Here is a 57,671-nt window from a genome sequence, read left to right on the forward strand (position 1 = left end):
GAAGACTTGATTGGCAACCGTCTTCTGTCATATAATGATCTTATTCATCCCAACGACAGGAAGTATGTGAGGGACAATGTTCAGGCGGCAATAGATGAAGAACGGCAATATGAAATCCAGTATCGGATAATAAGAAAGGACGGCGCCATACGGTGGGTATTTGAGAAGGGGGGGAAAGTCTCAGATATTAACGAAGATGTTTACCTGGAAGGCTTTATTAATGACATTACTGAAATTGTTTATAAAGATGAACAGCTGAGGCAGGTCCAGAAAATGGAAACAATAGGCACGCTTGCCGGGGGACTGGCCCATGACTTCAACAATGTTCTGGGGGGTATTATCGGGAGCCTGTCCCTTCTTGAACATACCTTTGATGAAGGTGCTAAAAATAAGGAAAAAATTTTTAGTTATCTCCATACAGCCAGGAACTCCGCTGATCGTGCTGCAGATATGGTAAAACGGCTTCTGGCCATTTCGAGAAAGCACACTCTTGAATTTGTCCGGATGGATATCAATAATTCCATGGAGAATGTCCTGAAGATATGTAAAAATAGCTTCTCAAAAAGCATTAAACTGGAATTTTTCATACCGGATTTACCCTCGATTACCATGGCCGATCCCACGCTGATTGAACAAGTGATCCTCAACCTGTGTGTTAACGCCTCACATGCCATGACGGTGATGCGCGAACCTTATGAGAAGGAGGGGGGGACACTCTGTGTATGCAGAGAGAAGGTAACGGCCGATAAGGCCTTTTCGATGTATCATCCCGAAGCGACGGATGGGACAAAATACTGGATGATTGAGATCAGTGATACCGGTGTTGGCATTGACGGAGAGACACGGCAGAAAATATTTGAACCATTTTTTTCCACCAAGAAAAAGGAATTGGGAACGGGATTGGGACTATCAATGGTTTATTCAATTATAAAAGAACATAACGGGTTTGTTGATGTTTATTCAGAGCTTGGAAAGGGGGCAACATTTCGGATATACCTGCCAATCATTGATATGGATGCTTTGATAAAAGATGAAAAATATGTTCCTGATGAGTTTTCAAGGGGAAGGGGAATCATACTGGTTATTGACGATGAAGAAGTCATACGAAACATTACCCGGTATATGCTGGAGGAGGCCGGCTATGAGGTTATCACAGCTTCAAATGGAGAGGGGGGTATCGAAGAATATAATAAAAACAGCAGCAAGATCAGGGCTGTTATACTTGATTTGTCCATGCCTGGCATGTCAGGCAAAGAAGTCTACTCCAGATTGCGAACAATCAATCCTCATGTCAAAGCGATCTTGACTTCGGGCTTTCGGCAAGACGACCGGGTTAAGGAGACTCTTGATATGGGAATAAACGGCTTTCTTCAGAAGCCCTTTGACCTGGAGAGCCTGGTGGTGAAACTCAGGGAAATTCTTGAAGAGCGGGGATGAATAGTGTGGGACATAAAGTGAAGCTGAAGTCAATCTGTCGTGGAGGGTATTAATGAAGTTTACTAGATATCGCACAATAATTTTACTTGTTGTCGTCCATGCCTTTTTTACTGCCGGCTGCGGGCCCAAGGAAATGGATCCGCCCTGTATCGGGATTGTTACGGCTTCGAAACTCTCGTGCCGGCAGGCGCCCCGGGTTGATGCGCCGGTGATAAAATATTTCTCTTTCGGGACGCCCCTGGAGCTTACTGAAAAAAGTTATGTTAAAAGTGAAATTGGCGGCATCAAGGGTTCCTGGTACCGGGAAAAGGCGACAAAAGGATGGGTTTTCGGAGGCTACCTTTTAACAACGGCACACAATACGGAAAAAAATGCCCGTTTTGAACTGGAACGGATACGATGCAATGTCGTCTGCGGCGGCCTGTCATGTTTTGCCGAATTCAATCCCCTGCTGGTGGGGGATTATTATGTAGCCGCGGTGTTTCTCAACGATTACCCCCAGGACAATGAACCGGAAACGGGCATCATCATCGGCCGCTATAAGGTAACAGGCGAAACCATAAAGTTCATGAATCCGGTAAAGGTGGCCGGTTATGACGGCAGGGCGCGCTATATCGACGATATTCTCTCGCGGAACTTTGATACAAAAGAATGGATTACGAAGGAATTTGAAAGGATGTATATAAAATCCACCGATGGCGAGGGAACCTTTTATTGTGACGAAGGCGGAAAAAAAATAAACCGGAAGGAATTGAGAAATCAGTGCCAGGATAAAACCTACTCGGAAGAGACCTGGGCCGATGTTTATACCTGGAGAAAGGTTCCGCTGGATGTACTGCAAAAATCATTCCCTCTGGTTTCCGTCAGGTCCAATGCTTCTGCTGCAAAGGCTGATGGAAAATAGCAGCGGCATGAACAGGTTAAAGAATTATTTTCTCGCCGGTCTGGGTGAAGAATCCTATGTTTTAAAAAAGAAAACCGGGTAAACGCAGGGAGTTGATACTCTCCGGGATGCATCAGTCTCCCGTAAGATATTTCTCCAGGTATTCCGTCAGGTCGCTGATATTTCTGCGGATCATGGCCTTGAATTCCGGCGGGATGTTCTGGCCCAGGACCACCTTGTAGTAGTTGATGGCGTCGCGCACCTGGCGTTTCTGGATGAATTCGTGGGCTTTTTCCAGCATGGGCTTGTACTTGTAGAAGGAGTATTCCATGAGATTTTTTTCCCGCGAAAGGCTTACCTCGTCGGGAAGCTTGTTGAAGTCATAGCTCACCTTGAGAATGGGGAGCTCTTTTTTATATCTTTTTTCCGTGGCCAGGAGGTTGCGGTAGAAGCGTTCATCCTCGCGGCGCTCGTTTTTCGTGTCCTTGTTCAGAATATCGAATTCGCTGATATCCTCTTTCTTCTCCCCCAGGATCTCTATATCGTCTTCAATTGATTTATCCCTGTTTTCACGGATCAGCTTTTCAAATATTTCTTCATCGGTGAGCTGATCCTGATCTTTAGGGTGCACAACATCCTGAAGGAGTTCCAGTTCCTCTTCATCATCCTCGCTGTATTTTTCCTTTATCTCTTTTTTCTCTTCCAGGGAGCGGGACTCATCGGGAGCGCCTTTACCTTGCGGGGATTCCACGCCCCGTTCCTTGCTGAGGGCCTTCTCCATATCGTCTTTGTCGGGGATTTTACTCAGGAGGTCCATGATGGGTTTGGGATCAAAGGGCTTATCAAAACGGGCTTCGGAGAGCAGGCGGTTCCGGTCAGTTTCGGGAATTTTACTCAGGCCGTCGTTGAGGCGATCGCCCAGCTTGTTGAGATTGTCTTTTAATGCATTGAGCTCATCAATTTCCTTCTTAATGCGGCTGCTGTCATCTCCGACTTCCCCTTTCTGGAGCTGCTCAAGCTCTTTCAATCGGCGCGAATTTTCATCCTTGAAGAGTTCGATGCTCTCGCGGATTTTTTTCATCTCCTCTTTCTGCTCTGAGGCCAGCTCCTGTTTCAGTTGTTCCGAAACCTTCTGGGCGATCTGGTCTGCCGTTATTTTTTCCTTGGGATCGAGTACGCCGATGTTGAGGGTCTGGGGTCCGTCCAGGGTGAAGCGGAATTCCTGTTTCTTCCCGTGTTCCTGGAGCATCTTCTCACGGTCCATGCGCCGGTTGTCTTTTTCCTTTTTCACCTTGTAGTTTCGGAGGTACTCGATGTCGGCATCGATTTTGAACCGGACATCGGTGTCCCTGGTCCGCGCATGGACCCCTTCGTAAAGGGATATGGCCGTGGTGAAATCCCCCTTGCCGGCATATATCTCCGAATTTATGAGAGTTCTTTTATACACCCGCAGCCGCGATGAATCGCTGATGATGTCGTCGGCCAGGTAGGGGAGGCGGAACGTCTCGTCAGGCTCATTCACGTTGGGAACGGTCTGACGGTCCGATTTCCTGCGGTGCTTGAAAGCATCCTCGGGGAATTCCTCCTCGATTTCCCGGTCCGCGGCCCTTTTGCGGAACATCTGTTCCGGTGGCGTGGCAGTGCTGCCCCTGCCGGTGGTATCAGCCTCCTTTTCTCCGCCGAAGAGAGCCCAGATGAGGATGACGATAATGAGAAACAGTATGATTATTAAAAGGGTGTTCATATAGGGATTACCTGGAATTCCTCATTAAATATATATAAAATATCACATATTGACCATACAATTATGGGCACTGTATCGATGCCGCAAACCTGCCCGGAAGAATATGCCGGTCCTTCTATAATTCTCGGCATATTTATTCCATATTTACAGCATTTGTACCGGAGTGAAATCGGAAAACAAACTGAATCATATTACACTTGACGTTTTTATGATAATTCTATATCATTTGCTATAGACTATAGGTAGTAAAAAAAATAGTAGACAGGATTATCAGTACTTTCTACATACATTAGAAATTATTTCAGGGGGGCTGACTATGTCACAGGCTATTACGAAGGATATGACCTTCGGTGAACTTATCCAGAGATTTCCCAAGGCGGCGCCGGTTCTCGGCAGATACGGGCTTCACTGTATCGGATGCCATATCGGCGTCATGGAGACCATTGAGCAGGGCGTCAAGGCTCATGGTATGGATGATGATACCGTGGTAAAAATTATCAATGAACTGAATGAGAATGCGTAAAAGCATGACTGCGGCATTCTTTATAGGTAGGAAGAGGGAGGCCCGATGGGCCTCTTTTTTTTATATCGGGATAGTGATGTATATTGGCCGGAATCACCGGCCGGGTGATTGAGTGTTCCGACATGCCGGAACGGGGTGAGAATTGCGGCAGGGTCCCTCTGCCGGTGCGGGGAGGCCCGAGTGGGCCTTGGACTTTCCAGGAGGGGCGCGACGCGGCGCCCCTCCTGGACCACCCCCGGCCGGCTCACGGCATCCGTGCCTACGCCGGCACTTCCAACGTCGTGTTGGTCGCGCTCTCTCAAGCGCTGGCGGTGGCTAAGACACACTGTATCAGGTAACTCACTCTGAGCGGCCTGCGGAGGCACGTCGTGTGCCATCCTCAGCCGCATCCCAGGCGGAGAGCACATCCTTGTGCTCTCCGCCTTGAGGTTTTTGGAGCGGTAAATATTTATCTTCCTCGGGATATATATGTTTTCAAAGATCATATTTGAGCGCAAAAAATATTTGATTATAGCCCCTGCTGGGCCCCTTATTATTTAATACGATTGCAGCGTGATGAAATTGAATTTTTTTACGGGACTCAGACGGTTTTTTCAACATAAAAGGAGCAACGAAGGAACAACGGAGCATCAACGGAAGAAGAACGGCGAAGTATGGACGGTATTGCTGTCTCGTTAGATTGTTGTTATATAGCTGTTGTATGGGAAATTGCTGGATCTGCAGGAATTATTTTTAATAATTGAATGTGAGCATCGTATTTACTATCAGGGAGGTTGTTTTACCGGGTGCCGGAGTCAGGGGCTATTTTTCATGGGTACTGCTCTATAGTGATTGACTTTTTACGGTGATACCCGTGTTATAAATAACAGCGGGCGCGAAAATTTTTCAGAAATTGATTTGTTGAAATGGGAAGGACTGAAAAGCGTGGAGCAAAACACATGAAAGATCCGGATATTAGATGGCAACAACGTTTTCGTAACTTCGAAAAGGCATTTTTATTGCTGGAAGAGGCGGTGATCCTGAATAAGGAACGACCACTGACTGATCTTGAAAAGCAGGGGTTGATACAAAGATTTGAGTTCACCCATGAATTGGCATGGAAAGTTATAAAGGACTATTTTGAATATCAAGGGGATAGTTCCATTACGGGTTCCAGAGATGCCACAAGGGAGGCTTTTAATAAGGGGCTTGTTGAAAATGGTGAAGGCTGGATGGATATGTTGCAAAGTCGCAATAAGTCTTCACACACGTATAGCCAGGAAACGGCCGATGCAATAGCGGAAAAAATTATTCATGAGTACTATGACCTGTTCAATATGTTTAAAACTAAAATGGGAACTATGCCAACATGAAAAAGTATGGCCTGAAGCAGGAACATATCGACGCTATCTGCCGATGTTTTATCCCGTATCCCGCCATCGAACAGGTAATTTTATACGGCTCACGGGCGAAGGGCAACTTTAAAAACGGTTCGGATATTGATCTGGCTATTATCGGTGCAGATATGACATTTACGGATCTGCTCAACCTTGAAACCATGCTGGATGATTTACTCTTACCGTATAAAATCGATGTATCTCTGAAAAAGAATATTGATAATGCAGACCTTCTTGATCATATAGAGAGGGTGGGCAAACTTTTTTATCAACGCGATGCCGTTTCAGTTGTTAAAGAGACGGGCGGCAAATATCAATCCGAATAAAAATAATAACATGCACGTAGTAGAGAACGGTTTCAAACCGTTCTCTACTACGTGCATGTTATTTCCCCTTTAAGTGCCACTCACCAGCACCACCGTGGATAACTTCTTCACATAATACCGGTTCTCCGTCAGGGGCTCTTCCCTGCCGGCCCCGGCAATATCATGGGGCGCGGAAAGCGATGTATCCATGGCAATCTTCCATGGTGCGCCCGACGGGGCAGGGGGAATCTCGTAGAATTGGCTTTCATCCGAGGCGTTGAATATAAGATACAGGTCCGCATCGCAGGCCCCGTATTCGGTCTTGGCGTACTTGCCGCAGAGGAGCGCGGCTATGGTCCGGCTCTCCTCGGTCCAGTCGGGCTCATTGGATTTTACGCCGTGCCAGGTGATGTCCGGGACGGAAAATCCGTCGTGGGCGTTGCCGGAAAAAAATTCGCGTTTGCGCAGCAACGGGTGTTCCTTCCTGAATCGCATTATTTCCCGGGTAAAGCGGAATACCTCGTCGTTTTTGTCGCGGAAACTCCAGTCTATCCATGAGAGCTCATTGTCCTGGCAGTAGGTATTGTTGTTCCCCTGCTGGGTTCTGCGGAACTCGTCGCCGGCCAGGAGCATGGGGATGCCCTGGGAGAGAAAGAGCGTGGCCAGGAAGTTCTTTATCTGCCGCAGGCGCAGTTCCTCCACGTCGGGGTCCGAAGAGGGGCCTTCCACACCAAAATTGTCGCTCAGGTTGTAATTTTCTCCGTCGCGGTTTTCTTCTCCATTGGCCTCATTGTGCTTTTCGCGGTAGCTCACCAGGTCGTTCAGGGTGAAGCCGTCATGGCAGGTGATGAAGTTGATGCTGCGGCAGGGCCCCTTTTCGGATTTTTCGTAGAGATCCGAGCTCCCGCAGAGCCTCGTGGCGAAGGCCCCGACGCAGTTGGGATCGCCGCGCCAGAAACGGCGCACGTCGTCGCGGTACCGGCCGTTCCACTCCTGCCAGCGGCCGGGAAAGTCGCCGACCTGGTAGGCACCGGCGGCGTCCCAGGCCTCGGCGATGATCTTGGTATTCCGCAGAATGGGGTCCTCCTCAATGTGTTCAATAAGAGGGGGATTGCTCAGGATATTTCCGGCCTGGTCTCGCCCCAGTATGGAGGCCAGGTCAAAGCGGAACCCGTCGATGTTCATCTCCACGGCCCAGTACCGCAGGCAGTCCAGGATGAAGTTCCTTACCAGGGGGTGGTTGCAGTTGAAGGTATTGCCGCAGCCGGAGTAGTTCCTGTAAAGCTGCTTTTCGTCATCGAGCATGTAATAGATGCTGTTGTCGATACCCCTGAATGATATGGTGGGTCCCCGGTGGTCCCCTTCGGCCGTGTGGTTGAAGACCACGTCGAGTATGACTTCGATTCCGGCATCGTGCAGTGCCTTTACCATCTCCTTGAATTCCACGATCTGCAGGCCCATGGCCTCTGTCGAGGAGTAGGCCGCCTTGGGCGCAAAAAAGGCCATGGTGCTGTATCCCCAGTAGTTCCTCAGCCGTTCCCCTGTCTCGGGATTTACATTGATGTTCTCGAACCCGTCGAACTCCTGCACGGGAAGAAGTTCAACGGCAGTGACGCCCAGTTCTTTGAGGTAGGGAATTTTTTCCGTTATGCCCTTGTATGTGCCGGGATATTCCGTATCCGACGATGAATGAACGGTGAAGCCCCGGACATGCATCTCGTATATGATCGTATCGTGGGGCGGCGTGATGAGCTGACGGTCCTCGATGATGTTCTTGTTATCGATGACGATGCTCCGGGGCACATAATATACACTGTCCTCGTCGGAGATAGACAACTCCGGATTCTCCGTGTTGATATCGCATCCCCGTGCCTTAGTCAGGTCCCAGATGAAATTATCGGTGACGGCCCGGGCGTAGGGGTCCAGGAGCAGCTTGTTTTTGTTAAACCGGTGTCCCCGGAGGGGATCATGGGGCCCGTCGATCCGGTATCCGTACTGTTGTCCTTCCCGCAATCCTTCTATCCAGATATGCCATATATCGCCGGTCTTGTTCAGGAACGGATCAAGTTCGATTTCTATATACGGCGCTTTATGCTCCTTGCCGGAGAAGAGGACCAGTGTTACTGACGTGGCATTCCTGCTGAAAATTGAGAACTGAACGCCGTTCGAAACGGTATCGGCACCCAGGGGAAGGGGTGAGCCGGGGCTTGTTATTAATGTTGCTCGGTCCAACAGCATAGATTAATCCATCCCCGCCATTGCCGGGACTCAGGGCTTCACGCCCAGTAAATCAAGCATGAGGTCCTCCGATTCAGGGAGGCTCTCCTTTCTGCTACGCCGGGCATCCCCGGGATTTTTCTCCGGATTTCCGTCATGAACAGCGGCTGTAACGGTCAGTACCACTATATTCCTGGACGGGTCATTGCAGTAGACATAAATACTTTTATGCAACATGTTATCGCCGTGGCCTGTTTTTAGCGTAATCTCGATTTCCCCCCTGCCGCCGGCAGGGATTACACTCTCGGAAAGGAGAGTGCCGGTGCAGCCTCAACCGGCCCTGACTTTCTGTACTATCAGGGTTGCCTCTCCCGTGTTGGAAAATCCAAAGACATGGACCAGTTCGCTTTCGGGCTCAACTATGCCGAAATCATGGCTCGTCTGATCAAAATTAATTTTTGGTGTTCCTGCACAGGATACGAGAATCAATGCTGCTAAGATAAAAAAAAGTCTGTTCATCCCTGTATTACCTCTGATGCTCTATGATTTGCTGCAGCATGTTTCGCTGCAATCGGAACTGAAAGTATATTGTAATACAACAAGTCTAATACACCCTTTTAAAATCTGTCCAGACAATAATTAACCCCCATATTGAAAATATCATATTTTAACACAGGATTATAAAAAAATTACATGATCATGATTTTTTTTAATAAATGAATAAAATATATTAATGGGAATCCACTTTTGACCGATTATAGTAACGATTAATAATTATTTACACTCCTAATTATATTTACCAGGTTAAAGGCTTTTGCAGGACGCACCCCTGCAAAAGCTTTTTTTATTTGAAGAACATAAAATATTTCTCCATTCCGGGATAAAGGCTGTTCCGGCTGCGATAGATAAGGAAAAGAAATTATAAAGACGAACCCTGAAGTAGTAATTTTTTATCGGGCCGGTAACGATAATAGTAGTGAGAAGAGCCGATTTGATTTGGATGCGGGAAAATACCAAAACCGGTGATTGAATTGTGATCAATTTGACGGCACAGACAGGATCAGTAAATATGATATTCGTGATTCATGAAGTAAATCCTCAGGGGAGGCTCATAGAAAAGGCCTGTGAAATCCTTGAAGAGGGCGGGGTAATTATCTACCCCACGGACACGGTTTATGCCTATGGCTGTGATATCAAGAGCAAGCATGCCATTGAAAAGATTTATCACATAAAAAAAATTCCAAAGAAAAAACCCCTGAGCTTTATTTTTCCCGATATATCCAGTATTAACGAGTATGTGCGCAATATTTCAAATGATGCATTCAAAATAATGAAGAAGGCCTTCCCGGGGCCCTATACTTTCATTTTCCATGCTTCGAAACTGGTGCCGAGAATTGTGACAACGGAACAAAAAACGATTGGCGTAAGGATGCCTGATAATAATATTGCCCTTGAACTGGTCCGTACCCTGGGGAGACCGGTTTTGTCCACGAGTGTGAGCACCGGGACCGGGGAGTATATCGTCGATCCCCGTGACCTGGAAAAGGTTTACCGCAATGAAGTTGACCTGGTTATAGACGCGGGACCGAAGGTGTCGGACCCGTCGACGGTAGTGGATATGACCAGCGGATATCCCGTGGTCCTGAGAAAAGGCAAGGGTGAGCTCTTTTTTCTGTCATGAATGGATACGGGAATAAAAGAGGGAGGCGTACTCGCGGGTATGGCCCCCGGCGGATAAAGGACATCAAGAGTCCATTACGCGCTTTCGCCGCCCCCGAAGGGGGCTTGAATCCATTGTTCTGCGCAGCGAAGTATTTTTAAATGAATTGCCGGGCAGGTGATTCATCGACCCCTCACAGGGGTGGCGAAATAAAGTTTTTCACCGGTGAGATTGTGTTCGCCGGGGTCAAAGATCAGAAGTAGTTTTCAACACAATATTTACACAATAGAGAGAGGTTACGATGTCACCGGAAATAAGAAGTTTTTTACTCATGATGAAGGCCATTGCAATTATTCTGGCCATTGGAGCCGCTGTAGCGTTTATTTTTTATAATGTCAGGAAACGAGACCTCTTTGGCGGCTATATAGGCGGTTTAGTGGTGGGTGTTATCGGGGCGCTGGTGGGAGGTTTTCTTCTGGATTATCTCTTCTATGATATTATGGTGCAGCTTCTGGAGTTTTTTTCCCGCGGTGCGGGAGTCAATGTAATCGCCGGATTTATCGGGGCCTATGCCGCCCTCTATATCATGAACAGGCTGAATCACAACAAGGAAAGGAAGAAGTACTGATCAGTCCAGGGCCCTGCCCAGGGCTTCCATCAGTTCTGATATCTCCTTCCTGCTAAGATCGATGCCGGCGGTTCCTCCTCCCTCATGGGCCAGGGTAAGCCTGCATCCTTCATCTCCGCGTGTTACCGTGAATTTTTTTCCGCTCCCGAGGCATACCGATTCGGCCAGCCAGTCATCGGGATTGAACTGCGCCATCTGTATGAGAACTCCGAAGGCGTCCCGGGGATGTATGAAGAGTTCCTTCCACGCCGTTCCATAGGCATTATAACCGAAGTAGGGAATGTTGTTTATTTCCAGTATTTTCTTCGCCTCATCAATATCCCGCACCTGCATGGTGATATGATGAACCCCCCCCTGCCGGTCTTCCAGGAAGTTGTCAAGAAAGCTTCCTTCGCCCGTGGGCGTCAGCAGTTCCAGCCTGCTCAGGTCTCCCAGGGCGAAGTTCTGCCAGAGATATTTCATGCCACGGTCATCGGCATGGGACCCGGGGATAGCGCCCAGTATTTCTGTGAAGAAGCGGAGAGCCTTTTCATAGTCCCTGACGGCAATGGCTACGTGATCTATTCTCAGTATCATGGAAGGCGTCCTCCTGTGTGTCGGCAAGGTTTTTATCGTCAGGCCAGGGCCTGGGCCAGAAGCGTCAGGGGATGTACTACCCGGTACGGTGTGAAGTTCTCAATCTGCCACTTGCAGGTAACGCAGTCGGTGACCACTATCTCCGGATTGGCATGGTCTATCCTCCTGAAGAGGTCCGAGCCGACATCCTTCGATATCCTGAAATATTCACTTTTAAATCCGTAGGTGCCCGAAAGGCCGCAGCACTCCGAATTGAGGATGACCAGGTCAAGACCGGGAATGCGTTTCAGCACATCAATGGTATAGAGGACACCGCCCGTTCGTTCCAGGTGGCAGGGTGAGTGATAGGCGGCGCGTACATGCACCGGGTTCATCCGCGGTATATGTCCCTGTTCGAACCTGCTGCTTAGAAATTTTGTGATATATTCAATGTTGTCGTAAATGGCATCATTGTTCATTTTAAGGAAATTCCTGTACTCATATTTCAGGGCGTAGGTTCCGCTGGAACAGGTCTGAATTATTTTCTGGTTGCGTACGGAAATGGCCGCACCCAGGGAATTGATGTTAAACTGTGCATTTTTCCTGGCCCGTTTTACATCGCCGTTGGCGATGGCCGGTACACCGCAGCATTTCTGCCGGGGGACGTTTACACCGATGTTCATGGCATTGAGAACGCGGATGAGGTCTTTTCCCAGGTCATGGTCCATGTTGTTGACGCTGCAGCCGTGAAAGTATACGACCTGTTCGGGGTAGAGGCTCTGTTCCGGCGCTTCCTTTTCGAACCATTTTCTGAAGGAGCTGCTCTGGAAGCGGGGGAAGGTTCGTCCCGAGGCGATGCCCAGGATTTTATCCATGACGAACTTTACCAGTGTCAGGCTCATGAAGTAATTCACGATAACGCTGAAGGGCGACAGAAATTTACCCATGAGGTCCATGCGGCTCAGCAGAAAGTTTCTGAGATTAAAATGGTGTTTTCCGTAATTCCATTTTGCCTCCTGGATTATATCGGCTATTTTCACATCCGAGGGGCAGGCGGTTTCGCAGCGTTTGCAGTTGGTGCAGTATTTCAGTGAGGAATCAACCAGGGCAGGGTTCTTGATCCGCAGGCGTTCCGCGTCGGGACCTGACTGCTTGGGGCCCGGGAAGAGATGTGTGGCTTTTGCCACGGGACAGTAGACGGTGCAGACCGTGCATTTAATGCAGTGGTCGAAGCTTATATTCTCAAGTTTTATCATTGTCCGTAAATCCTGTTCTGCTCGTCTGCCGCGGCCCGACAGGCCGCTAGCTCCTGCATTCTTTGATTATTTTCAGCGCTGCCTGGTATCCCGTTGATATGGCCACGCCGCCGCCCGAACCCTCCCTGATGGGATTATATCCCGCCAGGAGAGCCCCGGCGCAGAAGAGGTTCTTAACCGTTTTCCCGTTTTCGTCAAGGGGGTTCAGTGATTTATTTGTCTCCACACCGTATTCAAGAAAGCGGTGGCCCTTTTTATCAAAGAAATCTTTCGAGTACCATTTATTCCGTGCTTCGGGCTTTGAGAATTTCAGGCGGAAGACCGGCTCCTCCATATGGTTGAAACCGCTCCTCAGGCCGCCGCTGAAAAAGCTGCCCGTGGAAAGAAGATATGTCCGTGCCCGATATTTTGTATCACCGTAGTTTTCCGTAAATACATGACTGACCCTGTTTTCATCGATGACGCCCGATACGACCTTGCTGCTGGCCGAGTATTCACCGCCATGGGCGGCGAAGCGGCTGCGCAGCGCAGTGTCCAGGCGCATGCCCAGCAGGGAAGGCGGCAGGGTGGGGACCTCGTAAATGATCAGGCCGGTCATCTCCTGGAGCCTCCGGTGAATGTGGGTTGAATTGGTTATCCCGATGAAGGCCGGGAGCCCCACGATCTCGGCGTTTCCGGCCTGTTTTTTTATCTCATCGGCAAGACGGGGAAGGTATTTCTCCGTTTCGAATACCCGCGCCAGGTCAATGGACCTGAACTCGTGGAGGTTTTTTTCGGTCCTGAGGTAGTGAGGCATTGTTATTTTACCGCCGATGATTTCAATGTCCCTGAACATGGGATGCTTTTTCAGGTTCTCAATTCCCAGGGCTGAGTAGTAATCCCTGAAACCATCAAACTCAAGTACGGCTATCTTGCCCTTCCGCTCAAAGGCCTCCTTGATCTTTTTGCTGAAAACGCTGGCCTGTGATAAATATGTGGGTTTGAGCGTGCCAAGGGCCGTTATATGAAAATGGTTGTTGTTGCCGTTGTTGTAAAGATTCAGGTTTTCCCGCTGGACTTCTTCTGTAAAGAAATCCATGGCCTCGTGGATGACTTTTGTTCCCGTTTTGACATAGGGATGGTCGCCGCCGCCCGATATGAAGTCTTTCAAAAATTCGAAGGGATCGGTAATGATCCTGCCCCTCTGGTTGTATCCGAAAAGGTCGATCGAGCCCGATGAGAAATGAAGCGCGCTCATACCTCCCGAGAGAATAACCGTTCTCAGTCCTTCTTTTGCGCATTTTATGCCGCAGGTGAGGCCTGCCAGTCCGCCCCCGATTATAATACAGTCATAGCTCACGGCTGTTTATTTCCCTCTTCTGTGTCTTTGTTATCATTGCTGTCGTTTTCCCCGTCTTCGGCAGTGAAATCGATGTCACCGAGACCGAAAAGGCCCTGGTAAATCCAGTATGTAAACTCCGATTCGCGGAGACCGTCGCCCCAGAGTACCGGTTTAATGCCCTTCCACCGTTCGTCGAGGAAATCTTTCAGGAGCCTGGCCGATTCCAGGGGCGATGAGCCGCCGTATTCGTGAAAGAGTCCTGCTGCGCGGTAGGCGCACAATTCTCCCTGGCATGGTCCCATGCCGATACGTGTTCTTCTTCTCAGGTCTACGATGTTCTGGACATTCAGGTTCTGCAGGGCATAGGCCACTTCACCCTCGGTAACCATTTCGCATTCACAGATCAGCCGGTAGTTTCTCCTGTCCTTCTTCAGTATGCCGTGCACCCTCTGGCCGTGGCGGTAAAGGGTCGATCCTACAACCGAGTCGGGAATGCCGGTGAAGACCTTCATGGTTTTTTTATGCTGCGCCTTTTTTTCCGAACCGGGCAGGGGAACCTTGTGGGTCGTACATTTTTTCTTAACAGACAGTTTTTTGCATACCAGGTCCGAGGCCATCTCGGCCATGAGACGGTAGGTCATGAGCTTGCCGCCGGCGATGGTGATAAATCCGTCCATGCCGTCGCGCTCCCGGTGGTCCACCAGGACAATGCCGCGGCTGATATCCCGGCCGGTAATTTCTCCCGACAGCGCCACCAGGGGGCGTACCCCACAGTAGGCGCGGAGGGACCTGGTCTTTTTGATGTTGGGAATCAGTTTTTCGCCGTCCTCGAGCAGCACGTTTATCTCGTCGTCATCGACGGTAAGTTCCTCGATCTTTGAATAGTCTATTTTTCTGGAAGTCGTCCCTATCAGCGAAACGGTGTCTCCCGGAACGACGATATCGCCGTCTGCCGGGGGGCGGCACCGGTTGACCACAACGCGGTTGGTCCGGTAGTCTATGATGAGCATGGACCCCTTGGAGGGGAACATCTTCAGTTCAATACCGGCCATGGAGCAGATTTGCTGTCCCCATACGCCCGAGGCGTTTATTATTATCTCACCGTGTATTTCACAGGGTTCGCCCCGTGTGTTCATACACCTGACTCCCGTGGCCCTGCCTCCCTGTGTAATAACGCCTGTGACGGCCGTATGGGTCAGGATTACGGCTCCCCTCTCACGGGCATCCAGCATATTCGAGGCTGAAAGGCGGAAAGGGTCGATGGTTCCGTCGGGAACCTTTATAACGGACATGGCATAGGGCGTCAGGTTCGGTTCAATTTCCAGTGCCTGGAGCGCGGTGATTTCTTCGGTCTTGATGCCGGCAAATTTACATCCCTGCAGAAGTTTGGTATGGTAGGTTGGATCATCCTCGGGAAGCGTGACAAAAAGACCGCCCGTCTCCTCGATGCAGTGCCGGGCAATGGTCTTCAGTATCTGATTTTCTTCGATGCATTCCCGGGCCGATTCCAGGTCATTTACGGCGTACCGGGCACCTGAATGCAACAGTCCGTGGTTTCTGCCCGTGGTGCCTGCGGCGATATCATCCTTTTCCACGAGAACGCACCTTATTCCTCTCATGGAAAGGTCCCTGGCTATTCCCGCTCCTGTGGCGCCTCCGCCGATTATTATGGCATCAGTTGTGTATTGTTTCATTTTTTACAATTTATCATGTATATTTCAGGTATATGTTTGCAGTGATCAGAATATCCAAATCCATGCATGTCGCCGCGAACATCATTGTCAATTCATAATTCATAAAAGTAGTATACAGTTGCCGTTTAATGTCCTCATTTTCCACACCGTGACGGAAAATGGCCTCATATTCCAATATGTAATTGTTATGGAAATGATTTGACATTTATTGTACAGTATAAAAATGAACAGTGTCAAATAATTTTCCTTTAATTAAAGTGAAGAATTTGACATAATAAGAGAACATTTTTAAAGTGATTTACTTTGCAGCTGTTTTTTTTACTATTTGATGAAAGGTTTGTACCGTACGGCGCCATGAATAAAAGGAATAATAAGAATATCACCGGTGAAAACACGCCTGGACAGCCCAGTGACACGAATCATGCCGGCATCCTGGAGAGGATAAACGGTGTGGAAGACCTGCGGAAGCTGAAGGGATCGGACCTGGATCTCCTGGCAGACGATGTGAGAAAATACATAATTGAAACAATTTCCAACACGGGAGGGCATCTTTCCTCCTCGCTTGGCGTAGTCGAACTTTCAATCGCCCTGCACTATACGTTTAATACGCCCATGGACAAGATTATCTGGGATGTGGGGCATCAGGCCTATACGCACAAGATTCTGACCGGCCGGAAGGAAGCCTTTAAAACCATAAGAAAGTTCGGGGGACTGAGCGGTTTCCCGAAGATGAGTGAATCGGATTTTGATCCCTATAATGTGGGCCACAGCAGCACAAGCCTGTCGCTGGCAATCGGCGAGGCCGTGGGCCGGGACATGAAGGGGGCCAATTACAAGGTCGTGGCCGTCATCGGTGACGGATCCATGACGGCAGGGATGGCCTTTGAGGCTCTGAACCAGATAGGCCAACTGAACAATGATATCATCATCATCCTGAACGACAATGAACATTCCATTTCAAAAAACGTCGGCGCCCTTTCCACGTATCTTACCCGCCTTATCTCCGGTACCTACTATAACCGATTCAGGCGGGCCACCATGGAGTTTGTCAGGAAAATACCCCGTATCGGCGAGCCCCTGTATGATTTTCTGTATAAGATGTTCAGCAGCTTCAAGGGACTTCTGGTTCCCGCCAATCTCTTTCGCGACCTGGGCCTCCGTTATTTTGGACCCGTTGACGGTCATAATATCAATGAGCTCTGCACTCTTTTCGAGAGGGTCAGGAAAATAAATTACGGACCGAAACTCATCCATGTCCTGACACAGAAGGGGAAGGGGTACCGTCCGGCCGAAATGGACCCTGCGCGGTTTCACGGTACAGGCCCCTTTGACAGGGCCACGGGCATCTGTCCGGGAGGCGGAGGCGGAGAGACCTATTCAGCCATTGCCGGCAAGACCATCGCAAATCTGGCCTGCAAAGATGAGAAAATCGTGGCCATCACGGCTGCCATGAAGCTGGGAACGGGCCTGAATGAGTTTGAACTGTGTGCCCCGGAACGGTTTTTTGATGTGGGCATAGCAGAACAGCATGCCGTGACCTTTGCCGGCGCCCTGGCGCGCACGGGCATGAAGCCCTTTGTGGCAATCTATTCCACTTTTCTCCAGAGAGCCGCGGACCAGCTCATCCATGACATAGGCATCATGAATCTGCCCGTGCGCTTTCTTATAGACAGGGCCGGCATTGTTGGTGACGACGGAGAAACTCATCACGGTCTTTTTGATATTGCCATCATAAAGAATATTCCCAATTTTATCTTCCTGGCCCCTTCCGACGGAGAAGAACTGAGGGACATGATACATTACGCCGCTTCCCATGATACGGGGCCCGTGGCCATCCGTTTTCCCAGGGGTAAGGCGGACTGCGGGGAATTTTCCTATGAGACGGCCCGTGATTTTCGTCCGGGACGGATAAAAAGGCTCAGCAGGGGAAAGGACTGTGCCATTTTTGCCGTGGGAGATATGGTGCATGTGGCCGGAGAAGTACGGGATATCCTGAAGAAAGAGGGCGTTGATATCTCCGTTGTGAACGTTCTTTCCATCAAACCCCTGGATATTTCGGGGATCGAACGTGTAATCGGCGAGACCCGGTGCTTCATCACCATGGAGAACGGAATCCGTTCGGGCGGTTTTGGCGAATATCTGCTTGGCGGCATAGACCGGAAGCTTTGCAGCAAATTTCTCTTTCCAGCCGCATTTCCCGATGAGTTTATCACCCATGGCTCCCTTCCGGATCTCTTTAAGCTCTATGGCCTTGACGCCCGGTCCATTGCCGGTAAAATTCTGAAGGCCTGGAAGCGGTTCTGAAAAACAACTGAATAATGAACAGAAAAAAAATCCGACTTGATGTGCACCTGGCCGAAACAGGGCTGTCCCAGTCAAGGGAAAGGGCCAAAAAGGAGATCCTGGCCGGATGGGTAAGGGTCAACGGTGAAACCGTGCGGGAGCCTTCCCGTACCGTATACGACGATGTCGTGGTCACCGTGGAGCGTCCCGGCGGTCTCTATGTGAGCAGGGGAGGGGAGAAGCTGGCCCGTGCCCTGGAGGAATTTCATATCGATGTGAAGGAACGGGTCGTTGTAGATCTGGGCGCCTCGACCGGCGGGTTTACCGATTGTCTCCTCAAGGCCGGGGCACGACGTGTTTTTGCCGTGGATGTGGGATACGGCCAGCTTGATTATTCTCTCCGTCATGACAGCAGGGTTTTTGTCATGGAGAGAACCCATGTGAAATCCCTCACGCCCGGGGTTTTTGACGAGAGGCCTGATTTTTTTACCGCCGATCTCTCCTTCATCTCCATCGTGAAAGTCATTCCCGTTGTGAAGGACGTGCTTGCCCCCATTGAGGGGATTATCCTGGTGAAACCCCAGTTCGAGGCCGAGCCGGGCGAGCACAAGAAGGGAGTGGTGAGAAAAGAGGATATCCATGAAAGAATTCTCATCCGTGTGCTTCTTTCCCTGGCCTCGCTGGGAGCAGATATCCGCGGTCTCTGCCATTCGCCGATTAAGGGACCGGCGGGGAATATAGAATTTCTGCTCCACGTTTTTATCGACGGGAACGCTCCCCTCGCCGAAGGGGATGATATGAGACTGACAGTGCTGGTTCATGAGGCCGTGACGCGGGCTCATGGCGATCTCAATCCCGCACCCTGATTTTTCCGCCATTTTTTTATATTCTTGCCCCTTTATTGGCCCGGTGAGGTAAATATGTGTTGACCATATTTTTATTATTTATAAAAATATTAATGGATTATTTATGTTCTGTGTCAATTTTACCACAGTGAGGCATTTTTAAAACAGGTAAGGTAAGGTAATGACGAAACTAAAAATAACAGTGGTAAGTATGGGCCTTGTTATGATGCTTCTGCCCTCGATGCTTTTCGCCTTCGACCCTGCTCATATAATTGCCTACCCGGTTCCTTTTAATCCCAAACAGGGTGTTAAATTTATTACTATTGAATATGATCAGTCAAAAGGAGCGGAAGTTTATGAAAAGATGGTTGTTGAGGTTTTTGATATTAACGGCGATTCAGTAAGGAAAATTGAAAAAATAGGTGCACCAACCGTAGCTGCAGTAATTTGGAATGGTCGTAATGATCGGGGCAACCTTGTAAAACCGGGATTATATATCATCAAAGTAACCGTGGAAAATGAGACTCTTGGCGAGTATGGGAAAAAACTCATCAGGGTCCTGATAAAGTACTGATATGAAAAATATTAACATAAATAAATCTCTTCTTTTCTTCCTGGTGACGATAATTGTATGTAGCGCCTCAGGGGTATTTGCCGCCGGTGCCGGCAGCAGGGCCTCTTTTACACGGGGAGGCTGGGTTGGCGCCCGTTATGTAGCCATGGGCATGACCGGCGTGGTTACCGCCGACGATGTGTATGCCCTGTACTGGAATCCCGCCGGCCTGAATGAACTCAAGGGGAAAAACAGGCTCACGGCCGATGAAGTACTGGAGAAGGCCCGCAAGGGCAATCCCGACGATATAAGTGAGAACGATCTGCTGAATTTTTCACAGGATCAGGCCCAGGATAATGTGGTTCATGTGGCTGTTTCCGGCGCCATGCTGGATGTGGAGAGAAACGCCCTTTTTTCCGGCGTGGCCTTCAATATGCTGGGGGGTATCGCCGGTATCGGGTTGTATAATATCATGTCCCTGGGAATTGAAGAGCGTGACGAAACGGGGGCTCTCCTGGGAGAGACTCATTATACGGCCGGTATGATCAACCTGTCCTATGCCCGGTCCCTGGGTGTGGCTAATTTCGGGGCCACGGTAAAGGGGCTCTATGAAAGAATTGCCGACGTGAATTACATCGGCGGCGGTGTGGATATGGGTGTTCAGGTTTTTGTGCTCCCCTTTGTAAAGGTGGGATTTGCCGTTCATGATCTGGGCACGGGGCTCATTCCAGCCGGGGATCAGGAAGGCATTGAAACCAGGTATGACCTGGCCAGCCCCATGCTGAGGCTCGGGGTTGCCGTCATCAGCGATGCCGGTCTTACCTTTGCCATCAGTCTGTCCAAGAAACTGGAGCAGGATGACTATGCCTTCAGCGGGGGAGTGCAGTATGACCTGGCTAAATATATCTCGCTGTATCTGGGCGTAAACGATTCCAACTTTGCCGCGGGGATTACTACCAGGTTTCTCAACACTACCCTGTCTTATGCGCTGACCTTTGATAATGTGGACAATGGCGTGAACAATATAGTATCGCTTTCGCTTTTATTTTAAGCTGCCCAGGAGAGCCTGTCGGGAATGGCAATGGAACGGACTTCAGTACGGATAATGGGAATACTCAATGTGACCCCCGATTCCTTTTACGACGGCGGCCGTTTTGCCGATCGGGAATCGGCCTTTCGCCGTGGACTGGAGCTGGCGGCCCAGGGCGCCGATATTATTGATATCGGCGGTGAATCCACGAGGCCCGGGTCAGAACCCGTTTCCGAACAGGAGGAAATGGACAGGGTCCTTCCCGTTATCGAGGCCGTTAAAAGGGAGATCGCGGTCCCCCTGTCAATCGATACGACGAAAGCTGGGGTTGCCGAAGAAGCACTGAAGGCCGGCGCTGAAATGATCAATGATATAAGCGGCCTTACCTTTGATGCCGAAATGGCTGCCGTGGCAGCCCGATACGGAGCCTCCCTTGTCCTGATGCACATGCAGGGGCGGCCCGGCACCATGCAGGATCATCCCCGGTATGATGATCTCGTCGGTGAGATCATGGATTTTCTCGGCGCCGCGGCACAGGCAGCCCTGGACAGGGGCGTTTCCCGGGACCGGATTATACTTGATCCGGGCATCGGATTTGGAAAGACCCTGGAGGATAATTACCGTATCATCAACCGGATTGGAGAATTTTGTACATTGGGCTATCCGGTACTGGTGGGGCTTTCCCGGAAGAGTCTTATCGGAAAACTCTATAGCGAAAATGAAGACCGGCTTCCGGCAACCATTGCCCTGAATATGACTGCGGTCCGGAACGGAGCCGATATCATCAGGGTTCATGATGTAAGGGAGCACAGGCTGGCTCTCATGAGTATTGAAAAATTAAAACAGGTATCATAATCAGATTATTATCATGACGGGATTTTTCGAAAAAATATTATACATAATTTCCAACCTGTGGGAATACCTGCGGCATTTTGTTGATATTGCCATTGTGGCCCTCATATTCTACTGGGTATATACCTTTCTCAGCAGGACAAGGGCCATACAGCTTCTTAAGGGCTTTATCGTTATATTTATTGTTGCCATTCTTTCCGGGCTACTCAGGCTTAATACCCTGGACTGGATAATCAAGAACATAACCTCGTCGTTGATTATTACCGTGGTCATACTCTTTCAGCCGGAACTCAGGCGGATTATTACGCAGTTTGGACAGCGGAACTGGATCGGTACAGATCTTGTGAAAGAGACGTTTTCTCTTGACGAGCTGGTCAATGCCCTTTTTTCCATGGCCCAGGAAAGGGTGGGCTCGCTCATCGTCATCGAGAGAAACACGGGCCTGAAGGCCTATGCCGAGTCAGGGGTCGCTGTTGATGCCAGCATCTCCGAGGAATTCATCAGGACAATATTTTTTCCTCTTACCCCGCTTCACGACGGGGCTATCATCCTTCAGGATGGCAGAATTGCGGCAGCTGCCTGTTACCTGCCTCTCAGCGATTCGAAGCAGCTGAAGAAGCAGCATGGGGCGCGGCATCGGGCCGCACTGGGAATTGCCGAGGAAACGGACGCCCTGGTGCTTGTTACCTCGGAGGAAACGGGGACCATCTCCATTATGGTAAACGGTAAAATGTATTCCCGCATCAAGGAAACGGACATTAAGAACATGATACTCTTCTATATGAATCCAAAAACCTCGTATGAGGAGTACAAGACTCAATGATGAAATTTTTTGATGATATTATCAGCAAGGGCCGCCATGGGAATATGATACCCAGGGTTATAAGCATACTTCTGGCCGTCGTTCTCTGGGCCTATGTTTCGGAAAGCAAGGTCGGTGAACTGAATTTCAAGATACCCGTTACCTATAAAAATCTTCCTGCAAATATGACTGTTTCATTCATTTCACACAAAAATGTAATCGCATCGCTTCAGGGTAAAAACGAGTATCTTAAAAGTGTTCAATTGAAAAATATACAAGCCGTGGTTGATCTGAAGAATCCTCGAGTCGGATCTCTTAAAAAATATAAAATCCAGCTTCAGAAAACTGAAATTCCCGAGGATATCACCGTTGAACTTGATTCCAAGACCGTGGAAGCCGTTGTGGAACTGCTTGTTTTTAAGAAACTCAAGGTGGTGCCCAGGATTACCGGCGAGATCGACAAAGAATATTTCGTGGGCAGTATAAAGATCGAACCTGAATATATCCTTGCCGAGGGGCCCCAGTCGGTTGTGGACAGCCTGAATTATATCAATACGGAGGATATTGATATCAGCGGACTGAAAGAAGACGTAATCCGGGATGTGGAGCTGAAAAAGGACAATTTTACGAACCTGAATTTAAGTGAAACAAATGTCAATGTTGTTGTTCCCATAACGATGTATGGAAGTCTGCACAGGCTCGATGTTCCTGTTGTGGCCAAGAATGGGGATGGGAATTTTACCTTTAAATTCGTGGAACCCGTTATAAAAATTTATTATAAATCCGTGGGAACCGCTCGCTTTGCTCCCGGGGACATTGATGTATCCGTTGATATCACTTCTCTAAAGCTGAATGTATTGATGAAGAATAGAGATAAGATGGAATTGCAGATGCCGGTTAAAATAAATGTGAAGCCGGGAATGGAAGGAAAGGGAAAGCTGGAAATAGTATCAGTTATCCCTGAAACGGTGAAACTCTCTATTGTGCGCAGGCCGTAGGCACGGCTTCCGGGACCGGAAGCGAATCACCGGCTGAATGAATTGATGCAAAGGTCAGGATGCGATGACAGGAATTAAATTATGTATAAACGTCGATCACATTGCCACGGTGAGGCAGGCAAGGGGCGGTACAGAGCCTGATCCCGTGGAAGGAGCCCGTATCTGCGAGGAAAACGGCGCTCACGGTATTACGGTTCATCTCCGTGAAGACCGAAGGCATATTCAGGATATTGATGTCATCGCCCTCCGTGATGTCGTGGTGGGAAAATTCAATCTTGAGATGGCCCTTTCCAATGATATAATCGCCGTGGCGAAACGTATCGTTCCGGCACAGATAACCCTGGTGCCGGAGAAGAGACAGGAGCTGACCACCGAAGGTGGACTGGATGTCCGGGGCAATAAAGAGAAAATACGTTCCATCGTTGAACAGTTTCATGATCTCGGTGTTGAAATATCACTCTTTGTCGAGCCCGATATTGATGTTGTGGAGATATCAAGGGAAACGGGGGCAGATTTTATAGAAATACATACAGGTTCCTACTGCGATGCCCGTGATGAGGCTGTTGTGCAGAGAGAGCTCGCGAGGATATTAAATGCCGCGGACCATGCTGCCAGGGTGGGAATCAGGGTCAATGCCGGCCATGGATTGAATTATCGCAACCTGGAGCCCGTTCTCCGCGCGGCTTCTCTGGAAGAACTCAATATCGGCCATTCCATAATATCCCGGTCGATATTTGTCGGTCTACCCACTGCAGTCCGGGAAATGATGGACGTTATTGTGGCCCATGAGGCGAAATTAAAAGTGTGACGATAATTAGGATGGTATGATTGTATGAGCTTTATTAAAATGCTGTTTCTGATGCTGTTTATTTACCTGACATATAAGCTTCTTAAGTTAGTTATGCAGATGAAGAAAAATATTGCTGCGTACCAGAAGAGGATGGAAAGCCAGCGCAGAGAAGCAATGAACAGGACTGACCGTACACGGAAGGATGAAAATGTCATCGAGCTCGATAAAAACCAGTACAAGGTTGAATAAGTGACGGTATATTCGGGATGATACTATTAAAAACGTGTATTGGTGAGTAGGACCATGACTGGTCGGTTGTTAAAATATATTATGCTGCCGATGTTTTTTCTCGGCATGATCACAAGTCTTTCCTGCGGAAGAATTGATGGTGAATTCGCTGTCAAGCGCTCCCAGGACGAGGTATATCACCGCATTACTAAACCGCTGGAATTCAGTTCCGACGAAGAGGCAAAATGGGCATTTGTAACTAAAAAAACCAGGAAACGCCGTGACCTGGGCATCGCTGTCCTTAAAAAGGAGCTTGGCTGGATTGAGGTCAAGACGTGGTCTGACTATATCGATATTGAAAAACCCGTCATCCATGGAGAAATAAGGGACTATCCACCCGGCGATTACCGCATAATGATTCTGGACTTTAAAAGAAATAACAGGATAGTGGGCACCATCGATTTCCTGGTTTATCCACTGCAAGAAGACTGATCGGCCCCGCATTTTTCACTTGACACTAATATATAACAGCAACTACAATAGTTATAAGTTTGTACTATTTTAAGACCAGTTCCATACTATATATATATGATCCTTGCTAAAACATCCCAGCTTTCAAATCAGGTCCAGAAAGGTGAACCGGTACGGTTGAGCTTTCATTATAACAGCAAAGTTATAAATAAATTTGTCAATTCCCTCTTTACCAAGGTTCTATCACAGAATGATATGGCTTACCTCCAGGGGATGGTTGAAACCATTCTGCGCGAAATGATCGTCAATGCCGTTAAGGCCAACACGAAGCGTGTATTCTTTAAAATGCGAAACCTGAATATTGCCGACGAAGGCCATTACCGGGAGGGAATGGAAGACTTTAAGACATATCTCATAAGTGAAATAAATCAGCTGCCGGTGATTTTAAAGAAGAACGGTTACAAGGTCGAGCTTTTCCTGAAAAAAAGCGATAAGGGATTCCGCGTTATGGTCCAGAATAATGCGGCCCTGCTTCCTTTCGAGGAACAGCGGATACGGTTCAGGATAGAGAAGGCGAAGACCTACGGTGATTTTTCCGAAATATATATGGATATTGCCGATGACCAGGAGGGGGAAGGGCTTGGTATCCCCCTGACCATGCTGTTTCTGCGTAACTCGGGCATAGGCGAGGATTCATTTTCAATCGTTTCTAACGGGGAAATAACCCAGTCAGCCTTCACCATTCCGCTGAAGCTGCAGCCCGCCGAGGTTACCGGTTCAATTCAGCAGCAGATCATCGACGAGGTGAGGGACCTGCCCACATTCCCGGAGCATGTTCTGGAAATGCAGGCCCTGTGCAGGAAGAAGGACGTTACCATCACGGAGCTGGCCAATAAAATTTCCATTGATCTCTCCCTGACTGCCGCAGTCATGAAACTTTCCAACTCTGCCGGTTTTGTGACCTCGCGCCGTATCGATACTATACGGGAGGCCGTAAAGGTGATCGGGCTGAAAAACCTGAATGCCATCCTGGTAGCATCGGCGACGAGGAAGATCATGGACGAGCGTTTTTCATCTTTCAGGGATGTGTGGAACCATTGTAATAAAACGGCCTTCTATGCCAGGCTCGTGGCGCAGAGATCCGGGCTTAATGCCGTCACTGACATGGTGTTCCTTGCCGGCCTTCTCCACGATCTGGGTAAGATTATTCTCCTGTCCACCAATGCGGACCTGGCTGATAAGATCGAGAACCTGGTGGTGAAAAGGCAGGTCCGGACATCGACAGTACTGGAGGAGGTCTCCATGGGGATCAGCCACTCCACCATCGGGCGCATGATTGCCGAGAAGTGGAACTTTCCCGAATATATCACCGAGGCCATCACCTATCACCACGCGCCGCTTAATGCAGGGGATAAGTATCGCGATATAGTCTTCATCATCTACCTTGCGAACAAGCTCTGCCTTATCGAAGATAATAAATTTGATTTCAATTACCTGGAAGATGAGGTGCTGCAGCGTTTCAATCTCATGGATGAGAATGAGTTCAATCGTTTTCACCGGTCCCTGGAAGAAAAGTTCGAGCAGCAATCGGCCCTGTGATCCCTTCCTGACCAACAGCAATGATTATGGTCCTGTCGTTGTTTATGCCTGGTATACTTCTGCAACATGCAATAACTTCTGATAAAAATTACTTTTACGCATACATAAACTATGTCTGGAATTTTATCAGAAGATATTGCGGGGATGGTACGTAATGCGGTAAAATATTAGCGGAGGAGGGACTCGAACCCCCCACACCACGGATATGAGCCGTGTGCTCTAACCTACTGAGCTACTCCGCCATAATCAATTAGCGCGGGCAGGATTTGAACCTGCGACCTTTGGGTTATGAGCCCAACGAGCTACCAACTGCTCCACCGCGCGATCTAGGCGACAACGTATAAAACTATGCCATCAGTGTCAATCTTTTTTAATGAACTAAAATAAAAAGGGATATTATTAAAATTTTTGTACAAATAATACTATGTTTTTATCATTCCGCTGCTGATACTGGAAAAATTATTGACCTCCTATTATTAATAGTAATACATAATTTAGCAGGTATCCCGAAATTTCATGCGCAAAGAAGAAAATAAAATGTTTAATCCATTGAAATATTTTAGAAACCGCCGGGTTGGTCTTGCCCTGGGGAGCGGCGGCTCCAAGGGAGTGGCTCATATAGCCGTGATAGAATACCTTCGGAATATGGGCATACCCATTCATATGATCTCCGGTTCCAGTATCGGGGCCGTTGTGGGGGCGTTATACGCCACGGGCAGCCTGGATAAATTCAAGGAGGACCTGCTGCGTAAAACGAAACGTGATTTCTACGGACTGGTGGACCCGGTGTTTCCCCGATCCGGACTCGTGCAGGGCAGGGGGTTCATCAATTATCTTGCGGAATATATTCCCTCTGCAACGAATATCGAGGATCTCTCCATTCCCCTGGGAGTGGTGGCCACGGATTTTTCCAATGGAAAGAGCGTTGTCTTCAGGAGCGGAAATCTTCTCGAGGCGCTTCGGGCCAGTATTTCAATCCCCGGTGTCCTGGTGCCGGTCAGGTACGAAGGGACATGGCTGATGGACGGAGGGGTAGCCAATCCGCTTCCTGTCAATGTAGTGAAAAACATGGGAGCGGGCATTACCATCGCGGTAAACCTTCATCCACGGTTGAATAAACCCGTCATGAAAAGTTACCTGCGTGACAGCGTGGACAGGGGAGGTGTTGTCATCGATTCCGGCGGCATCATCAATGAAGGTGATGGTGAACTGAAGACGGATAAGGCCGGGCAGGCAGGCTGGCTGAAGTCCGTGGAACAGTGGCTTGGCCTGAATAAGAAGCAGAAGGAATCACCGCTGCCCAATATCGTCGAGACTATCACGCAGGCCATCGATATCATGGAATTTGTCAATACGGCCCTGGTTCTGGAATTCTACAAGCCGTCGGTTCTCATCGAGCCGAATCTTGTGGACGTTTCTTCCCTTGATTTTTCCGATGTTTCCCGTCTACTCACGGAAGGGTATCACGCCTGCACGCGGTCCAGGAAGGCCCTGGTACGCAAAGTGAAGATATGGGTGTGACCCGGCCCCCGGCGGATGAAACCGCTCTGTACCAGATAACTGGTTTTCGCCGCCCCCTGAGGGGGCCCAGAAATTGTTGACAACTGGACGATAATGATACAAACCCCTTCCAGGGGTGGCGGATATGGATGATTAAGGAGAACATGTATATCTGCCGGGGTTTAAAGGTTTTTAGAGTCGAGAGCTGTCAAAAACTTACGCCTTGTGTCTCTGTGGTGATCTTGAAAAGATTGAAAAAAGTCATGGTATAAGGATAAATATGGATTCGGTAAAAAAACGATATGACGAGCTCTTTGAGCTGCTGACGAAATATAATCATTACTACTATGAGCTGGACCAGCCGCTCGTGGATGATGCCGAATATGACCGGCTTATGCAGGAGCTGATGGAAATCGAGAAAAGGCATCCCGGTCTGAAAAAGAAGGATTCTCCATCGCAGCGCGTGGGTGGAGCGGCTTCGGCAACGTTTTCTGAAGTGCCCCATGATCCCCCCATGATGAGCCTGGGTAATGTTTTTTCCGAAGCCGAACTTGATGATTTCAATGAACGGTGCAGAAAATTTGTCACCTCGGGAGGGGAGCCGGTCTATTCAGGAGAATTGAAGTATGACGGACTGGCCGTGGAAGTGAAATATGTAAAAGGAAAATTTGTGCAGGGCTCTACCCGGGGCAATGGCGTCATGGGTGAAGATGTGACCGCCAATATGGCTACCATCAAAAAGCTGCCCCTCAAGCTTGTCATGGACCCGGTGCCTGAACTGCTGACGGTGCGAGGCGAGGTCTTCATGACTCACAGTGAATTCGACCGGTTGAACAGAATCCGCGGTGAGGCCGACGAGGCACTCTTTGCCAATCCGCGCAACGCGGCTGCCGGCTCACTCCGGCAGCTCGACCCGGCAGTAACGGCGCAGCGTGAACTCGATATATTTTTTTACGGGATGGGCCGTGTATCGGAGGAATTCACCGTGGAAACGCAGGAGGAAATGTTCTCGCTCCTCGAAAAGGCCGGGCTTCCTGTTTCCCGAGTCAGGGTGACCGGTATTCTGGATGATATGAAAGAATTTTATCGTCACTGGCTCGAGAACCGGCACGATCTTGATTTCGACATTGACGGAATGGTCATCAAGCTCAATGTCTTTTCGGAGCGGGAGCGGGCCGGTGTTACCTCGAAGGCTCCGCGCTGGGCCACGGCATGGAAGTTTCCGGCGAGGGAAGGTATAACCAGGCTTGAGTCCGTGGATTACCAGGTGGGTCGAACGGGCATTATCACTCCCGTGGCGAACCTGGCGCCAATAAATATTGGCGGCGTAGTGGTGAAAAGGGCCACGCTCCATAACTTCAGCGAGATATCGCGCCTGGGGGTGAAAATCGGCGACCTGGTGACCATAATCAGGTCCGGTGATGTCATTCCCAAAATCATTGCCGTGCATAATCCCGGAGACGCATCGCGGAAAACACACGGGGATATTGTGACCCCGGAAAAATGCCCTGAATGCGGCACAGATCTTGCCAGGGAGGATATATATTACCGGTGCACCAACAGCGCCTGCCCTGCGATACGCTCCGAGATACTCAGGTTTTTTGTGTCCAAGGACGGCGCCGACATAGAATATTTCGGCCGGGAACTCGTTGCCCGCCTTCAGCAGAAGGGAATCGTGAAGAGTTACGCCGATATATTCAGTCTCAGGAAGGAGGATCTTCTTGAGCTTGAGAGGATGGGTGAGAAACTGGCCGACAAGATACTGGCATCCATCGAAGCGCGCAGGAATATGACGCTCTCCCATTTTCTCAGGAGCCTGGGCATTAGAAATGTGGGTGAACACGTTGCATCTGTCGTGGCACGCGCCGCCGTGAGCCTTGACAAGCTCCGGGAGATGGATATGGAGCGGCTCATGGAAATAAAAGAAGTGGGTCCAGAGGTGGCGCGCTCGATTTTCCAGTTTTTCAGGGACCCTGAGTCGTCACGGCTTGTGGCCGATATGATGAAAAACGGGCTTGTCGTGAAAGATGAAGACGTGCCGATAGCGGAGGATAATCCTCTGAAAGACAGGACTTTCGTTGTCACGGGCACACTGGAGCATTTCAGCCGGAAGGAGGCTGAGGACCTCATAGTGAAAATGGGGGGCAGGGCCGCCGGTTCGGTGAGCAAAAAAACCGATTATGTTCTGGCCGGGGAATCACCGGGATCAAAGATTGACAAGGCCAGGGAACTTGGAGTGGCCATCCTCAGCGAGGAAGAATTTATGAAAATGACAGGTACGAATTGATATGGGAAGGATAAAAGAATTACTGAAGAATCATTATTATCTCCTGACGGCGCCGCTCATGTATCTCTCCTTTCCCACTTATGACGTGTGGATATTGAAGGCATTTCCCCTGATTGCCTGGTTTTGCATGGTTCCTCTTTTTGTGTATGTGAGGGGCAGGGAAAAGAAAGATATTTATCTGTCGTCCTTCATCACGGGCCTTGTGGCGAATTTTTTAAGCTATGAGTGGATTGGAAATTTTGCCGGTGACCAGACGGGCGGTTATACCATCATCGTTATTTTCCTAATTCCAACTCTTTCGGTCTTTTTCGCCCTGAAAATTTTTATTGCAGAAATGCTTTCCCGTGAATTTGAAAAAGTTCGGTTTATCATATATCCCCTTATATGGGTCCTTATCGACTGGGTGCAGTCCATCGGTTATATTGCCTTTCCCTGGACCAATATCGGGCAGTCCCAGTACACCTTTCTTCCCATGGTGCAGATGTCCTCGGTTGCGGGCATTCTGGGTGTCAACTTCCTTATCATCATTACCGGTTATTCAATTTCCCAGGTGGTATATGACCGGGTGTTTCTCAAGACGGCATGGGAGGATATGTCCGGCCTATGGTCTATCCGGCGGACAGCCCTGCTGGTCCTGCTTATTGCCGGTATAATCACCGGAGGATACCTGGTCATTCCCGGGGAAAAGGGTGCCGTGAAGAGTGATCTGCGCGTAGCCATGGTGCAGACCTGCATCGATCCCTGGGAGAGCTGGAGCCAGAACAGGTTTAAATACCTGGCTGAATTGCAGCGACTCACCGATGCCTCGCTCCGGGAAAATCCCGGTTTAATCATATGGTCTGAGTCGGCCACGCTGGAGACCATATCCTTCGATTTTGAGCGGGGGAAACTCAATCCCTTCCAGAAGGAGCTTCTTGAATCTGTCAGGATAGGCGGGAGGCCTCTTCTTACGGGGGAAATCGGCATAACCGAGGAAATCAGCGGCATGTACCTGCGGCGATACGCCCAGAATAACGCGGTGCTCATTAATGAACTGGGCGAGGTTGTAAAGACCTATCCCAAAATTCACCTGGTGCCCTTTGGAGAGTGGTTCCCCTATGAATATCTTCCGATTGTAGGAAAACCGGTGAAGGAGCTGGCCAATGCCTATGGCGGGTCTAACTTTGTTCCCGGCGAGAGGCCCATGATCTTTTCCCTTGATGGAATCAGTTTCGGAACCCTGGTCTGTTATGAAGGAATTTTCTACCGTCTATGCCGGGAGTACAAGGAACTGGGAGCCATGTTCCTGGTGAATATCACCAATGACGGATGGACCGATACATACCGGGGACATATGCAGCATTTCTCGGCCTCGGTATTCCGTGCCGTGGAAAACGGGCTCTGGGTACTCAGGGCAGGGAACACGGGCTACACGGCCTTTGTTGATCCCTATGGAAGAGTGACCGCGTCGATTCCCATACTGAAGCCGGGATACGTGGTGGGGGATGTGGATTTCCGGTTCAATCACGATACCTTCTATTCCCGTTACGGTGATCCGTTTCAGTATATTTTTATTATATCGGCATTTCTTCTTATTGCGGCTTATCTGGTGCGTCTTGCCGTGAAGAAGCGGCGGAGGGAGCAGCCGGGACAGGAACACTGAAGGGGGTGCGGTTTTGTTCTCAGCGTCATCCCTGTTTTGGAAAGGCGTCCCTTAAGCGGGGCTGCTTTTCATGTTCAAGCTCCAGTCAGGGAGAAGTCCTTTACCTGAAGGCCTAAGTGTGTACCTTGAGAACCCTGGGATGGGTAATTTTCTTAAAATCGTCGAATTTCATCTTGATAAGCTCCGTATGTGACCCCGCGTTAAAGGCGATTTCCTCATCGCGTGTCAGTTCCTCCGATACGAATTCTTCCATCCCGTAAAGATTCCCAAAGGGCGGCATGGCGCCCGTTTCGCAATCCCTGAAAATGAACTTGAATTCTTCTTCGTTAGCCAGTTCCACGTTTCTTGCTTTAAAGGCCTCCTTGATCAATTTCATATTGATCCTCTCATTGGCCGAGCAGACAAACATGGTCATTTTCCCGTCCACTTTCAGGATAATTGTTTTTACGACTTCGTTTCCGTGAATATGAGCAGCATGTGCTGTACGGTGTGCTGTGAAAGCTATGGGGTGTATGATGCTCTCATATTTCACCTCATGACTCTTCAGGTAATCCTTCAGCTTCTGACCTGGCATAACTCCCTCCTCCACTGGAATAAGTTGACCGGTGAGACGCCCTCTCATCATGCGGCACGATGAAGAACATCTCTGGTAACAATATAGCAAGGGAACAGGTCAAAAAAAATTTTTTATTACAGGGTGGAAGTTGTTATGAGGATAAAAAAAAGGCTGCTCGCAGAAATGACAGGCAGCCGTATATGAATCACTGTTACCAGAAGTGATTGCTGATTTAATTGTGTCAATAATGGCATAATAAAATATGATATCGATTTGTCAATCACAACTTAAAAATCTAAAAAAATAACTAATACTTACAAAAAATGACATGTGTTGATATTGTTGGGATTGCTTTTTATAAAATATCCCGATATGGAAGGCGATAGTTCAGGTTTTGCTATCGAAATTCTTTCACAGTTTCGTCGATGATGCGGTCAATAGCGGCCCTGAAATCACCTACCTCCAGGGTCACCCTGCTGTTATGGAGGGAAACTATGCCGTGAAGGGTGGCCCATACCCGCATGAGGTGATGAGTGGTGGGAGTGCCTCGCAGCTTTCTGTTTTTTACAGCCAGGTCCCGGAAGGCCTTTTCAGCGAGCCGTGCCGTCTGCAGGGCTGTTTCATTCTGCATGGCTGCCAGTTCCTGGTGCTCCGTGCCGATATAATCGGCATATTTCGGCAGATCCATGCTGAACATGATGTTGTAATGGTGGGGATGATCAAGACCAAACTGTACGTATGCTCCTGCCATGGCCCGGATGCGTGTGAAAGGAGACGTCGCTGAAGAATGGGCCCCGCTCATGCACTCATGGAGGATTTCAAAACCCCTGGTGACGACCTTGAGATAGAGCTCATCCCTGTTGGAAAAATAATTGTATATAGTTTTTGCCGCGATACCCAGGCGCGAGCCCAGCTTCCTCATGCTGAAATCGGCGTATCCTCCTTCGTTAATGAGGGATACGGCCTCGTCGATGATATTGTCTTTTATGGATTCAACGGTTTCCCGTGATGCGGGAGCTTTTGGCATTGTCTTTCCTCGTAATTTTTTTCTAAATAAAGGAATATTCAGGATCGTTCCTTTTTTTTCCATGCCTCCGTAGTGAAGGATTATTAAAATATCATTGCGGGATTACAGCGCGCTTGATATAAAAATAGTATGTTATTAAATATCTGATCATCACCTGATATTTTTCCGTGCCTTTGCAATAACAGCATCGGAGGTTATTCTCGTTGTCCAGCCGTTGCTCAGGCGGTGAAGGAAATAGAAAAACCTGGTCACATGGCCCGGGACATACATGAATTGCTTTCGCGCCACGGCCTTCAGTATGACTCTGGCCGTGTAGTCGGGCATGAGAAATCCTCCCATGGTTTTTTGCGCCCGGCCTTCGGCGGGAAGAGTTTTGGCTTCCTCAAGGTTCATGGGTGTGTCAACCTCGGGGGGATACATGACTGACAGGGATATGCCCAGAGGCTTCATTTCGTACCGCAGGCTTTCGGCGAAACCCATGAGCGCGGCCTTGGATGTTCCATATGACGTGTATCCGAACATGCCGAAAAGAGCGGCAGCCGACGAAAGTACAACCACTTGGCCTTTCGTCTCCTTCAGGGAATCCAGCAGGGAATGGATCATGTTTCTCACACCGTAGAGATTTATCTTCATTACTTCATCGAACATGTCATGGCTGATGTTCTCGAAACGGTCGGCATGGAGGTTAACGCCGGCGCTGTTTATCAGGATATGGGGTGGGCCGAAATCCTGAACGGCAATATTCATTTTTTTCTGTACATTCCGGTGGTTACCCACATCCACGGACATAATGTTAATTTTCTGCGTTTCCCGGCATGTCAACCGGTCCATTTCGCTTTTTGCCTCCATAAGCTTTTTCCTGTTACGGGCCAGGAGTAGCAGGTCGGCACCCTGCGCGGCCAGAATCTTTCCCATTTCCAGGCCGATACCGCTGGAAGCGCCGGTTAAATATATCATTTTTCCGTCAAAATAGTTCATGCCCTGGCTCCTTTTTTTATATATATTGAAGCAGTAAACTATGTTACGGTAACGCCCGTTTCTGATTTGTCAATTATTTTTATGCGTCCCCCGGGCAGCATTTAATTCTTGACAAAATTAAGGAAAAAATGTAACTTGTGTTACGGTAACATGTGTTACATTAAAAACCACGGCAGGAGTGGCATTATGTCAAAACGAAAAGTCATTATCCGTAAGTGCGATGAGTATGACACGGCTCTGATTTCAGGAATTATCCGCGAGGGTATGGAAGAACTGGGTGAGAAACCCCGGGGGAGGGTTCTCATCAAACCCAATATCGTTACGGCAAATAAGAGCTATATCCATCATTCCTTTACGGAGCCTACCGTTATGGAGGCCATGGTGCAAGTCCTCAGGGATTCTTTCAGTCCCGAGAGTATAACCATGGGAGAATCTGCGGGCATCGGAATGCCTTCGAGAATGTTTTTCAGCGAATCCGATTATTACCGCCTCGCCCGGAGAATTGGTGTTCCTCTTGTTGATTTTAATGAACAGGAGACCAAGGAAATTCCCTTACATAAGGCCAAATGGCATAAAACGCTTCTGCTGGCCAAGGCTTTGTATGAGGCCGATTACAAGATATGGATGCCCAAACTGAAGTTTCATATCGTGACGGATTTTACCAATGCACTGAAACTCAATATAGGCATTACAACGCATAAGGAACGGTTCCTTTATCACGATGACCGGCTTCACGAAAAAATTGTCGATCTCCTTGAGATCGGTTATCCGCATCTTGTTGTGACGGACGCAATCACTATTGGAAGAGGATTTGAATCGAGCCCCTATCCGGAACACTTGGGCGCCATAATCATATCTAATGACCCGGTGGCCGCGGACATTGTAGCTTCACATATAATGAATTATGATCCTGAAAAGGTGCGTTTCCTCGTTGAAGCGCGGGACAGGGGATACGGTTCCCTGTCAATCGATGATGTTGAAGTCAGTGGTGATATCAGCATTGATGAACTGGCGGGAAGAACCCGAAATCTTTATTCACCCTTCCAGGACCTGCAAAAGTTAGATACTCCAATATCCTTTTATGAAGGAGTTAATAAAGAGTCGGGCAATATTTGTTACGGCGGATGCGTATGCAGCATCAAGGGCGTACTGGGCACCTCCGAGAAGCTTCACGACGGTAACCTGAAGCAGGCGAAGAAAGGGGCCATAGTCATGGGGTATTATGAAGGCGATGTAATCCATCCCGGTGAGCCCGTGGCCCTCATCGGAAGCTGCGCCGGCGTATCAGGAAGGCTCGAGGCCGGGAAGGTAATCCGTATCAAGGGATGCCCGGTAAAAGTGGCGGACCTCATGTTCTGGATGCTGCCGCGCTTCCATATTAAAAGTCCCGCCAGCGATCCGCGCAACGCACTTATGCTCATCTATTTTTCGATTATCAAATTATTTATGCGCATGACCATCCCCTTCCGGCCCCGGGCCAGGATTGGGGCTTATAAAAAGACCGGTGATGTGCATCGGTGCGGCGGCCCGTCGATGTAAGGATATTGTCATTGTATAGTGATGCCCGGTTCCTTATAAAAAGGCTTTACACGATGGAAATGAAGATTATCGTGGATTTCTTTGAAGGTTGCCCGTGGGCAATATCCTGCAACACAGGGAAAAATCGCAATGACGGATTTAATACTGGTGATTCTGGGCCTGCTGTCCATTTCATCTCTCTGTTCACTGCTTGAGTCGGTGCTCTTTTCTCTTAGCCGTCCATACATTCAGGTTCTTCTGGATAGGGAAAAGCGTTCGGGTCGCATGCTTAAAAAAATGAAGGACGACATTGATGAGCCCGTGGCGGCAATTCTTACGCTGAATACGGTTTCCCATACCATAGGGGCCGCCATATCGGGCGCCCTGGCTATCAATCTTTTCGGCTCCCGCTGGATGGGGTTCTTCTCGGCATTGCTTACGCTGATGATCCTGGTTTTTTCTGAAATAATACCGAAAACAATTGGCGCACGGTACTGGAAGCATTTAAGTCCCGTGAGCGCCTACATGCTGCGGGGTATGGTTATCGTTCTCAAGCCCCTGATCGTACCCATGAATTTAATTTCCCGACTGTTTTCCCGCGGAGACCCCGGGGAGAGGGTGAGCAAGGCCGAGGTGTATAACCTGGTCCGCATCGGATACCGACAGGGCGTTCTCGATGATGCCGAGTTTGCTATCATGGAAAATCTTTTTAATCTCCGGGATTTCACCGTTGAGCAGATAATGACACCCCGCACGGTCGTTGTTTATCTTTATCCCGATAGCCCGCTGAAGGAATTGCAGAACAGCGCGGCGCGACTTGGTTTTTCCAGGATACCGCTTTATGACAGCCTCACGAACCAAGTCACGGGCATCGTGCTCAGAAGAGACATTATGAACAGTATTGTCGATAAAAAGCTTGGGAGGAGTGTAAAAGCGTTGGCCGTAAAACCGCGGTTTGTACCGGAAACCATGTCGGTGCTCAAACTCCTGACACTGCTTGTGAAAGACCGGGTGCATATGGCCGTTGTCCTGAACGAGTTCGGCGACTATGTGGGGATTGTGACAATGGAAGACGCCCTGGAATCACTCCTGGGAGCGGAAATCGTCGATGAATTCGACCCTGTCGTCGATATGCGGAAACTTACCATGGATAAAATAACTGCGCGCAAAAAAAGAAAAAAACAAAAAAAATAATTTTTTCTACGATGATGACGCGCGGCAGGTATTACGCACGTGCTCTATGGCAGATCGGGCCGCAATGGCCCCTTCGCCCACGGCCTTGCTGATCTGCAGGAAGCCGCCCGTGCAGTCTCCGGCCGCGTAGATTCCCGGGGCATTGGTTTTCATGTTCCGGTCCACAACGATGAAATTTCCCTCGGTGAATACTCCCAGCGACATGGCAAAATCCAGTGATGAAGCGTCTCCCAGGGCGATGAAGAGGCCATGGGTTTCCCTTTCTTCACCGTCGTTGAATACTACCCGGGAGAGGGTGGGGGCGCCCTTCAGGGCCGTGATGTTTTTGGTGATCACCGGTATATCGAGCCCGCGCAGTTTTTCAGTGTATTCTGCGGCCATGGCAATATTTTTTCCCAGAGTGCATATGGCCACATTGGGTGTATATTCATGAAGCTCAATGGCCTGGTTGGCCGCGTAGTTTCCTTCACCCAGCACCACGACCTGTTTGTTTTTAAAGAAAAATCCGTCGCAGCTTACGCAGTAGGATATGCCCCGTCCTTCATAAACGTCCATTCCCGGTATATTGGGCTTTCTCCTGGAAACGCCCGTGGCCAGGATTATGCTGCAGGCCCTGATCTCTTTGGATTCCGTTTTCACCAGGTACCTGCCGTCATCTTCGAAATGGATGGAGAGAACGCGGTCGCACTCCGTATGGGCGCCGAAACGCATGGCCTGCCTGACTCCTTTTTCAATAAGATCCCTGCCCGAAATGGTTTCGTCAAAGCCGAAATAATTATCGATATCATAGTCACCGGCTACTTTGGGATCGCATCCCAGGATCATGGTGTCCAGGCCGGCCCTGCTTGTATAAATGGCTGCCGACAGTCCGGCAGGTCCCTGTCCTATGATGAGCACTTCTGTGTCTTTCATGGTGTATCCTCCTGTATACGTTGTCGGCTCTGATTTTTCCTGTGCTGGTATGATTATTACCTGCACAGGGCATAATTGCAAGGCAAAATCAAGGTTGTTCGCGATGCCGGCAATGTTAACATTTTAGTAAAATGTGAAAAACTAAAATACTTCTGGTTACAAAAATATGCATATCAAAGATACTTGTTTTCAGGAAACCAGGACTAACAGAAGCCCTGGATAGGAGAGGATACGGCTGGTGGGGGAATGGTCACTGGTTCTGACGGTTGCCTCTCTGGCTCTGCCGTCTTTCGCGGATTTCGCGGCGCATTTCGCGCAGTTCACGGTTATGACGAAACTGCTTGTTTCCCGGTACAGGTTCATTGCCATCAACTGGTTTGTCACCGTTTTCAGACTGGTTATCATCAGCTGGGGGAATATTTTCTTCATCGGACTTTTGTTTATCTCCGGGGGCAATGGATTTTCCCTGTTCCCCGGTGTGTTCAGCGCGGTTTTCGAATTCACGTGTCAGGGCAAGGATCTCGTTTCTATCGGCCTCGGTTATGGCATCGGTCCGCATGGTCGAGGTTATGACACAGCGGTTCCCTTCAGTCAACTCGATGGTTTCACCGGTTTCCATAGAGGTAATTTTCAGCCTGCCTTCCGTGAGCAGTACCGTTGTGGCCTTTTCTTCGGCCTGGAGCAGAAATTGTGTTCCTATGGAATGGATAAGGGCCTGCTGCGTATGAAAAGAATATTCGAGGCCCGATTCGTTGTGCCGGAAACGGGCATAGACGGTTCCCCGGTTCAGCAGAAATGAGAATATTTTACGTTCAGATTTGCGGTCGTATCGGGCCTCATCGACTTCAAGGCGTGATTGCGGCGCCATGGCGATGGAAAAGGTCTCCTGCAGGCCGATCTCCGACCGGGATTCACGGGCCGTCTCCAGTGATGATCCCGCCTTAATAGCGGCGCCCTGGGCGGCTTTTGTTTCATTTATCATGAAAGAGCCGCTGATTTTCACGGCAGTTATATCAATGGTTTCGTCACGGCCGTCCCGGAAAAGGGAAAAGTATATTCCGAACATGAACATGATGGATGCGGCGACACCCAGTGCCAGGGGGCGTAGTCTGTCGGGAAGTGCCCTTTTCACCGGTTTTTGCATTGACCGGTAAGACTGTATGAGGCGGCGCTCCACCTGTTCCGAAGGCATTACAGTGCTGTTATCGGATGGTTTGATCAGTGCCAGATGGGCCTCATATTTTTTGGCGCAGTCCTGACAACTCGAGATATGATTCAGCACTTCTTGTAGTTTATCACCCGTAATCAGGCCCAGGGCTGCATTATATATATCATTTTTTTTAGGATGCTTTCTCATATTGAGACATTGCCTCTGCTATATTGTACAAACAGGTACACAAAAATTGCCATACATGCGAGAATAAAAGAGATAAAACCCCCTTTTTTCAGGTATTCCGTGAGCCCTTCCATGACTGTGTGGAGTTTTCTTCTCACGGTCCTCTCCGATTTACCCGTTTTTTCCGCAATTTCCGGGATGGACATGCCGAGTTCTTTCTTCATGACGAAAATGGACCGTGTCACCCCGTCGAGCGTTTCCACGTAGGCGTTTATATGGCTTTTCAGTTCATCACGTTCGATTTTCTCACCAACTCCGTCCTGGATTGCCGGGGAGTTGATTTCATCGATCGCGGTGAATTCAATCCGTTTTTTCCTTTTAAGATGATTGATGCTCAGATTGTGGGCGGTCCTGTACAGGAATGCCCTGACAGTCTCTTCGCGCAGTTCGTGTTTTTTCGAATATTCTATAAGATTGACAAAGCAGTCGTGGAGTATGTCTTCGGCGGTCTCCCGGGACCCGATGAACCGGTAAATATAAATAAACAGTTCCCTGCCGGTCTGACTGTAAATTTGTATTAATTTATCTTCCTTTATCATTATGCAGGTTTTTCGGATATTTCAGGATAGTTCCGTTTCGTAAAACATGGTTCTTGTCGGTGAATGACTTAAACTGGTATAAAGGGAATGTCAATTACAATAATTGAAATATGACAAAAACTGTACGATGAAAATCAGTAGATCGGCGGTTCAATGATTTCTTTCTGCCGCCACTCCTGGCTGATGATTACTCCCGCGATTACCAGGACCGAAGCGGCATACTGATGCATGTTGAATGTTTCATCGAGAATGAGCCATGCAAGGAAGACCGCCAAGACGGGCATGAGATTTACGAAGGCGATGGCCTGGTTCGTGGGTATGCGGCTCACGCCGAAATTAAAGAGCCCGTAGGCCACCAGCGTGACAAATATACCAAGATACAGTATAAGGAAAATGGGCATGGGTTCAAGGCTTTCCGGGATGGCCGTTGAAGGGAAAAACAGCATCGGGAAGAAAAAGATGCTTCCAGTGAAGGCCTGAAAGGCCGTGAGGAAAAAAGGATTATAGCGGGCGCTGAGTTTTTTCATTATAAGGGTGTAGCCGGCGCCGCAGATCATGGCAAAAAACTCCAGGGTGTTTCCCAGGAGGGGGTTCGGAGCGTAGTCCGATGTGTCACTGCTCAGGCTAAGCCAGACCGCACCGGCAGCGGCAAGGATAAAACCGGCGATTGTTTTTTTTCTTATTGATTCGCCCAGGAAGAGTGCGGCTCCTATAGCCACCATGACGGGAAATATGGCCGTTATCATTCCGGCCTGGGAGGCCGTAGTTCTCACCAGGGCCATCATTTCAAAAACAAAATAAAAACACGGTTCGAACAGCGCCATGGCCAGAAGATATTTCCAGTCGCCTTTGCGATACATGCTGCCCCGCAACCACCGGTACAGGAAGAGGAAGCACAGGGAAGCGACAAACATCCTGCCGAAGATGACTATGACCGGGTCAAAGCTCTGAAATGAGAGTTTGAGGGCAATGAACGAGCTGGACCAGAATATCATGGCCGTGAGAAGAGCGAGGGTGGATATGATGCGGCTTTTTTTTTCCAATTCTCAAGATTCCCTGTATGTCGGTAATTATTAAGTTTATAGCACCGATGTTATACAATGCCATGAACAGGCGAACCATAAATGTATCAAGAACTTTTTGAAGCCGCACATGGAAGGCAATAAAGCAGAAAGGGGTGGGGGATATAACCGTTGAGGACGTGGAGTATGTCCCCAACGGCCCTGCTGATCAATATCCGCTCAGGTCTCTCTTGGCGTTGCCGTTTTCATCATAGCACTGGTTGGAATTGCTGTGGCATGAACTGGAATAGCTGGATACGCTTCCGCAATCAGAGCCTTTCGCCTTTTTGCAGATTTCCATGGCTTTTTTTCTGTCTGAAAATGAATCACCGGGAACACAGACCTGGATTTCACCTTCATTCTGGAACCTGTAACACTTGGCCAGCGCTGTTGACGCCGTTATCGCCGATAAAAATATCATCATTAAAATGATACTTATTGTTTTTTTCATAAACCGACCCCCAGGTTTTTTTTTACAGGTTATTGTAGCATCTGAATGATGCGGTGTCAATATGGAACACTGGAAAAATGTAATATCAAGCCCTGGAAGTCGTATGGATAAAATGTGATTGAATTCTGGGATGGCATTAGATAATATCCCTTTGCATGAGCCGCTTATTTTTACAAATACCATGGGAAACAGAAAAAGAACAGTATGGACGGCAATGACGGTAATATAAAAGATGAAATGCAGCGGAAGTTCGATAAGTCTTTCCCCGGCATGGAAATGGATTCCCCGGAGCACAGGGAAAACATCGAGAAATTTAACCGTCTTCTGGACGTTCTGAAGGGACAGCAGCGCAGCAATGCCGAGAAGATGGCCGTCGTGGAACTGCAGAAGCTCGTGGACAGCCTGATCCTCTATCTGGAAAGAAATGAAGCTATCATCACCGAAGCGGAAAAGAAGGAACTCATGGTGATCACCGGGTCCGGATTTGACGCGCTTGTAAAAAAGCGCATGGCCGAAGACCTGATTCATAAAATAAAAAACAGGGTTGACCGTGATAAAAAGCTGAGAATTGAAGAGGATAAGCGCGAGAGTGAGATACAGGAGCTGTTGAACAACAGGCCGGGTCTCCTCAATTGGATCAGGCTGACCCGCTTCGCCCTTTCCTTCGGGACCTTGACCCCGTTTAGTCATCGCTTCAGGCATTCCTGCCTGTCCCTGCTGCGCAATGAGGTGAATTCCTGGATCGACGCCATTGAAAAAGCCCTGGGAGATCTTCTCGATAACGAATATTACCTCTTCAGCAACCTGGAGTACAATGTCCTGCAGACTGTACTGGGCCTCAAAAACGCTATCGAGGATCTTAGGAAAATACCCCTTGCCGAATCATATAATCCTGCAGAACTGTCCCGACCCATGGATGGATTTGCTAACATGTATGTGTCGGTAATCAGAAATGCCGATATAATTGAGACAGCTATAAGGAAAATGGCAGGCCGGCATAAGCAGGAGCACGGCCTCTGGGGGTTTATCAAGAATCTGCTCGATGAACCGATACAGAACGGCAAACCTGTCTTTCAAACGCAGAATGACCGTATGACGCGCACGATTATGGGTGTTCTCCTGTCCTACTACACGGCCCGGGAGCGGGTGATCATACGGTCCATTAACCAGATCATGTATCTCACCGGTTCCGAAGGGAGAGTTGATTCAGGTAAAAAATATCTTTCCAGCCGCGCCATGGATATGGAAAAGGAACGGCGCAATCATCATGACTCGGAGATGGAAGTAACCCGGGAGCGGAAGCGGCTCCTGGACCGTATAACAGATGTCTTTGTTCCGGCGGGTAAAAACATTGAAGAAAGCATGCTGAAAATTGAAAAGACATCGCAATTTGATAAATGCCTGGCGGAACACCGCAAAAATTCCCTGGTCAGGATACGGCACCTGGTGGAGTACTTCATCAAGTATTTTATCGAGGACATAAACCAGGGTGACGATTTCGTTCTCCTCTATGACCGGAACAGTTATACCGGTTATTTTTCCCATCACGCCGACATCACGCAGGTTGCAAAGAACTATTCCCTGGTGTCCTTTGACCTGGTGGGTACTAAACTCAAGGAATTCACCGGCATAGTGAACCGGGCCGAGATTCTTGCTGAAAAGCCCATGGAACAGATTATGAGCGGCGAGGCCGCCATTGATTCCATTCCCGGGGTCCCCTTTGTCAGGGAAGTCCTTCACCGGATAGGAGAAAGAAGCTACATGCTGGGAAACAGGCTTTCGGACCTCCTGGCATATTACAACTCGCGCAAGGAAATCCATAATGAGAATGTCGTGGAGAACTATGATTTTTTCATTAATGCCCGGATGACGAGAAGCAGAAACTGCCGGGCGCCCATGGCATTCGGCAGGGACAGCATATCGCTTCAGGAATTCATAGAGGCAGCCTGTTCACTTTCTTACTTCATCGCCTGGGAGCTCCGTTCCGAGGGAGTAGAGGCCCTTTTAAAAGAGCAAAAGCATCTGACCGAAATTCTGAAGGAAAAAGAAGGTGTGTCTCAACAGGCTGGTGTAATCATCGATTCCGGCGACAGCGATGACCTTGCGGGTGAGCTGGATCATATGTACATTGATACGCTCACGGGTTTCAGGAAGAGCGAGTATCTCAACGATGTCATTATCCCCCGCGATTATGACGAGAAAGGCCGGTACAGGGTTTCATCATCGCGATCCCTGTTTATGCTGGAGATATTCGGCCTGGCGGAAATCAATGCCATGTATGGTCATGATGTGGGCGATAAAGTCGTGCTCGCCGTTACCAGGGCGCTTGCGGAGCATGTCAACGCGGCGAATATGAGTAAAGATAATATTGTCTTACGTCTGACCGGGAATGAATATCTCGGCTTTATCCATAATGCAGCCCAGACGGAATCGGTGGATATCATGCAGCGGATTGTCAAGAGCATTGCGTCTGTTGTTATACAGCATGGTGATACCGAGCTTGAGGATATTCCCGTCATGGCCGCCGTGTACGAGGAACGTCCCGGTTCCTCTTTTTTAATGAACAGCGATGTCGTTCGCAGGATTCTCAGCGTCGTATCGCGGAAGGGGGTGAACATGGTTGGATTTATTAAAAAACCCGATTATATGGTCATGCCCAGGGACTTTGATTCCCGGGGCAACCTGGACGAATCTCTTATAACCATTGTGGAGTAGACAGCCCATCCTTTATTTTCCGCCCCTCGGCGGGACAGGCGTTTTTCAGGAAGCCGATGATTCGTTGAAATAGACACGCACAATATTATCGACCATCCAGTCGATGACCTTTTCGGGTCCTTCCTCCACTTCCTGGAGGACACGGCTGTTGTACAGGCTTACGATACCGTGAAGGCCGCACCAGAGCTGAATGGCGTGATATCGGATGTTTTCAGGGTCAACTCCGCCGGCGCCGTTCACGGCAAAGATCTCCGAAAGGCACTGAGCCGTCAGATGGAATGATTTGAGCGCCGTGCTCTTTTCATTGAAGGCGATTGATTCCATTTCCGTTCCGACGTAATCGGTATATTTGGGCGTGTTACGGTTGAACATTATCTCGTAATAATAACGGTTGCCTATACCAAAATCTATAAAGGCCCGGATCATGGCTTCTCCTCTTATAATGGGGTCGCTGTGTTCGCTGAAAACCGTGGACAGGTCGTCGTAAAGCTGCTCGAAACCCCGGGTCTGGAGCATGAGGTAGAGTTCATCCTTGCTGGAAAAATAATTGTAGATATTGGCCGCAGTCATATCCAGGCGGGACGCCAGTTTACGCATGCTCATGGTATTGAATCCGTCCTCGATGAGCATCTGCAGGGCGGTTTCAAGTATTCGTTCCCGGACAAGTTCCACCTCTTCGCGCGGCCGTGATGTTTTGGGCATTTCAATTCTCCTTCAGGTATGCTGTGTTTTTAAGCCCGATCCATGATAGTGTCAAGCAAAGAAATGTAATGAGACGCTGCACGTTCCCGGTCCGGAATAGACTCCAATAGTTATTGACAGATCTGCTGGAAATATGTTATTTGGTGACACACTTGTGTCATACAGATAACTGTTTGTAGAACAGTATGGCCCGCCTTTCGTGGGTAATTTTTTGAATATAACGGGGATGTGAAGTATTTTATGGTGGAAAGGGAAAAAAGAGCTTATGGGGGGAAGGAGCGGGATGGAGAGATGGACCGGAGGAGAACGGCCATCCTCGATAGGGCCGAGGAAATTTTCATTTCCCGGGGTCTGGCTGAATCATCCATGACCGATATTGCCAGGGAGGCCGGGCTCAGCAGAAGGACCCTGTACCGCTACTATCCCACCAAGGAGGAACTGGCTTTCGAAATTGAGTTCCGGATTTTCAGGGACTTCCAAAGCGATGTGGGCAGGATGCTGCCCCTGTTGAAGGGGACGGGCTTTGAAAAGCTGCAGCAGCTCTTCCGGCATCTTGACCGGTATATTGCCGAAAATGAAAAAAAGATACGTTTCACCGGGGAGTTTGATCATTATTTTTCCGGAGAATATCCCTCGGAGACACTGGAAGCGGAATTTGTCCGGATTGTAGGGGCCGGTGACGACCCCCTGGAACTGCTGCTGAAGGAGGGGAAACGTGATGGATCGGTCAGGGCCGATATTGATGCGCAGCTTGTGTCGCGGACCCTGTCCAACTCCCTGCTGGGCATGGCCCAGCGCGTTACTCTCCGGGGCGGTCACCTGGCAAGGGAACAGGGCATGGACCCGTCTCTTATGCTGAGCCAGCTCTTTTCCCTGTATCTTGAGGCGGTAAGAAAAAAATAAATGGAAAGGTATTTCATGAAACAGAGACCGGACTGGGAAAATCCCCTCATGATCGGAAGAAACAAGGAGGATGCCCGCGCGGTATACGACGATGAATCGTCGCCCTTCAGGCAGAGCCTGAACGGTATGTGGAAGTTTCACTGGGTGAACAATCCCGCTGACCGTCCCATGGATTTTTACCGCCCCGGATTTTCCGTTGATGACTGGGATGAAATACCGGTGCCGTCGGTTTGGCAGCTCCATGGATATGATGTTCCCATCTATACCAATATCAGATATCCGAAGAGTATCGGCACATGGAGGCTGCCCCGCATATCGCGAAAACACAATCCCGTTGGTTCCTACCGGAGAACCTTCATCGTGCCGCCCGAATGGGGCGACAGGGAAATATTCATTCATTTCGGAGCAGTGAAATCGGCTTTCTATCTGTGGATTAACGGCCGTGAGGCCGGGTACAGTCAGGGATCCATGACCCCGGCGGAATTCAATATTACGGATTTTGTCCGCGAAGGTGAAAACATTGTGGCCGTGGAGGTGTACCGCTGGTCCGACGGCTCCTACCTGGAAGATCAGGATATGTGGCGCCTGTCGGGCATTTATCGCGGTGTTTTCCTGCGGGCCCTTACGAAAGTTCATGTGCGGGATTTTTACGTGCACTGTGAAATGGACCGCGAATACCATGACGCCCGACTCATGGTCCGGGCCGCGATCCGCAACTGCGGAGAAACCGATGCGGCAACGCACCGCCTCGAAGTATCGCTCCTCGATGTCCATACCGGGCACGTGGGCGGGCCGGTAATCATGACGGGGAAGGCCGGCCCTGCCGGAAAGGGAGAATCCACGGTGGAGATGGAGGCCCCGGTGGCCTGCCCCGCAAAGTGGTCCGCCGAAACGCCGGTCCTGTACACGGTGGTTCTTGATCTCAGGGGGCCCGATGGCCTTGTTGTGGAATCACTGCGGTGCCGTTTCGGCTTCAGGTCCGTTGAGATCAGGGACGGCAGGTTTCTTGTGAACGGGCGGCCCGTGATTCTTCGCGGCGTCAATCGACATGAATTCGATCCCTTTACGGGATGGACCGTGGCACGGGAAACCATGGCCGCCGACGTACGGCTCATGAAACAGAACAATATCAACGCCGTTCGTATGAGCCATTATCCCAATGATCCCTATTTTTATGAACTCTGTGATGAATACGGCCTGTATGTCATGGACGAATGCGACCTGGAAACCCACGGCCTGCGCCTGCGCATACCACGGAGCAAATCCCTGTGGACCGGCGCCTGTGTGGACCGCATGGTCCGCATGGTGGAGAGGGACAAGAATCATCCTTCCATAATCATCTGGTCCCTGGGGAACGAGGCCGGTTACGGCGACAACTTCCGGAAAATGAAAGAGGCCGCGCTGGCCATCGACGATACAAGGCCGATACATTACGAGGGCGACCATGTCCTGGACATATCCGATATTTTCAGCACCATGTATTCGTCGCCGCAGCAGCTCGAGGAAACGGGCCTGGGGAAAAGGACGAGGGTAGGTGTGGCCGAGCGGACCATGCTGGACCCGGGGACTATGGTGAAGCCGTCACAGTATGCGGGAAAGCCGCGCCTCCTTTGCGAGTTCGCCCACTGCATGGGCAACAGCCTGGGAAATTTTCAGAAATACATGGATGTTTTTGAAAAATATCCCTGCATGATGGGAGGATTCATCTGGGATTTTGCCGATCAGTGCCTGGCGAAGAAGAACGATAAAGGGGATATGTTCTGGGCCTACGGCGGTGATTTCGGCGACAGTCCCAACGACGGTGCCTTCTGCGCCGACGGGATCATCATGCCGGACCGCGGTGCGAAGCCCGCTCTTTATGAAGTAAAAAAGGTTTATCAGCGTATCGCCGTGAGCGCCATCGATGTCGATACGGGCAGGGTGGAAATTCGGAACAGCCATGATTTTATATCTTTGGAAGGGTTGGACCTGGAGTGGGAACTTACCGGCGATGGTGAAGTCGTGGAGCGGGGAATATGTCCACTGCCGGCCATCCCGGCGGGAGAGAGCCGGGAAATGGTCATTCCCTTTGTTACAACCGGACCGGGGCCCGGGGTATGGCACCACCTCATGCTGCGCTTTGTGCTGAACCATGATGAACCGTGGGCGCAAGCCGGTCATGTTGCGGCATGGGAACAGTTTCCTCTTTTTGAAACGGCACAGGAGGAGCTTCATGATGCTCATGATGCCATGGCGCCCGTGACTTTGCGGGAGGAGAAGGGTGACTGTATAATTGAAGGCGGGGATTTTACCGTCAGGATCGGTGGCAGAACCGGCGCGCTGGAATCTTTTATGTACCGGGGAACGGAGATGCTGGTTGCGCCGCTCCGGCCCAATTTCTGGCGCGCTCCCACGGACAATGATATCGGCGTGGGAAACTATGTATCGTTTCTATACAGGCCCGGGCCATGGAAAAGGGCGGCCCATCGAATGCGGGTGAAGAAAGTGCAGGTGGAACAAAAAACGCCGGGTTTAATAAAAATAGCAGTCCACTCCCGCGTTCCCCGGGGAAAAAGCTATTTCGAAACGGTCTATTCAGTTTACGGCAGCGGCGATGTTATCGTGCGGAACAGCTTTACACCGGCGCTTGACATGATCCGTTTCGGGATGCAGATGGCCGTTCCCCGCCGGTACGATACCATGACCTGGCTTGGCCGGGGACCCCATGAAACGCAATGGGACCGGAAAACCGGGGCTGCCGTGGGGCGGTATTCCGGAAAAGTAAAAGACCTGATCCATGATTACATACGGCCCCAGGAAAACGGGAACAGGGATGATGTGCGATGGATGGCTCTTACCGATAATGAGGGGAAGGGATTTCTGGTTTCCGATGCGGGGGGCACCCTTTTAAATGTGAGTGCGTGGCCCTACGGCATGGAGGACCTGGAGGAGGCCCGGCATCCCCATGAACTGCCTGACCGGGATTTCATCACCGTGAATATCGATTATCGGCAGCAGGGCGTGGGCGGTGATGTGCCGGCAATTGCCAATGTTCACGAAGAGTTTAAACTGAAAAAGGGGATGCCCTGCAGCTATGCCTTCAGGTTCAGTCCTTATGGAAAAGAAATGGGAGATTTTGCACCGCTGGTGCGGAAAGTGTTCACCGGCTTTTGAAAGATATTCATATCTTTTTTCTGATAAGAATGGCGGTGAGATCGTCGCGAAGTTTATTCGCGTTGCCTGTATGGTAATTAAACCGCTGCATGATATAGTCAAGGATTGAGGCCGCATCGCCATGGGGAGCCTCTTCAAGGGACTGCAGGAGTTTAATTTCTCCATAGGGTTCATCGTTGCTGTTTCTCGATTCAACGAGAGAGTCGGTGAAAAGGAAAAGGCAGTCATCTTTTTCAAGAACGAGGGTAAACTCATGATACGGTTCCAGGAGGGTTTCAATTCCCAGAAAGGGCCCGCTCACGGATAGGCCGTCCTTGTTCATAACCATGCCGGTTTTCCCCGTGCTCTTCTTTCTATAGAGCATGGCGGGATGGGCGCAGTTGACGTAATCTATCTTGTCCTCTCTGAAACGAAGCAGTATTCCCGTTATATAATTATCCACAACGCCCAGTTCACTGATGAGCCTGTTGTTAATGATTTCCGTGATGGTATTCAGTTTTTCATTTTTATATTTACTGAAGATGCGGAACACGATGGACCTGGCAAGGAGCGTGATAAGCCCCGATGATACGCCGTGCCCCGAGATGTCGAAGAGGCCGGCGCCCGTGAGAATGTTGTTTTCATGATAGAAGTCGTAGAAGTCGCCGGAAATTCCCGCCGAAGGCTTGAAGAGAAAGGCGATATCATACAGGTCCGATGAGGGCGTCACCGAGGGAAGGAATGATGTCTGTATTTTGGACGCCAGCAGCATATCCCTCTGTTGAATGTTATGCGCTTCTTCCAGTTCGCGGTTCAGGGTGACCAGGTTGTCGTTGACCGCCTCCATCTCCTCAAAAGCGGCTTCCAGTTCCTCGTTGGTTCCAATCAGTTCACTGGTTCTTTCCTGCACCTTCACTTCCAGATTCTCATTGAGTTTTCGCAGGTTTATATTCAGGTTGTTGACCTTGTTTGCCATTCCCAGGGAGAAGAGGGCGATGCTGGCCGTGGCCCCCATCTGGAACCCCCAGAGCGACCAGGTGTGGTTGGCAAGGAGGCCGAAGCGGTTCAGAACGGTGACGATAACGCCAACGAAGAGGGTGGAAAAGGCCAGCGTGTACATCTGGTGTTCGCGGTTTTTCTTGATCACGGAGTCCGCCATGGGGAAGGCGATGATGCCTATTCCCGGCAGGTATGCCGCCGCTCCCACACGGATACCCAGAGAGTAAGGAACAAGGAAGGATATGAAGATGCATGCCGTAATAAATATACCGTAGAAAAATGCCACCCGGTCAAACATGGGGAAGTTAACCTTCGTGTTCATGTAGGAACGGCTGAAGGATATCATGGTGATTATGGATAAGAAGAGCGTGGCCGGTGTTATATTATTCAGGGCCGGAACAGTGGGCCAGATGTACTGAAATCCATAGCCATTGAGCGAGAGGGATACAAGAGTCAGCGATATGAGGAAGGATGAATACCAGAAATAGGTAATATCCCTCATGGAAATGGCCAGGAGTAGGTTGTATATAATCATTATAAGGAGGATGCCATAGAAAATGCCAAATAAGGTTTTCTGTATATTCAGTTCCGAGATGACGCCCCTGCTTGAAAGTATCTGTACGGGAATGCTCAGCGAGCTCTCGGTCTTAACGCGGAAGTAACAGTCGTATGTCCCGGCCTTGACGGGAAACTGAATAAGAAAATTGTGGTGATTGATGTCACGGTCCCGGAAGGGGAGCCTGTCGCCCATGGTACGTGACTGGATGGATTTCCCGTCACTGATGTAGAAATCAATGCTGTCGAGGAGGGGATACCCTATCTCGAGGTACCAGAGCTCTTTGCTGTTTTCCGGTATGGTCACGGAGAAGCGTGACCATATGACCAGTGAGGTGAAACCGTAGTTGGTTCTGACCGCCGGTTTAAACAGGTCCGTTTCGAACACTTCATTGAAACTCCTGGTTCCCTCGGGGTCTTCCAGTACCTCAAGGTGTACATCGTAGGAGTTTTTTTCATTGAGTACGACGGTTTCAGCCCTGAGCCGCGGGAGAAATACCGTCATGAACAGCAAGAGGCATATGCAGGGTAGAAGAAAATGTATATTATTTTTCATTATTTTGTCAGATATCTTTATATTAAAGCCGGTACCTGCCTGTCAGATTTATGTCGTATTGATTGAAAAGTCAATAAAAAAATTATAATGACAATATATTCCCCTATCCGGCAACTTCTTTAAGAAGTCTTTCCATTTTTGCGTACATTTCGCTGTTTTTCCGGTCATGGACGATTATATCAAGGACATCATAAAGTTTTCCCAGCTGACGCAGGACCTGTTCAAGACGGATATCTTCTCCAACCAGGAGGAACATCCTGCTTGTCCCGGCCTTTCCCATTGCCGCGCAGAGGATTCCCTCCAGGTTAAAGGAGCGGCGGGAGAAGAGACCCGTCACCTGAGACATCACGCCGGGATGGTTTCTGACAATAAGTTCCAGTATGATTTCATTCATACAGTTCACCTCCGATCATCTCAATATTGGATGCACCGGGAGGGACAATGGGAAGAACATCAAATTCCTCTCCCAGGGGCACGTTTATGACACAGGGGCCCGGCGTGTTCAGGGCATGGGATAAAAGTGATATCGGGTCCGCGGCGCCGTCCAGGTTAATGCTCCGTATCCCGAAACCCTCGCCGATACGGGCGAAATCGGGCTTCGATATGAATTGTGACGCGAAAAAGTTACTGTTGTAGAACATGGACTGCTGCTGCCGCACCAGGCCCAGCTGGTTGTTGTTCATGATCAGCACCTTCACGTTCAGGTTCAGATCTGCCAGGGTGGCCAGTTCCTGGAGATTCATGAGGAAGGAACCGTCACCGCTGATGCAGAGAACATTCCTGCCGGGATTTGCCAGGGCTGCGCCGATGGCCGCGGGAAGGCCGAATCCCATGGTTCCCAGTCCGCCCGATGTGAGCAGGCCGCGGGGGCGGCGGAAAGGGTACATCTGGGCGGTCCACATCTGGTGCTGTCCCACATCGGTGGTGATAATGGCGCTGTCGTCCATGACCGCTCCCGCATGCTGGATTATGGCCAGGGGGTGATTCGCGGCGTATACCTTTTCCCTGATACCCGGCAATGATTTTTTCAGGGTATCTATGCGGGAAATCCATCGCCGCCGGCGGCGGACGCTTACCTGGTCCGCCAGAAGGGTGAGGGCTGAACGGGCATCGGCGATGAGAGACAGATTTGTTTTTTTAATTTTATCGATTTCAGAGTGATCGATGTCAATGTGAACAATTGATGCGTGCCTGCAGAATTCCCGAACCTTGCCTGTGGCCCGGTCATCGAAGCGGACTCCCACGGCCACGAGAAGATCGGACTCCTCGACGATGAGATTGGTGCTGCGGTCGCCATGCATGCCCAGCATCCCCAGGAAGAGCGGATCATCGGGAGAGAAGGAACCAAGCCCCATGAGGGACAGGGCCACGGGAATACTGTTTCTCCGGGCCAGGGTTCCCAGGGCATGGGAGGCATCGGAGGCGATAATGCCCCCGCCTGCATAGATCAGCGGCCTGCGGGCTTCGTCGATCATTCGGGCAATCTGGTCTGTGGTTTCCCCGCTGCAGGGCCGGGGCAGCGGTATTTCCGGCGGCCCGGGAAAGCAGATAGCGTCGGCGGTCTGCTGCTGTACATCCTTCGGAATGTCGATAAGCACCGGGCCGGGCCTGCCGGAAAGGGAAATACGGAAGGCCTCGTTGATGACATGGGGCAGTTCCCGGGCGTGGCGGACCATGAAAATATGTTTTGTAACGGGAAGGGCCATACCATAAATATCAACCTCCTGAAATGCGTCGGTCCCGATCATTCCCGTAGGGACCTGCCCGGTGATGGCGATGATGGGAACGGAATCGGCATGGGCGTCGGCGATGGCCGTGAGAAGATTGACAGCCCCGGGCCCCGATGTTGCTATGCATACCGCCGGCTTGCCCGTGGACCGGGCCATTCCCTGGGCGATGAATCCCGCGCCCTGTTCATGCCGGGCGAGGATGTGACGGATTGAGCTTCCCTGCAGAGCATCGTAGAGAGGCAGGTTTGCACCGCCCGGGATGCCCGTGACCGTTGTGACGCCCATTTTCTCCAGTGACCTGACGATGATCTGCGCTCCTGTGAGTGAATAATTATTCATATGGCTCCTCCTGTTTTTTTCTGCTGTAAACAAAAAAAGCCCCTGCCGGTTTACACCGGCAGGGGCTTTTGGATCTTCTGATTGTTTATTTCCCTACGGTGTAAACCGGTATGTATATGAGCGCACCACGACCACGACCACTGAAAGGATGGTTTCGGTAAGGATGCTCATAATACTGTTTACACGTTTCGGGTTCATAGTTTTATAATGTTTTTATTACTGATTCAGACATACATGGCCATTGTTCAGTCCTGTCAATAAATATTTAATATTTTTAATCAGTTTCCGCGTTATTCCCGGAATATTTTATCAACTATTTTGCCGGTATTACGGGCAGATCAATGCGCGACCGGTACCTGTCTCCGCGATAGATGCTCCACAATGTTTCGGGACAATCCCATGGGCTCTCACCGGAACAGGTTGCCGGATTTTTTTCGAAGTTTCCGTCATCAGCACCGGCTATGGCGATTCGTATACGGTGCCCTTTTTTAAACAGCCAGGAGACCGGCATAAGATCAAATGAAAGCTTAACTGGCTTGCCTTCTCTAAAGGGATCAGGATCGAACTGCCTTTCCCTGTATCCGTGCCACGGGAGGTTTGGTTGGACGTCAAATTTTCCCAGCACCTGATCATCGTCATTAAAGGTGCGGTGCCATCCCGCCCGAAGTTGCCCCTCTGATACATAGAGGGATCGTCCCGACTGATCCACATCACAGAGATAGATAAAGACATCGGCGTCGGCCTGATTTGATGTCATATATATGGTCATAAGGGGATGCCCGGTAACCTCCATATCTTCAGCTAGGGGTTCGGTCTCATAGACCATACATCGCCTGTCAAGATCAGTTCGTTCCATGATCTTGGTTGGTGTTTTCATCATAATCCATCGATTGATATCTTCTTCCCCGTACCCGGAACGTTGTGTGTAATCGATAGAATGGACATCCTGTCCCGGCAAACCAATTATTCGCATGAGACGGCCCTCTTCAGAAAAATTATAGGAAGTCATCTCCTGTCTTGCCAGGGGCCATTCCTTTTCCAGACGCCAGCCTCGATTCATTACATAAAGGGAAACCGGCGGCTCTTTATCGATACCGTTCTCGATGTCTTTCAAATAACGGTCGAAGAACCGCAGGCGTTCCAGTTCCAGCTGCTCCGGATAATTTTCTTTGTATTCCAGGTGTTTTACGTAGGCGTCAGTAACATAGGGGAGGTGAAACCTGGGTGCCACATGCAGTTTCTGTACACCGTTGTGCTGCAATGTTGCGAAGAGCTTCATTGTGCCCCGGGAAAAGCCGTCAAACCATCCTCCCACATGGTAGATTGGTATTCCCGATCGGGCGATGAGGTCTGTATAAAAGAGGGGGCTAGCGTTTTGAAATCGCAATCCCTTCAGGAACCTGTTGTTTATACTGTCAAAGTAGGGCGCATTGGCACGCTTCATGAAGGAAAAGGGTATATTTTTCCGGTGTTCTACGATTGTTTTATAATAAACGTCCCGGCGTTTTGAACCATCCCTGTATCGCGGTTTCCCGTCATCAAGGAAGGTGCGGGTGTCGCCATGGTCCGAAAGGGGTATCTCGTCAGCCAGGTCTCCGTCACCATCTTCATCGATTACCGGTGCCACGGGGAATACCCGCCGGTCGGGATCAAGTATGCTAAGGTTGAGACCCTTGAGAAAATCAGCATACTGCTCCATCCATGAGACCGCATCGATTCCGCCCGGGCGAACACCTTCACTGAAGCTTTCTGAAAGTATCACCTCCGGCATGATGCATTTCAGTGATTTCGGATTTCTCGAGGCAAGCATCAGTTGGATCCAGGCGTGGTATGATTGTCCCATCATGCCTATTTTACCGTTTGACCATTTCTGAACGGAAATCCATTGCAGAAGCTCTTCTCCATCGTCCACAATGACGGGCGTGAAGGGGACCTGGCTCCCGGTTGATGCGCCGCATCCGCGCATGTCGGCTATGACAAAGGCGTAACCATATTTTAGAAGAAGCTGAATTTCCTTTTTCATCCCATAGTGAAAGATCGGACCGGAGCTTCCCGATTTAACAAAGGCGACAAGTTTTTTCCACCATGGCATATCGAGCCAGCAAAAGGCGCGGTTGTAGGGAGTGAAGACAAAGACTGTCGGGAATTGATCAGCGGGAGGCCCGTCCGTGGGGAGAAAAACATCCACCGCGAGATTGACGCCATCTTTCATGGGAACCAGCTGTGTGGCCCGCTTATAGTCTTTATATGCTGGCGAACTGTATCCTGAATATGAAAAATAGCTGCTTTTCTTCTCAGTAATTGACCCGTTATCGCATCCGGTGACTGCCAAGGTAACTATAAAAATCAATAAAATCCCCGTTGATATTCTTTTCATGAAATCTTCTCCTGTGATGGTAATCACAACTTTTTAACCTTTTCAGGTTTGAGCTGCTTCATTTTACCCTGTGGGATGATCTCATGCAATCTGAATTATAAATCAGGAAACCGTTAATTCTTTTTTTTTCGTACCTGGGATGGTGAAACACCGAAATACCTTTTAAAGGCATTATAAAAAGCCGATGTGGAATTGAAGCCTACTGCCATAGCTGCGTCCAGTACGGTGAGTTCCGGATCATCATGGAGCATCCTTTCAGCCTCCCGTACGCGAAATTCATTGATATAGGACGCATAGTTGCGGTTCATAAAACGATTAAGAATCTCGGAGAGCTGGTGTTGTGTAACATCAACTCGGGAGGCGAGAGCAGCCAGTGTGAGATTATCATTGCAGTACATCTTTTCAGCGGTCATAATATCGTTCAATCGGTTACAGATAGTCTTTATATCAAGATTATCAACACGTGTGTTTTTATATCGAATGGATTCAGCCTCAAGACTAATGATGAAGAGCAGCGCCGGTTGGAGATAACTGAAAAGAAAGATCCCTGTTATAATAATTGTAACTGTAAAATGAATAAAGGGCATCAGTGAAGGTGAAAACAAGATGAAGAACCACAATACGGCAAGGAGGAAAAGGGCTACTATTATTATGCCGGCAAAAATCAGCACTGAACGGCGTTCACCGGAGGCATGGCGGAAAATTTTAATAAAGAGAATTGTTACTCTGCAATGATAGAGTAGATATAACCCCACGGAAGAGATGGCTATAGTCTGGTGAAGCTGACCTTCAATTGAGAAATGCGATGGCTTAATGCCGGTAAGAGCGGAAGGGAGTATTATAATCATTGTAACGAGGAAAAAAGGAATAAGATTTATCAGGATATAGGGCAGGGAAAGAGATCTGGCCTTTATAATATTCATGAAGTAGGTGTACTGAAGGGGGCCAACCGCATAAAATGAGACGAGACCGGCCTGTAGCCACAATGAGTCTTTCTGTATCAGTCCCAGTTCAATTAGTAGTGGGGAACCGTTGCTAAGCTGATAAATACCTATGAAACAGAGTAGTAATGCCAGAACTATATGGTTGCCCTTTCGGCGTATGATAATTATCTGACCAATCCCCAGAATAATACTGAAAAAACCTCCAAAGAGAATAAACAGGTATATAGCCGGGTAGTGCAACATAATTAGTAAGTGTACGGTATATATATAAACGTGCAAGTTTTTTTTAAGTCGGGAAAGCTTCAAATTGTAAATTCAGGAAATTTCTGCGCAAAGATGTCTGCGATGTAATGATAGCAATAACCGGTTCGCTCATTTTATCAGGATATTTATTTTTTCATAAAGCGTCCGTAATCAAATCCGGCGGCGGCTCTGATATATTTTTCTTTTTTGACCATGGAGCGCAGCCCTTTCAGCGTGGTGAAGGGTACTGTTACGCTCACATGATTGATGATGAAGGCGGGGATATTTCCGGCCGGGTCCGCCCAGGATTCCATGGATACATAGGTCCGGCTGTCCGCCAGGCGGCGGAAGATCCAGCGGCCCTTCATGCGGGTCATTCTCACGCAGCCGGGGCGGAGGGGCACCGGCGAGGGTTCCGGAACGGAAACCGAGGCTATGAGAGTGTCGCCGTCAATGATATCCACCGAGGAGCGAAGGACCACATCGCGGTTTGCAATGGGCCAGGGCAAACCTATCATGTAATAGAGGGTGCAACTGAACATGTCGCTGCAGTTGAATTTCCGTGATTCCCGGCAGTCACCCACCCATTCCGTGTAGGAGTCGACATCGAGAAAGACCTGCCAGATGACTTCAACAGGAGCATCAATGACGCATTCACCTTTCAGCTCCTCCACGGTAGAATGTACTGTGGGCCTGGTGAAGACCCGGATGGCTTCCCTGTCCAGGCGGAGTTTCCATGGGGCTTCGGGCGAGGTCATTGAAGACGCCGCCAGGAACGTGATGAAGATCAGGATGTATTTATTCATTGCAATCGGATTATGTCCGCCTGTCTTTACTTTTGGGAACATCCATATAATGATTTATAGGGGTTGCCTTATCAATCTTTTTTTAAGAAAAAACGCCGGATAAACTTGACGATGGAAGGAGAATTTTGTACTTTTATTTACAAAGTAACTTTGTAAAGCAAAGTGACTTTGTAAATAAAAGTATACGGTAATTGCCATGGATAAGGAACGGAACGACCGTGATCTTAAAAAGTACGCCGATGATATCGCCACCATCAAATCACTGCTGCTGAAGGTGGACGAAAAACCCCTTATTGAATACTGGGCTTTTTTCACCTGGGCGGGACTCATTCTCGCCGGGACGCTGATCCATTACCTGCTGCGGCGCACTATGCAGCTGGATATATCGGCCATTTTTCTTAAGGTCTGGCTTCCTGTTTTTCTTGCCGGATTATTCTTTGAGACTCTGGCATGGATCAGGAAGATGAACAGGGAGGCCATGCCTCTTTTATCAAGGCCGATGATAAAAATGGCCTGGGCCCTTGTGGGCCTCATGACCGGCCTGGGGTTCATATACTAC

The 57,671-nt window shown here is 49.4% G+C and carries 52 protein-coding genes and 2 tRNA genes (2 of these 54 cut by a window edge); 27 read left to right on the forward strand and 27 right to left on the reverse strand.

Going from position 1 to position 57,671, the window contains the following annotated elements:
- Both CVV44_16595 and CVV44_16600 read left to right on the forward strand, forming a co-directional pair.
- Window positions 1-1,437 carry the 3' portion of a hypothetical protein gene (locus CVV44_16595; GenBank protein ID PKL37252.1) on the forward strand. It extends 1,335 nt beyond the left edge of the window, so 1,437 of the gene's 2,772 nt are visible here — the last part of the coding sequence; its start codon lies beyond the left edge, outside the window; it ends in the stop codon at window positions 1,435-1,437.
- A gap of 52 nt (window positions 1,438-1,489) precedes the next feature.
- Window positions 1,490-2,341, forward strand: coding sequence for a hypothetical protein (locus CVV44_16600; GenBank protein PKL37253.1), 852 nt, complete (start codon window positions 1,490-1,492; stop codon window positions 2,339-2,341).
- A 112-nt stretch (window positions 2,342-2,453) separates the two neighbouring features.
- Here the strand turns inward: CVV44_16600 and CVV44_16605 are convergent, their stop codons facing one another.
- Window positions 2,454-4,064 carry a hypothetical protein gene (locus CVV44_16605; protein ID PKL37254.1) on the reverse strand — a complete coding sequence of 537 codons (1,611 nt, stop codon included), beginning with the start codon at window positions 4,062-4,064 and terminating at the stop codon, window positions 2,454-2,456.
- Window positions 4,065-4,380: 316 nt separating this feature from the next.
- Here CVV44_16605 and CVV44_16610 point away from each other — a divergent pair, with 316 nt between their 5' ends.
- Complete coding sequence (locus CVV44_16610) at window positions 4,381-4,587, forward strand: disulfide oxidoreductase (protein PKL37255.1); 207 nt, start codon at window positions 4,381-4,383, stop codon at window positions 4,585-4,587.
- 20 nt (window positions 4,588-4,607) lie between these two features.
- Here CVV44_16610 and CVV44_16615 read toward each other — a convergent pair whose 3' ends face one another.
- On the reverse strand, window positions 4,608-5,072 hold the full coding sequence (locus CVV44_16615; protein ID PKL37256.1) for a hypothetical protein: 465 nt from the start codon (window positions 5,070-5,072) through the stop codon (window positions 4,608-4,610).
- A gap of 453 nt (window positions 5,073-5,525) precedes the next feature.
- Between CVV44_16615 and CVV44_16620 the strand changes: the two genes are divergently transcribed.
- Both CVV44_16620 and CVV44_16625 read left to right on the forward strand, forming a co-directional pair.
- Window positions 5,526-5,939, forward strand: coding sequence for a nucleotidyltransferase (locus CVV44_16620; protein ID PKL37257.1), 414 nt, complete (start codon window positions 5,526-5,528; stop codon window positions 5,937-5,939).
- Window positions 5,936-6,289, forward strand: coding sequence for a hypothetical protein (locus CVV44_16625; GenBank protein PKL37258.1), 354 nt, complete (start codon window positions 5,936-5,938; stop codon window positions 6,287-6,289). The genes CVV44_16620 and CVV44_16625 overlap by 4 nt, the downstream gene beginning before the upstream one ends.
- 69 nt (window positions 6,290-6,358) lie before the next feature.
- On the opposite strand, the gene glgX is transcribed toward CVV44_16625, so the two are convergent.
- From glgX to CVV44_16640, 3 genes are all read right to left on the reverse strand, one after another.
- Window positions 6,359-8,506 (reverse strand): glycogen debranching enzyme GlgX, encoded by a 2,148-nt coding sequence (glgX, locus tag CVV44_16630; protein PKL37259.1) that lies wholly within the window; start codon window positions 8,504-8,506, stop codon window positions 6,359-6,361.
- A gap of 30 nt (window positions 8,507-8,536) precedes the next feature.
- Window positions 8,537-8,722: a hypothetical protein gene (locus CVV44_16635; protein PKL37260.1), complete on the reverse strand. Its 186-nt coding sequence runs from the start codon at window positions 8,720-8,722 to the stop codon at window positions 8,537-8,539.
- A gap of 93 nt (window positions 8,723-8,815) precedes the next feature.
- Window positions 8,816-9,004, reverse strand: coding sequence for a hypothetical protein (locus CVV44_16640; GenBank protein PKL37261.1), 189 nt, complete (start codon window positions 9,002-9,004; stop codon window positions 8,816-8,818).
- 550 nt (window positions 9,005-9,554) lie between these two features.
- Between CVV44_16640 and CVV44_16645 the strand changes: the two genes are divergently transcribed.
- Window positions 9,555-10,166 carry a threonylcarbamoyl-AMP synthase gene (locus tag CVV44_16645; GenBank protein PKL37262.1) on the forward strand — a complete coding sequence of 204 codons (612 nt, stop codon included), beginning with the start codon at window positions 9,555-9,557 and terminating at the stop codon, window positions 10,164-10,166.
- 310 nt (window positions 10,167-10,476) lie between these two features.
- A complete protein-coding gene (locus CVV44_16650; GenBank protein ID PKL37263.1) occupies window positions 10,477-10,773 on the forward strand; it encodes a hypothetical protein in 297 nt (98 codons plus the stop codon).
- On the opposite strand, the gene CVV44_16655 is transcribed toward CVV44_16650, so the two are convergent.
- From CVV44_16655 to CVV44_16675, 5 genes are read right to left on the reverse strand one after another with little or no spacing between them, the layout of a single operon-like run.
- On the reverse strand, window positions 10,774-11,349 hold the full coding sequence (locus CVV44_16655; protein PKL37264.1) for a hypothetical protein: 576 nt from the start codon (window positions 11,347-11,349) through the stop codon (window positions 10,774-10,776).
- A gap of 38 nt (window positions 11,350-11,387) precedes the next feature.
- The gene (gene glpC, locus CVV44_16660; protein ID PKL37265.1) at window positions 11,388-12,584 is read right to left on the reverse strand and encodes an anaerobic glycerol-3-phosphate dehydrogenase subunit C; all 1,197 of its coding nucleotides are present in this window, start codon (window positions 12,582-12,584) and stop codon (window positions 11,388-11,390) included.
- Between the two features lie 46 nt (window positions 12,585-12,630).
- Window positions 12,631-13,923 (reverse strand): hypothetical protein, encoded by a 1,293-nt coding sequence (locus CVV44_16665; protein ID PKL37266.1) that lies wholly within the window; start codon window positions 13,921-13,923, stop codon window positions 12,631-12,633.
- The gene (locus CVV44_16670; GenBank protein ID PKL37267.1) at window positions 13,920-15,599 is read right to left on the reverse strand and encodes an anaerobic glycerol-3-phosphate dehydrogenase subunit A; all 1,680 of its coding nucleotides are present in this window, start codon (window positions 15,597-15,599) and stop codon (window positions 13,920-13,922) included. The genes CVV44_16665 and CVV44_16670 overlap by 4 nt, the downstream gene beginning before the upstream one ends.
- A 13-nt stretch (window positions 15,600-15,612) precedes the next feature.
- Window positions 15,613-15,804 carry a hypothetical protein gene (locus tag CVV44_16675; protein ID PKL37268.1) on the reverse strand — a complete coding sequence of 64 codons (192 nt, stop codon included), beginning with the start codon at window positions 15,802-15,804 and terminating at the stop codon, window positions 15,613-15,615.
- 224 nt (window positions 15,805-16,028) lie between these two features.
- Between CVV44_16675 and dxs the strand changes: the two genes are divergently transcribed.
- The 11 genes from dxs (at window position 16,029) to CVV44_16730 (ending at window position 26,050) form a co-directional block, all read left to right on the forward strand.
- The gene (gene dxs, locus CVV44_16680; GenBank protein ID PKL37374.1) at window positions 16,029-17,903 is read left to right on the forward strand and encodes a 1-deoxy-D-xylulose-5-phosphate synthase; all 1,875 of its coding nucleotides are present in this window, start codon (window positions 16,029-16,031) and stop codon (window positions 17,901-17,903) included.
- A 14-nt stretch (window positions 17,904-17,917) separates the two neighbouring features.
- Window positions 17,918-18,748 (forward strand): TlyA family rRNA (cytidine-2'-O)-methyltransferase, encoded by an 831-nt coding sequence (locus CVV44_16685; GenBank protein ID PKL37269.1) that lies wholly within the window; start codon window positions 17,918-17,920, stop codon window positions 18,746-18,748.
- 160 nt (window positions 18,749-18,908) lie between these two features.
- Window positions 18,909-19,301 carry a hypothetical protein gene (locus tag CVV44_16690; GenBank protein PKL37270.1) on the forward strand — a complete coding sequence of 131 codons (393 nt, stop codon included), beginning with the start codon at window positions 18,909-18,911 and terminating at the stop codon, window positions 19,299-19,301.
- A gap of 1 nt (window position 19,302) precedes the next feature.
- Complete coding sequence (locus tag CVV44_16695) at window positions 19,303-20,331, forward strand: hypothetical protein (protein PKL37271.1); 1,029 nt, start codon at window positions 19,303-19,305, stop codon at window positions 20,329-20,331.
- Between the two features lie 24 nt (window positions 20,332-20,355).
- Window positions 20,356-21,165: a dihydropteroate synthase gene (gene folP / locus CVV44_16700; protein PKL37272.1), complete on the forward strand. Its 810-nt coding sequence runs from the start codon at window positions 20,356-20,358 to the stop codon at window positions 21,163-21,165.
- Between the two features lie 13 nt (window positions 21,166-21,178).
- Window positions 21,179-21,985, forward strand: a complete 807-nt coding sequence (locus tag CVV44_16705) for a TIGR00159 family protein (protein PKL37273.1) — start codon at window positions 21,179-21,181, stop codon at window positions 21,983-21,985.
- On the forward strand, window positions 21,982-22,962 hold the full coding sequence (locus tag CVV44_16710) for a hypothetical protein (protein PKL37274.1): 981 nt from the start codon (window positions 21,982-21,984) through the stop codon (window positions 22,960-22,962). Before CVV44_16705 ends, CVV44_16710 begins: the two co-directional genes overlap by 4 nt.
- 64 nt (window positions 22,963-23,026) lie before the next feature.
- Window positions 23,027-23,770 (forward strand): pyridoxine 5'-phosphate synthase, encoded by a 744-nt coding sequence (locus CVV44_16715; GenBank protein ID PKL37275.1) that lies wholly within the window; start codon window positions 23,027-23,029, stop codon window positions 23,768-23,770.
- 24 nt (window positions 23,771-23,794) lie between these two features.
- Window positions 23,795-24,001, forward strand: coding sequence for a hypothetical protein (locus tag CVV44_16720; protein ID PKL37276.1), 207 nt, complete (start codon window positions 23,795-23,797; stop codon window positions 23,999-24,001).
- Window positions 24,002-24,091: 90 nt separating this feature from the next.
- Window positions 24,092-24,472, forward strand: a complete 381-nt coding sequence (locus CVV44_16725) for a hypothetical protein (protein ID PKL37277.1) — start codon at window positions 24,092-24,094, stop codon at window positions 24,470-24,472.
- A gap of 96 nt (window positions 24,473-24,568) precedes the next feature.
- The gene (locus tag CVV44_16730) at window positions 24,569-26,050 is read left to right on the forward strand and encodes a hypothetical protein (protein PKL37278.1); all 1,482 of its coding nucleotides are present in this window, start codon (window positions 24,569-24,571) and stop codon (window positions 26,048-26,050) included.
- A 168-nt stretch (window positions 26,051-26,218) separates the two neighbouring features.
- On the opposite strand, the gene CVV44_16735 is transcribed toward CVV44_16730, so the two are convergent.
- Window positions 26,219-26,292: transfer RNA gene (locus CVV44_16735), tRNA-Met, on the reverse strand.
- A 9-nt stretch (window positions 26,293-26,301) separates the two neighbouring features.
- A tRNA-Met gene (locus tag CVV44_16740) sits at window positions 26,302-26,374 on the reverse strand.
- A gap of 192 nt (window positions 26,375-26,566) precedes the next feature.
- Between CVV44_16740 and CVV44_16745 the strand changes: the two genes are divergently transcribed.
- From CVV44_16745 to lnt, 3 genes are all read left to right on the forward strand, one after another.
- On the forward strand, window positions 26,567-27,571 hold the full coding sequence (locus CVV44_16745) for a hypothetical protein (protein PKL37279.1): 1,005 nt from the start codon (window positions 26,567-26,569) through the stop codon (window positions 27,569-27,571).
- A 259-nt stretch (window positions 27,572-27,830) separates the two neighbouring features.
- The gene (locus CVV44_16750; GenBank protein ID PKL37280.1) at window positions 27,831-29,837 is read left to right on the forward strand and encodes a DNA ligase (NAD(+)) LigA; all 2,007 of its coding nucleotides are present in this window, start codon (window positions 27,831-27,833) and stop codon (window positions 29,835-29,837) included.
- A 1-nt stretch (window position 29,838) separates the two neighbouring features.
- Window positions 29,839-31,479, forward strand: coding sequence for an apolipoprotein N-acyltransferase (lnt, locus tag CVV44_16755; protein ID PKL37281.1), 1,641 nt, complete (start codon window positions 29,839-29,841; stop codon window positions 31,477-31,479).
- Window positions 31,480-31,591: 112 nt separating this feature from the next.
- Here the strand turns inward: lnt and CVV44_16760 are convergent, their stop codons facing one another.
- The 3 genes from CVV44_16760 to CVV44_16770 all read right to left on the reverse strand — a co-directional run bounded on the left by CVV44_16760 (window position 31,592) and on the right by CVV44_16770 (window position 34,040).
- A complete protein-coding gene (locus CVV44_16760; protein PKL37282.1) occupies window positions 31,592-32,053 on the reverse strand; it encodes a deacylase in 462 nt (153 codons plus the stop codon).
- A 379-nt stretch (window positions 32,054-32,432) separates the two neighbouring features.
- Window positions 32,433-33,125 carry a hypothetical protein gene (locus CVV44_16765; protein ID PKL37283.1) on the reverse strand — a complete coding sequence of 231 codons (693 nt, stop codon included), beginning with the start codon at window positions 33,123-33,125 and terminating at the stop codon, window positions 32,433-32,435.
- An 87-nt stretch (window positions 33,126-33,212) separates the two neighbouring features.
- Window positions 33,213-34,040, reverse strand: a complete 828-nt coding sequence (locus CVV44_16770; GenBank protein ID PKL37284.1) for a short-chain dehydrogenase — start codon at window positions 34,038-34,040, stop codon at window positions 33,213-33,215.
- Window positions 34,041-34,190: 150 nt separating this feature from the next.
- Here CVV44_16770 and CVV44_16775 point away from each other — a divergent pair, with 150 nt between their 5' ends.
- Together CVV44_16775 and CVV44_16780 are read left to right on the forward strand one after the other, a co-directional pair.
- Complete coding sequence (locus tag CVV44_16775) at window positions 34,191-35,579, forward strand: hypothetical protein (GenBank protein ID PKL37285.1); 1,389 nt, start codon at window positions 34,191-34,193, stop codon at window positions 35,577-35,579.
- Window positions 35,580-35,708: 129 nt separating this feature from the next.
- Window positions 35,709-36,752, forward strand: coding sequence for a hemolysin (locus CVV44_16780; protein ID PKL37286.1), 1,044 nt, complete (start codon window positions 35,709-35,711; stop codon window positions 36,750-36,752).
- 6 nt (window positions 36,753-36,758) lie between these two features.
- On the opposite strand, the gene CVV44_16785 is transcribed toward CVV44_16780, so the two are convergent.
- The 5 genes from CVV44_16785 to CVV44_16805 form a co-directional block, all read right to left on the reverse strand.
- Window positions 36,759-37,664, reverse strand: a complete 906-nt coding sequence (locus CVV44_16785) for an NAD(P)/FAD-dependent oxidoreductase (protein ID PKL37287.1) — start codon at window positions 37,662-37,664, stop codon at window positions 36,759-36,761.
- 250 nt (window positions 37,665-37,914) lie between these two features.
- Window positions 37,915-39,021, reverse strand: a complete 1,107-nt coding sequence (locus tag CVV44_16790; GenBank protein ID PKL37288.1) for a hypothetical protein — start codon at window positions 39,019-39,021, stop codon at window positions 37,915-37,917.
- Window positions 39,018-39,599 (reverse strand): hypothetical protein, encoded by a 582-nt coding sequence (locus CVV44_16795; GenBank protein PKL37289.1) that lies wholly within the window; start codon window positions 39,597-39,599, stop codon window positions 39,018-39,020. The genes CVV44_16790 and CVV44_16795 overlap by 4 nt, the downstream gene beginning before the upstream one ends.
- 134 nt (window positions 39,600-39,733) lie before the next feature.
- Window positions 39,734-40,642: an EamA family transporter gene (locus CVV44_16800; GenBank protein PKL37290.1), complete on the reverse strand. Its 909-nt coding sequence runs from the start codon at window positions 40,640-40,642 to the stop codon at window positions 39,734-39,736.
- Window positions 40,643-40,829: 187 nt separating this feature from the next.
- Entirely contained in the window at window positions 40,830-41,111 is a 282-nt protein-coding gene (locus tag CVV44_16805) for a hypothetical protein (GenBank protein PKL37291.1), read from the reverse strand.
- Window positions 41,112-41,315: 204 nt separating this feature from the next.
- Here CVV44_16805 and CVV44_16810 point away from each other — a divergent pair, with 204 nt between their 5' ends.
- The gene (locus CVV44_16810; GenBank protein ID PKL37292.1) at window positions 41,316-43,826 is read left to right on the forward strand and encodes a hypothetical protein; all 2,511 of its coding nucleotides are present in this window, start codon (window positions 41,316-41,318) and stop codon (window positions 43,824-43,826) included.
- 45 nt (window positions 43,827-43,871) lie between these two features.
- Here CVV44_16810 and CVV44_16815 read toward each other — a convergent pair whose 3' ends face one another.
- Window positions 43,872-44,528, reverse strand: coding sequence for a hypothetical protein (locus CVV44_16815; protein PKL37293.1), 657 nt, complete (start codon window positions 44,526-44,528; stop codon window positions 43,872-43,874).
- Between the two features lie 240 nt (window positions 44,529-44,768).
- Here CVV44_16815 and CVV44_16820 point away from each other — a divergent pair, with 240 nt between their 5' ends.
- Together CVV44_16820 and CVV44_16825 are read left to right on the forward strand one after the other, a co-directional pair.
- A complete protein-coding gene (locus CVV44_16820; GenBank protein PKL37294.1) occupies window positions 44,769-45,431 on the forward strand; it encodes a hypothetical protein in 663 nt (220 codons plus the stop codon).
- A complete protein-coding gene (locus tag CVV44_16825; GenBank protein ID PKL37295.1) occupies window positions 45,432-48,584 on the forward strand; it encodes a hypothetical protein in 3,153 nt (1,050 codons plus the stop codon). It begins immediately after the preceding gene.
- 7 nt (window positions 48,585-48,591) lie between these two features.
- Here CVV44_16825 and CVV44_16830 read toward each other — a convergent pair whose 3' ends face one another.
- The 6 genes from CVV44_16830 to CVV44_16855 all read right to left on the reverse strand — a co-directional run bounded on the left by CVV44_16830 (window position 48,592) and on the right by CVV44_16855 (window position 57,154).
- Complete coding sequence (locus CVV44_16830; protein PKL37296.1) at window positions 48,592-50,673, reverse strand: hypothetical protein; 2,082 nt, start codon at window positions 50,671-50,673, stop codon at window positions 48,592-48,594.
- A 103-nt stretch (window positions 50,674-50,776) separates the two neighbouring features.
- Window positions 50,777-51,067, reverse strand: a complete 291-nt coding sequence (ilvN, locus tag CVV44_16835; protein ID PKL37297.1) for an acetolactate synthase small subunit — start codon at window positions 51,065-51,067, stop codon at window positions 50,777-50,779.
- Window positions 51,060-52,742, reverse strand: a complete 1,683-nt coding sequence (gene ilvB, locus CVV44_16840; protein ID PKL37298.1) for an acetolactate synthase, large subunit, biosynthetic type — start codon at window positions 52,740-52,742, stop codon at window positions 51,060-51,062. The genes ilvN and ilvB overlap by 8 nt, the downstream gene beginning before the upstream one ends.
- A gap of 313 nt (window positions 52,743-53,055) precedes the next feature.
- Window positions 53,056-55,119, reverse strand: coding sequence for a hypothetical protein (locus CVV44_16845; protein ID PKL37299.1), 2,064 nt, complete (start codon window positions 55,117-55,119; stop codon window positions 53,056-53,058).
- Window positions 55,120-55,232: 113 nt separating this feature from the next.
- Complete coding sequence (locus CVV44_16850; protein PKL37300.1) at window positions 55,233-56,306, reverse strand: hypothetical protein; 1,074 nt, start codon at window positions 56,304-56,306, stop codon at window positions 55,233-55,235.
- Between the two features lie 146 nt (window positions 56,307-56,452).
- Complete coding sequence (locus CVV44_16855) at window positions 56,453-57,154, reverse strand: hypothetical protein (protein ID PKL37301.1); 702 nt, start codon at window positions 57,152-57,154, stop codon at window positions 56,453-56,455.
- Window positions 57,155-57,308: 154 nt separating this feature from the next.
- Between CVV44_16855 and CVV44_16860 the strand changes: the two genes are divergently transcribed.
- On the forward strand, window positions 57,309-57,671 hold the 5' portion of the coding sequence (locus CVV44_16860; GenBank protein PKL37302.1) for a hypothetical protein. 264 nt of this gene lie beyond the right edge of the window; the window shows 363 of its 627 coding nt (coding positions 1-363); its start codon is at window positions 57,309-57,311; its stop codon lies beyond the right edge, outside the window.

The organism is Spirochaetae bacterium HGW-Spirochaetae-1, assembly GCA_002839375.1.
Classification (GTDB): Bacteria; Spirochaetota; UBA4802; order UBA4802; family UBA5550; genus PGXY01.

What these genes read in the sequence shown, in the direction of transcription:
- CVV44_16600 (PKL37253.1), top strand. Translation starts at nt 1,490, where the DNA reads ATGAAGTTTACTAGATATCGCACAATAATTTTACTTGTTGTCGTCCAT.
- CVV44_16605 (PKL37254.1), bottom strand. Translation starts at nt 4,064, where the DNA reads ATGAACACCCTTTTAATAATCATACTGTTTCTCATTATCGTCATCCTC.
- CVV44_16610 (PKL37255.1), top strand. Translation starts at nt 4,381, where the DNA reads ATGTCACAGGCTATTACGAAGGATATGACCTTCGGTGAACTTATCCAG.
- CVV44_16615 (PKL37256.1), bottom strand. Translation starts at nt 5,072, where the DNA reads ATGATCTTTGAAAACATATATATCCCGAGGAAGATAAATATTTACCGC.
- CVV44_16620 (PKL37257.1), top strand. Translation starts at nt 5,526, where the DNA reads ATGAAAGATCCGGATATTAGATGGCAACAACGTTTTCGTAACTTCGAA.
- CVV44_16625 (PKL37258.1), top strand. Translation starts at nt 5,936, where the DNA reads ATGAAAAAGTATGGCCTGAAGCAGGAACATATCGACGCTATCTGCCGA.
- glgX (PKL37259.1), bottom strand. Translation starts at nt 8,506, where the DNA reads ATGCTGTTGGACCGAGCAACATTAATAACAAGCCCCGGCTCACCCCTT.
- CVV44_16635 (PKL37260.1), bottom strand. Translation starts at nt 8,722, where the DNA reads ATGTTGCATAAAAGTATTTATGTCTACTGCAATGACCCGTCCAGGAAT.
- CVV44_16640 (PKL37261.1), bottom strand. Translation starts at nt 9,004, where the DNA reads ATGAACAGACTTTTTTTTATCTTAGCAGCATTGATTCTCGTATCCTGT.
- CVV44_16645 (PKL37262.1), top strand. Translation starts at nt 9,555, where the DNA reads ATGATATTCGTGATTCATGAAGTAAATCCTCAGGGGAGGCTCATAGAA.
- CVV44_16650 (PKL37263.1), top strand. Translation starts at nt 10,477, where the DNA reads ATGATGAAGGCCATTGCAATTATTCTGGCCATTGGAGCCGCTGTAGCG.
- CVV44_16655 (PKL37264.1), bottom strand. Translation starts at nt 11,349, where the DNA reads ATGATACTGAGAATAGATCACGTAGCCATTGCCGTCAGGGACTATGAA.
- glpC (PKL37265.1), bottom strand. Translation starts at nt 12,584, where the DNA reads ATGATAAAACTTGAGAATATAAGCTTCGACCACTGCATTAAATGCACG.
- CVV44_16670 (PKL37267.1), bottom strand. Translation starts at nt 15,599, where the DNA reads ATGAAACAATACACAACTGATGCCATAATAATCGGCGGAGGCGCCACA.
- CVV44_16675 (PKL37268.1), bottom strand. Translation starts at nt 15,804, where the DNA reads ATGTCAAATCATTTCCATAACAATTACATATTGGAATATGAGGCCATT.
- CVV44_16685 (PKL37269.1), top strand. Translation starts at nt 17,918, where the DNA reads ATGAACAGAAAAAAAATCCGACTTGATGTGCACCTGGCCGAAACAGGG.
- CVV44_16690 (PKL37270.1), top strand. Translation starts at nt 18,909, where the DNA reads ATGACGAAACTAAAAATAACAGTGGTAAGTATGGGCCTTGTTATGATG.
- CVV44_16695 (PKL37271.1), top strand. Translation starts at nt 19,303, where the DNA reads ATGAAAAATATTAACATAAATAAATCTCTTCTTTTCTTCCTGGTGACG.
- folP (PKL37272.1), top strand. Translation starts at nt 20,356, where the DNA reads ATGGCAATGGAACGGACTTCAGTACGGATAATGGGAATACTCAATGTG.
- CVV44_16705 (PKL37273.1), top strand. Translation starts at nt 21,179, where the DNA reads ATGACGGGATTTTTCGAAAAAATATTATACATAATTTCCAACCTGTGG.
- CVV44_16710 (PKL37274.1), top strand. Translation starts at nt 21,982, where the DNA reads ATGATGAAATTTTTTGATGATATTATCAGCAAGGGCCGCCATGGGAAT.
- CVV44_16715 (PKL37275.1), top strand. Translation starts at nt 23,027, where the DNA reads ATGACAGGAATTAAATTATGTATAAACGTCGATCACATTGCCACGGTG.
- CVV44_16720 (PKL37276.1), top strand. Translation starts at nt 23,795, where the DNA reads ATGAGCTTTATTAAAATGCTGTTTCTGATGCTGTTTATTTACCTGACA.
- CVV44_16725 (PKL37277.1), top strand. Translation starts at nt 24,092, where the DNA reads ATGTTTTTTCTCGGCATGATCACAAGTCTTTCCTGCGGAAGAATTGAT.
- CVV44_16730 (PKL37278.1), top strand. Translation starts at nt 24,569, where the DNA reads ATGATCCTTGCTAAAACATCCCAGCTTTCAAATCAGGTCCAGAAAGGT.
- CVV44_16745 (PKL37279.1), top strand. Translation starts at nt 26,567, where the DNA reads ATGCGCAAAGAAGAAAATAAAATGTTTAATCCATTGAAATATTTTAGA.
- CVV44_16750 (PKL37280.1), top strand. Translation starts at nt 27,831, where the DNA reads ATGGATTCGGTAAAAAAACGATATGACGAGCTCTTTGAGCTGCTGACG.
- lnt (PKL37281.1), top strand. Translation starts at nt 29,839, where the DNA reads ATGGGAAGGATAAAAGAATTACTGAAGAATCATTATTATCTCCTGACG.
- CVV44_16760 (PKL37282.1), bottom strand. Translation starts at nt 32,053, where the DNA reads ATGCCAGGTCAGAAGCTGAAGGATTACCTGAAGAGTCATGAGGTGAAA.
- CVV44_16765 (PKL37283.1), bottom strand. Translation starts at nt 33,125, where the DNA reads ATGGAAAAAAAAGGAACGATCCTGAATATTCCTTTATTTAGAAAAAAA.
- CVV44_16770 (PKL37284.1), bottom strand. Translation starts at nt 34,040, where the DNA reads ATGAACTATTTTGACGGAAAAATGATATATTTAACCGGCGCTTCCAGC.
- CVV44_16775 (PKL37285.1), top strand. Translation starts at nt 34,191, where the DNA reads ATGTGTTACATTAAAAACCACGGCAGGAGTGGCATTATGTCAAAACGA.
- CVV44_16780 (PKL37286.1), top strand. Translation starts at nt 35,709, where the DNA reads ATGACGGATTTAATACTGGTGATTCTGGGCCTGCTGTCCATTTCATCT.
- CVV44_16785 (PKL37287.1), bottom strand. Translation starts at nt 37,664, where the DNA reads ATGAAAGACACAGAAGTGCTCATCATAGGACAGGGACCTGCCGGACTG.
- CVV44_16790 (PKL37288.1), bottom strand. Translation starts at nt 39,021, where the DNA reads ATGAGAAAGCATCCTAAAAAAAATGATATATATAATGCAGCCCTGGGC.
- CVV44_16795 (PKL37289.1), bottom strand. Translation starts at nt 39,599, where the DNA reads ATGATAAAGGAAGATAAATTAATACAAATTTACAGTCAGACCGGCAGG.
- CVV44_16805 (PKL37291.1), bottom strand. Translation starts at nt 41,111, where the DNA reads ATGAAAAAAACAATAAGTATCATTTTAATGATGATATTTTTATCGGCG.
- CVV44_16810 (PKL37292.1), top strand. Translation starts at nt 41,316, where the DNA reads ATGGACGGCAATGACGGTAATATAAAAGATGAAATGCAGCGGAAGTTC.
- CVV44_16815 (PKL37293.1), bottom strand. Translation starts at nt 44,528, where the DNA reads ATGCCCAAAACATCACGGCCGCGCGAAGAGGTGGAACTTGTCCGGGAA.
- CVV44_16820 (PKL37294.1), top strand. Translation starts at nt 44,769, where the DNA reads ATGGTGGAAAGGGAAAAAAGAGCTTATGGGGGGAAGGAGCGGGATGGA.
- CVV44_16825 (PKL37295.1), top strand. Translation starts at nt 45,432, where the DNA reads ATGGAAAGGTATTTCATGAAACAGAGACCGGACTGGGAAAATCCCCTC.
- CVV44_16830 (PKL37296.1), bottom strand. Translation starts at nt 50,673, where the DNA reads ATGAAAAATAATATACATTTTCTTCTACCCTGCATATGCCTCTTGCTG.
- ilvN (PKL37297.1), bottom strand. Translation starts at nt 51,067, where the DNA reads ATGAATGAAATCATACTGGAACTTATTGTCAGAAACCATCCCGGCGTG.
- ilvB (PKL37298.1), bottom strand. Translation starts at nt 52,742, where the DNA reads ATGAATAATTATTCACTCACAGGAGCGCAGATCATCGTCAGGTCACTG.
- CVV44_16845 (PKL37299.1), bottom strand. Translation starts at nt 55,119, where the DNA reads ATGAAAAGAATATCAACGGGGATTTTATTGATTTTTATAGTTACCTTG.
- CVV44_16850 (PKL37300.1), bottom strand. Translation starts at nt 56,306, where the DNA reads ATGTTGCACTACCCGGCTATATACCTGTTTATTCTCTTTGGAGGTTTT.
- CVV44_16855 (PKL37301.1), bottom strand. Translation starts at nt 57,154, where the DNA reads ATGTTCCCAAAAGTAAAGACAGGCGGACATAATCCGATTGCAATGAAT.